Annotated in this window: 50 protein-coding genes and 1 tRNA gene (2 of these 51 cut by a window edge); 32 read left to right on the forward strand and 19 right to left on the reverse strand. The window is 72.5% G+C overall.

Annotation, left to right across the window (positions count from 1 at the left end; genetic code table 11):
* The 7 genes from ACZ607_RS07775 to ACZ607_RS07805 form a co-directional block, all read left to right on the forward strand.
* Positions 1-484, forward strand: partial view of a GTPase-associated protein 1-related protein gene (locus tag ACZ607_RS07775; protein ID WP_469732821.1) — the end only. It extends 1,931 nt beyond the left edge of the window; 484 of the gene's 2,415 nt are visible here — the last part of the coding sequence; the start codon falls outside the window, past its left edge; the stop codon is at positions 482-484.
* 94 nt (positions 485-578) lie between these two features.
* On the forward strand, positions 579-1,055 hold the full coding sequence (locus ACZ607_RS07780; RefSeq protein WP_469732823.1) for a hypothetical protein: 477 nt from the start codon (positions 579-581) through the stop codon (positions 1,053-1,055).
* A gap of 51 nt (positions 1,056-1,106) precedes the next feature.
* On the forward strand, positions 1,107-1,820 hold the full coding sequence (locus ACZ607_RS07785) for a GntR family transcriptional regulator (RefSeq protein ID WP_469732824.1): 714 nt from the start codon (positions 1,107-1,109) through the stop codon (positions 1,818-1,820).
* 183 nt (positions 1,821-2,003) lie between these two features.
* Positions 2,004-3,281, forward strand: coding sequence for an amidohydrolase family protein (locus tag ACZ607_RS07790; RefSeq protein ID WP_469732826.1), 1,278 nt, complete (start codon positions 2,004-2,006; stop codon positions 3,279-3,281).
* Positions 3,282-3,352: 71 nt separating this feature from the next.
* Positions 3,353-4,726: an amidohydrolase gene (locus ACZ607_RS07795; RefSeq protein WP_469732828.1), complete on the forward strand. Its 1,374-nt coding sequence runs from the start codon at positions 3,353-3,355 to the stop codon at positions 4,724-4,726.
* An 89-nt stretch (positions 4,727-4,815) separates the two neighbouring features.
* Positions 4,816-5,370: a TetR/AcrR family transcriptional regulator gene (locus ACZ607_RS07800; protein WP_469732829.1), complete on the forward strand. Its 555-nt coding sequence runs from the start codon at positions 4,816-4,818 to the stop codon at positions 5,368-5,370.
* A 40-nt stretch (positions 5,371-5,410) separates the two neighbouring features.
* A complete protein-coding gene (locus ACZ607_RS07805; protein ID WP_469732830.1) occupies positions 5,411-7,582 on the forward strand; it encodes an MMPL family transporter in 2,172 nt (723 codons plus the stop codon).
* A gap of 51 nt (positions 7,583-7,633) precedes the next feature.
* Here ACZ607_RS07805 and msrB read toward each other — a convergent pair whose 3' ends face one another.
* From msrB to ACZ607_RS07825, 4 genes are all read right to left on the reverse strand, one after another.
* Positions 7,634-8,041 (reverse strand): peptide-methionine (R)-S-oxide reductase MsrB, encoded by a 408-nt coding sequence (gene msrB / locus ACZ607_RS07810; protein WP_469732832.1) that lies wholly within the window; start codon positions 8,039-8,041, stop codon positions 7,634-7,636.
* A gap of 9 nt (positions 8,042-8,050) precedes the next feature.
* Positions 8,051-9,445, reverse strand: a complete 1,395-nt coding sequence (gene murC / locus ACZ607_RS07815) for a UDP-N-acetylmuramate--L-alanine ligase (RefSeq protein ID WP_469732833.1) — start codon at positions 9,443-9,445, stop codon at positions 8,051-8,053.
* Positions 9,446-9,506: 61 nt separating this feature from the next.
* Positions 9,507-9,959 carry an indole-3-glycerol phosphate synthase gene (locus tag ACZ607_RS07820; RefSeq protein ID WP_469732835.1) on the reverse strand — a complete coding sequence of 151 codons (453 nt, stop codon included), beginning with the start codon at positions 9,957-9,959 and terminating at the stop codon, positions 9,507-9,509.
* 157 nt (positions 9,960-10,116) lie between these two features.
* A complete protein-coding gene (locus ACZ607_RS07825) occupies positions 10,117-10,890 on the reverse strand; it encodes a pyrimidine reductase family protein (RefSeq protein WP_469732837.1) in 774 nt (257 codons plus the stop codon).
* A gap of 134 nt (positions 10,891-11,024) precedes the next feature.
* Here ACZ607_RS07825 and zapE point away from each other — a divergent pair, with 134 nt between their 5' ends.
* The 5 genes from zapE to ACZ607_RS07850 all read left to right on the forward strand — a co-directional run bounded on the left by zapE (position 11,025) and on the right by ACZ607_RS07850 (position 16,018).
* Positions 11,025-12,140, forward strand: a complete 1,116-nt coding sequence (zapE, locus tag ACZ607_RS07830) for a cell division protein ZapE (protein ID WP_469732839.1) — start codon at positions 11,025-11,027, stop codon at positions 12,138-12,140.
* An 82-nt stretch (positions 12,141-12,222) separates the two neighbouring features.
* The gene (locus tag ACZ607_RS07835) at positions 12,223-12,648 is read left to right on the forward strand and encodes an OsmC family protein (protein WP_099174907.1); all 426 of its coding nucleotides are present in this window, start codon (positions 12,223-12,225) and stop codon (positions 12,646-12,648) included.
* 268 nt (positions 12,649-12,916) lie between these two features.
* Positions 12,917-13,354, forward strand: coding sequence for a peptidase inhibitor family I36 protein (locus tag ACZ607_RS07840; protein ID WP_469732841.1), 438 nt, complete (start codon positions 12,917-12,919; stop codon positions 13,352-13,354).
* Positions 13,355-13,570: 216 nt separating this feature from the next.
* Complete coding sequence (locus ACZ607_RS07845) at positions 13,571-14,947, forward strand: alkaline phosphatase PhoX (RefSeq protein ID WP_469732845.1); 1,377 nt, start codon at positions 13,571-13,573, stop codon at positions 14,945-14,947.
* Positions 14,948-15,064: 117 nt separating this feature from the next.
* Positions 15,065-16,018, forward strand: coding sequence for a polysaccharide deacetylase family protein (locus tag ACZ607_RS07850; protein WP_469733422.1), 954 nt, complete (start codon positions 15,065-15,067; stop codon positions 16,016-16,018).
* Positions 16,019-16,043: 25 nt separating this feature from the next.
* On the opposite strand, the gene ACZ607_RS07855 is transcribed toward ACZ607_RS07850, so the two are convergent.
* The 3 genes from ACZ607_RS07855 to ACZ607_RS07865 are packed head-to-tail and all read right to left on the reverse strand — an operon-like array spanning position 16,044 to position 18,543.
* On the reverse strand, positions 16,044-16,223 hold the full coding sequence (locus ACZ607_RS07855) for a hypothetical protein (protein WP_469732847.1): 180 nt from the start codon (positions 16,221-16,223) through the stop codon (positions 16,044-16,046).
* 14 nt (positions 16,224-16,237) lie between these two features.
* On the reverse strand, positions 16,238-17,854 hold the full coding sequence (locus ACZ607_RS07860; RefSeq protein ID WP_469732849.1) for an ATP-binding cassette domain-containing protein: 1,617 nt from the start codon (positions 17,852-17,854) through the stop codon (positions 16,238-16,240).
* Between the two features lie 11 nt (positions 17,855-17,865).
* Entirely contained in the window at positions 17,866-18,543 is a 678-nt protein-coding gene (locus ACZ607_RS07865; protein ID WP_469732851.1) for an AIM24 family protein, read from the reverse strand.
* A gap of 74 nt (positions 18,544-18,617) precedes the next feature.
* Here ACZ607_RS07865 and ACZ607_RS07870 point away from each other — a divergent pair, with 74 nt between their 5' ends.
* Both ACZ607_RS07870 and ACZ607_RS07875 read left to right on the forward strand, forming a co-directional pair.
* On the forward strand, positions 18,618-19,382 hold the full coding sequence (locus ACZ607_RS07870; RefSeq protein ID WP_469732853.1) for a peptidyl-tRNA hydrolase: 765 nt from the start codon (positions 18,618-18,620) through the stop codon (positions 19,380-19,382).
* A gap of 170 nt (positions 19,383-19,552) precedes the next feature.
* A complete protein-coding gene (locus ACZ607_RS07875; protein WP_469733424.1) occupies positions 19,553-20,305 on the forward strand; it encodes a DUF4142 domain-containing protein in 753 nt (250 codons plus the stop codon).
* 6 nt (positions 20,306-20,311) lie between these two features.
* Here ACZ607_RS07875 and ACZ607_RS07880 read toward each other — a convergent pair whose 3' ends face one another.
* On the reverse strand, positions 20,312-21,664 hold the full coding sequence (locus ACZ607_RS07880; protein WP_469733426.1) for a family 43 glycosylhydrolase: 1,353 nt from the start codon (positions 21,662-21,664) through the stop codon (positions 20,312-20,314).
* Between the two features lie 315 nt (positions 21,665-21,979).
* Here ACZ607_RS07880 and ACZ607_RS07885 point away from each other — a divergent pair, with 315 nt between their 5' ends.
* The 3 genes from ACZ607_RS07885 (at position 21,980) to ACZ607_RS07895 (ending at position 25,191) form a co-directional block, all read left to right on the forward strand.
* Positions 21,980-23,272, forward strand: a complete 1,293-nt coding sequence (locus ACZ607_RS07885; protein ID WP_469732855.1) for an MbnB/TglH/ChrH family RiPP precursor modification enzyme — start codon at positions 21,980-21,982, stop codon at positions 23,270-23,272.
* Positions 23,273-23,279: 7 nt separating this feature from the next.
* The gene (locus ACZ607_RS07890; RefSeq protein WP_469732856.1) at positions 23,280-24,296 is read left to right on the forward strand and encodes a TIGR04222 domain-containing membrane protein; all 1,017 of its coding nucleotides are present in this window, start codon (positions 23,280-23,282) and stop codon (positions 24,294-24,296) included.
* Positions 24,297-24,414: 118 nt separating this feature from the next.
* Positions 24,415-25,191 carry a TIGR04222 domain-containing membrane protein gene (locus ACZ607_RS07895; RefSeq protein ID WP_469732859.1) on the forward strand — a complete coding sequence of 259 codons (777 nt, stop codon included), beginning with the start codon at positions 24,415-24,417 and terminating at the stop codon, positions 25,189-25,191.
* A 283-nt stretch (positions 25,192-25,474) separates the two neighbouring features.
* Here the strand turns inward: ACZ607_RS07895 and hemQ are convergent, their stop codons facing one another.
* Both hemQ and hemG read right to left on the reverse strand, forming a co-directional pair.
* Positions 25,475-26,188: a hydrogen peroxide-dependent heme synthase gene (gene hemQ, locus ACZ607_RS07900; protein ID WP_469732861.1), complete on the reverse strand. Its 714-nt coding sequence runs from the start codon at positions 26,186-26,188 to the stop codon at positions 25,475-25,477.
* A gap of 4 nt (positions 26,189-26,192) precedes the next feature.
* The gene (gene hemG / locus ACZ607_RS07905; protein ID WP_469732862.1) at positions 26,193-27,680 is read right to left on the reverse strand and encodes a protoporphyrinogen oxidase; all 1,488 of its coding nucleotides are present in this window, start codon (positions 27,678-27,680) and stop codon (positions 26,193-26,195) included.
* Between the two features lie 126 nt (positions 27,681-27,806).
* On the opposite strand from hemG, the gene ACZ607_RS07910 reads away from it, so the two are divergent.
* Positions 27,807-28,790 (forward strand): DUF4349 domain-containing protein, encoded by a 984-nt coding sequence (locus ACZ607_RS07910; protein ID WP_469732864.1) that lies wholly within the window; start codon positions 27,807-27,809, stop codon positions 28,788-28,790.
* Positions 28,791-28,840: 50 nt separating this feature from the next.
* Positions 28,841-30,223, forward strand: coding sequence for an FAD-dependent oxidoreductase (locus tag ACZ607_RS07915; RefSeq protein ID WP_469732866.1), 1,383 nt, complete (start codon positions 28,841-28,843; stop codon positions 30,221-30,223).
* Positions 30,224-30,233: 10 nt separating this feature from the next.
* Here ACZ607_RS07915 and hemE read toward each other — a convergent pair whose 3' ends face one another.
* Complete coding sequence (gene hemE / locus ACZ607_RS07920; protein WP_469732867.1) at positions 30,234-31,343, reverse strand: uroporphyrinogen decarboxylase; 1,110 nt, start codon at positions 31,341-31,343, stop codon at positions 30,234-30,236.
* A 92-nt stretch (positions 31,344-31,435) separates the two neighbouring features.
* On the opposite strand from hemE, the gene ACZ607_RS07925 reads away from it, so the two are divergent.
* From ACZ607_RS07925 to ACZ607_RS07970, 10 genes are all read left to right on the forward strand, one after another.
* Positions 31,436-32,095 (forward strand): DUF3000 domain-containing protein, encoded by a 660-nt coding sequence (locus ACZ607_RS07925; protein WP_469732868.1) that lies wholly within the window; start codon positions 31,436-31,438, stop codon positions 32,093-32,095.
* Positions 32,096-32,314: 219 nt separating this feature from the next.
* A complete protein-coding gene (locus tag ACZ607_RS07930) occupies positions 32,315-32,977 on the forward strand; it encodes a helix-turn-helix transcriptional regulator (protein ID WP_033300087.1) in 663 nt (220 codons plus the stop codon).
* A 117-nt stretch (positions 32,978-33,094) separates the two neighbouring features.
* The gene (locus ACZ607_RS07935) at positions 33,095-34,369 is read left to right on the forward strand and encodes an HRDC domain-containing protein (protein WP_469732870.1); all 1,275 of its coding nucleotides are present in this window, start codon (positions 33,095-33,097) and stop codon (positions 34,367-34,369) included.
* Between the two features lie 271 nt (positions 34,370-34,640).
* The gene (locus ACZ607_RS07940; protein ID WP_362938973.1) at positions 34,641-35,861 is read left to right on the forward strand and encodes a thiolase family protein; all 1,221 of its coding nucleotides are present in this window, start codon (positions 34,641-34,643) and stop codon (positions 35,859-35,861) included.
* Positions 35,858-37,987: a 3-hydroxyacyl-CoA dehydrogenase NAD-binding domain-containing protein gene (locus ACZ607_RS07945; RefSeq protein WP_469732873.1), complete on the forward strand. Its 2,130-nt coding sequence runs from the start codon at positions 35,858-35,860 to the stop codon at positions 37,985-37,987. Before ACZ607_RS07940 ends, ACZ607_RS07945 begins: the two co-directional genes overlap by 4 nt.
* 330 nt (positions 37,988-38,317) lie before the next feature.
* Positions 38,318-40,123: a stealth family protein gene (locus ACZ607_RS07950; RefSeq protein ID WP_469732875.1), complete on the forward strand. Its 1,806-nt coding sequence runs from the start codon at positions 38,318-38,320 to the stop codon at positions 40,121-40,123.
* Positions 40,120-41,247 carry a DegT/DnrJ/EryC1/StrS family aminotransferase gene (locus ACZ607_RS07955; protein ID WP_469732877.1) on the forward strand — a complete coding sequence of 376 codons (1,128 nt, stop codon included), beginning with the start codon at positions 40,120-40,122 and terminating at the stop codon, positions 41,245-41,247. The genes ACZ607_RS07950 and ACZ607_RS07955 overlap by 4 nt, the downstream gene beginning before the upstream one ends.
* The gene (locus ACZ607_RS07960; protein ID WP_469732879.1) at positions 41,244-42,266 is read left to right on the forward strand and encodes a Gfo/Idh/MocA family protein; all 1,023 of its coding nucleotides are present in this window, start codon (positions 41,244-41,246) and stop codon (positions 42,264-42,266) included. Before ACZ607_RS07955 ends, ACZ607_RS07960 begins: the two co-directional genes overlap by 4 nt.
* Before the next feature lie 87 nt (positions 42,267-42,353).
* Positions 42,354-43,991 (forward strand): stealth family protein, encoded by a 1,638-nt coding sequence (locus ACZ607_RS07965; RefSeq protein ID WP_469732881.1) that lies wholly within the window; start codon positions 42,354-42,356, stop codon positions 43,989-43,991.
* Positions 43,988-45,970, forward strand: a complete 1,983-nt coding sequence (locus ACZ607_RS07970) for a glycosyltransferase (protein WP_469732883.1) — start codon at positions 43,988-43,990, stop codon at positions 45,968-45,970. Before ACZ607_RS07965 ends, ACZ607_RS07970 begins: the two co-directional genes overlap by 4 nt.
* A gap of 75 nt (positions 45,971-46,045) precedes the next feature.
* Here ACZ607_RS07970 and ACZ607_RS07975 read toward each other — a convergent pair whose 3' ends face one another.
* Positions 46,046-47,029 (reverse strand): PLL family lectin, encoded by a 984-nt coding sequence (locus ACZ607_RS07975; protein ID WP_469732884.1) that lies wholly within the window; start codon positions 47,027-47,029, stop codon positions 46,046-46,048.
* Positions 47,030-47,518: 489 nt separating this feature from the next.
* Here ACZ607_RS07975 and ACZ607_RS07980 point away from each other — a divergent pair, with 489 nt between their 5' ends.
* Both ACZ607_RS07980 and ACZ607_RS07985 read left to right on the forward strand, forming a co-directional pair.
* Positions 47,519-48,613 (forward strand): LCP family protein, encoded by a 1,095-nt coding sequence (locus tag ACZ607_RS07980; RefSeq protein ID WP_469732887.1) that lies wholly within the window; start codon positions 47,519-47,521, stop codon positions 48,611-48,613.
* A 17-nt stretch (positions 48,614-48,630) separates the two neighbouring features.
* A complete protein-coding gene (locus ACZ607_RS07985) occupies positions 48,631-49,032 on the forward strand; it encodes an NYN domain-containing protein (protein ID WP_469732889.1) in 402 nt (133 codons plus the stop codon).
* Positions 49,033-49,036: 4 nt separating this feature from the next.
* On the opposite strand, the gene ACZ607_RS07990 is transcribed toward ACZ607_RS07985, so the two are convergent.
* The 5 genes from ACZ607_RS07990 to selD form a co-directional block, all read right to left on the reverse strand.
* Positions 49,037-50,539, reverse strand: coding sequence for an amino acid permease (locus ACZ607_RS07990; protein WP_469732891.1), 1,503 nt, complete (start codon positions 50,537-50,539; stop codon positions 49,037-49,039).
* A gap of 154 nt (positions 50,540-50,693) precedes the next feature.
* The gene (gene dxs, locus ACZ607_RS07995; RefSeq protein ID WP_469732893.1) at positions 50,694-52,607 is read right to left on the reverse strand and encodes a 1-deoxy-D-xylulose-5-phosphate synthase; all 1,914 of its coding nucleotides are present in this window, start codon (positions 52,605-52,607) and stop codon (positions 50,694-50,696) included.
* 167 nt (positions 52,608-52,774) lie between these two features.
* On the reverse strand, positions 52,775-54,556 hold the full coding sequence (selB, locus tag ACZ607_RS08000; RefSeq protein ID WP_469732895.1) for a selenocysteine-specific translation elongation factor: 1,782 nt from the start codon (positions 54,554-54,556) through the stop codon (positions 52,775-52,777).
* Positions 54,557-54,571: 15 nt separating this feature from the next.
* Positions 54,572-55,918: an L-seryl-tRNA(Sec) selenium transferase gene (selA, locus tag ACZ607_RS08005; protein ID WP_469732897.1), complete on the reverse strand. Its 1,347-nt coding sequence runs from the start codon at positions 55,916-55,918 to the stop codon at positions 54,572-54,574.
* 4 nt (positions 55,919-55,922) lie between these two features.
* Positions 55,923-56,951, reverse strand: a complete 1,029-nt coding sequence (gene selD / locus ACZ607_RS08010; RefSeq protein ID WP_469732899.1) for a selenide, water dikinase SelD — start codon at positions 56,949-56,951, stop codon at positions 55,923-55,925.
* Between the two features lie 96 nt (positions 56,952-57,047).
* Between selD and ACZ607_RS08015 the strand changes: the two genes are divergently transcribed.
* Positions 57,048-57,140, forward strand: a tRNA-Sec gene (locus ACZ607_RS08015).
* A gap of 192 nt (positions 57,141-57,332) precedes the next feature.
* On the opposite strand, the gene ACZ607_RS08020 is transcribed toward ACZ607_RS08015, so the two are convergent.
* Both ACZ607_RS08020 and ACZ607_RS08025 read right to left on the reverse strand, forming a co-directional pair.
* A complete protein-coding gene (locus tag ACZ607_RS08020) occupies positions 57,333-57,581 on the reverse strand; it encodes a hypothetical protein (protein WP_469732901.1) in 249 nt (82 codons plus the stop codon).
* A 32-nt stretch (positions 57,582-57,613) separates the two neighbouring features.
* Positions 57,614-57,671: the final stretch of a hypothetical protein gene (locus tag ACZ607_RS08025; RefSeq protein WP_469732903.1), read on the reverse strand. 299 nt of this gene lie beyond the right edge of the window; 58 of the gene's 357 nt are visible here — the last part of the coding sequence; its start codon lies beyond the right edge, outside the window; the stop codon is at positions 57,614-57,616.

The following is a 57,671-nucleotide window of genomic DNA, read 5'->3' on the forward strand; positions in this document are numbered from 1 at the left end:
CTGGGCGGACCGCGCCCGGACCCTGCGCGGCCGCGCCGAACCGGCGGAGCCCCCGGCCTTGGAGCACGCCCTCGCCGCCTTGGCCGAGCGGCTGCTCGCTCCCGGCCGGCCGGACGACGAGCTGTACGCGTTCGTGCACAGCGGGGACGAGGAGCTGATCGCGGCGTACGGCGGGGCCGCCCGCCGCGAGCCCGTCCTCGCGCTGCTGCGGGCGGATCCCGCGTACGTGGCGGACTGCTTCGCCGTGTGGAACGCCCACCCGCACGCGGGCCCCGACTGGACCCGGACCCGGACCGCCCTGCTGGAGGAGGTGCTGCGCCCCGTGGTGCGCGCCCTGGCCCCCGAGGAGCTGGCGGCGGTGGAGCAGGCCGTGGAGCGTGGGGGGAGCAGCCGCACCCTGGAGGCGTTCCGCGCCTGGAACCGGCCGTCCCGCTCGCTGGGGCGCCTCGGCCGGCGCATCGCCGGGCGGGTGCGCAGGGCGTGACGAGGTCGTGGATCGCCCGGCGCGGAAGGTACCGTGGGACGTTCTGATCTCGTGTGCCTCCTGGCGGGCTGCGTGACACCCAGGAGGAGACGGCATGACGACGAACCGCGGACGCAAGGACGTCATCCGCGACCGGATGGCCGCGACCGGCGAGTCGTACAACGTCGCCGCGCGGAACCTCAAGGCGATGAAGGACATGGGGGCGACCCGCGAGGCGCTGCTCGTGCAGCGGTGGCTGCCCGCCGAGTCGCTGGACGTGCCCTGCCCGTGCGGCGGCACGTGCGAGCCGGGTGAGACGTGCGACCGCTGTCACGCCCGGCACCGGCACGTGAAGCGCTACCCGGGCAGCGTCACGGAGGTCGAGGTCTGGGCGGACCGCTACGAGTGCCTGGGCTGCTCGGCCTCGTACACGCTCACCGTCCGGCTGGCGGGCCGCCCGTGGGGCGTGGCCGAGACCGTGGTGCGGGGCGGGTCCGCCGAGGAGGTCGTGCGGGCGCGGGTGTTCCCCGGGGTGGCGCACCCCTTGCTGCGGGCCGAGGCGGCGGCGGAGTCCGGGTCCGACGAGGACTAGGGTCCTTCGTCGGGACCGCCGGGGGCGAGGCTGCGGATGAAGGCGGAACAGGTGGCGGACGGAAGCGGCAGCAGCAGCGGTTCACGGGCGCCGGGGACACCGGGAGCGGCACCGGGAGCGCCGGCGCCGGCCTCGCTCAGCGCGCGGGCGCGTGAAGCCGTCCTTCAGCGCATCGTCGACCGCCGTTACGCACAGGGCGCCCGCCTCGTCGAGCGGGAGGTCGCCGAGGAGCTCAGCATGTCCCGCGTGCCCGTGCGCGAGGCTCTGCGCGCGCTGGTCGCGGAAGGCCTGCTGGAGCTGCTCCCCCACAGCGGCGTCCGGGTGCGCCGCCTCGAACACGCCGATGTCGAGCACCTCTACGAGGTCTGGGAGCCTCTGGCCGTCCAGGCGTCGCGGCTCGCGGCCCGTGCCGTGACGGCGGGCCGGACCGGTGGGCTGGCCGTTCTCGAAGCCACCCTCCGCCAGGCCGAGTCGGCCGCCGCGTCGGACGAGGGGACACGCGAGGTGGCCGCCCACACCGCCTTCCACGAGGGCGTCGTGGCGATGTCGGGCAATCCCCTGCTGGCACGCACCATGGAGCAGCTGAGCTGGCAGCTCCGGCTGCTGTTCGGCATGCGCGAGGAGCCCGCCCACATGCGGGCCCAGCACGCGGAGATGTTCCGGCACATCTCCGCCGGTGACGTGGAGGCCGCCGTGGCCTGCACCCTCCTGCATGTGCGCGACAGCCGGGCGGTCGCCCTGCGCTCACTCTTCGGCGAGGCCTGACACCTGGCAGGGGCCTGACGGGCCCCAAGCTTGTATACCAAGCCGGACCGCACAGGCACCACCCCCGGTTCCCATCGCCTCAAATCTCGCATTCCTGCCGTTCGCCGACATGATCCTTGCCGGTGGATCGATGCTTGGTATACAAACTCCGTAGCCATCGGCCCACTCCCCCAAGGAGCTCTCATGTGCGTCGAAGCCCTCCCCCCGCCCTCAGGCAGGCTGACCCGCCGCGGAGTCCTCGCCGGTGCCGCCGCCCTCGCCGGAACCGTGGCCGCGGCGGCTCCCGCGACGGCCGTCCCCGCGGACCGGAGCGCCTCCGGCGGCGCGGCGCGAGGCGGCGGTCTCGTCATCCGGGGCGGCACGCTCCTCGACCCGGCGACCGGCGAGGTCACCGAGAACGCCGTCGTCGTCATCCGCGACGGAACGGTGCGCGCGGCCGGACCGCGCGGCAGCGTCGCCGTACCGAGCGGCGCCGACGTCCTGGACGCACACGGCCGCTGGGTCCTGCCGGGCCTGGTCGACGCGCACATCCACCTGAGCACGGCCACCGAGGCCCGTGACGCGGTCCGCCAGGGGGCGACCAGCGCACGCAGCGGGTCGACGTCGTTCTACCAGGACATCGCCGTCCGCGAACTGGCCCGGCACAGCCCCGGCCTCGCACCCCGGCTGACCGCGGCGGGCGTCTTCGTCACCCCGGACCTCGGCGAGACCGTACTCGCGGACCCCGACCTCACCCCGCTCGCCCGGCTCAAGGACGGCGTCCGCTCGGCCGAGGCGCTGCGCCGCGTGGTGGAGGTGAACGTCGCGCGTGGTGCGGACGTGATCAAGACGCGCGTCAACGAGCGCGCCGGGCTGCCGGAACAGGACCCGCTCACCCAGGTGTACTCGCACGAGCAGCTCTCGGAGATCGTCGCCGCGGCACGGCGACGGGGCAAGGGCGTCCTCTGCCACAGCTACAGCGAGCAGGGCTGCCACGACGCCGTCACCGCCGGCATCCGCTCGCTGGAACACGGCGCGTTCGTCGGGGAGCGCACCCTGGACGAAATGCTCCGCAGGGGTACGTACTTCACGCCGACCCTCACCGCCATCGCCGGCCTGGCGCAGTCCACGGACCCGGTCCTCGCCGAGCGGGGGCGCACCTACCTCCCCGTCCTGGAGCGGGCGGTCCTCGCCGCGCACGAACGCGGCGTGCCGCTCGCCGCCGGAACGGACTCGTCCGGCGGCACGGTACGGCCCATCGGCAGCGAGGTGGAGCTGATGCGCGCGGCGGGGCTCCCCGCACTCGACGCGATCCGCACCGCCACGACGGGCGCGGCCCGCCTCCTGGGGCTGGAGCGCACGGTGGGCCGCCTGGCGCGTGGATTCGCGGGCGACGCGATCGTCGTGGACGGCGACCCACTGGCCGACGTCTCCGTCCTCACGCGGCCGGTACGGGTGGTCCGTGCGGGCGTCGCGCTCTGACCCGCCCGGGTCCCGGCCGCCCCTCCCCCGCTTCCCTCGCCCCGCCTCGCCGATCCGCAGCAGGAGTCCCCATGCAGCCGTCATCGCCCGCTCCCGGCACCTTCTCCCGTCGCACGGTGCTGGCCGGCGCCGCCGCACTCGCCGGCACCACGGCCGGGGCCACCACGACCGCGGCCGGGGCGGCCCCGGCCGCCCGGGCCGACGCCGCCCCGGCCGAAGGGGCCGCGTCCGGTGCCGGACCGGCCGGCGGACGGGCCGTCGTCTTCCGCGACGTACGCCTGCACGGGGCCCCGGGGGCCACGGACCTCGTGGTCGTCGGCGGCCGCGTCTCACCGGACCCGGCGCCTCGCGGCGCGAAGGTCGTCGACGGTGGCGGCCGGATCGCACTGCCGTCGCTCGTCGACGCGCACATCCACCCCGACAAGACGACCTGGGGCGGATCCTGGGTGTCGCGCCGGCCCGCGAGCGGTATCGCGGACTACGTCGCCCAGGACGTGGACCTGTTCCACAGTCAGCGCAGGCCCGTCGCGGAACGCGCGTACGGCCTGATGGCCCACGCCGTCACGCGCGGCACGCGGGCGATGCGCGCCCACGCCGACGTGGCCCCGGCGTACGGCCTGGCCGGGGTCGAGGGTCTCGCGGACGCCCGCGAGCGGCTCCGCCACGCCCTGGACGTCCAGATCGTGGCCTTCCCGCAGCACGGTGTCATCCGCACCCCGGGCACGGCGGAGCTGCTGGAGGAAGCCGCGCGCACCGGCGCCGTCGACATGATCGGCGGCATCGACCCCGGCGGTTTCGACCAGGCCCTGGACGACCAGCTCGACCTCGTCTTCGGCATCGCCGACCGCCACGGCATCGGCGTGGACATCCATCTGCACGACCGGGGAGCGAAGGGGATCGAGGCGCTGCGCGGCATCATCGACCGGACGCGCGCGCTGTGCCTCACCGGCAAGGTCACCGTGAGCCACGTCTTCTGCCTGCCCGGCCTCACGGACGGTGAACTGGGCTCCCTCGCCGCCGAACTGGGGGATCTGGACATCGCGCTCACGACGGTCGCGCCGTCCGACTCCCTGGTGCTGCCGATCGCACGGCTGCGCGAGCACGGCGTCCGGGTCGGGCTCGGTTCCGACGGCGTACGCGACTCCTGGAGCCCCTTCGGCGACGCCGACATGCTGCACCGCGCCCATCTGCTCGGATGGGTCACGGACGTGCGTCTGGACGAGGAGCTGGCGGACTGCTACCGCGTCGCGACCCACGGGGGCGCGGACGTCATGGGCCTCGCGCACGCGGACCTCGGGCCCGGGGCCCCCGCCGACTTCGTCCTGGTACGGGGCGAGTGCCTGCCTCAGGTCGTCGTGGACATGCCCCGACGGGACATGGTCGTGCACGGCGGAGCCGTCGTGGCGCGCGACGGGGAGCTCGTCGGCCGGAGCCGGCCGGAGTAGCAGCCCCACGGGCCCGGATGTGGCGTGGGTCACCCGAATCGCCTGACCGATCGGTCAGCTCTGACCGATCGGTCAGCTACGGTGTCCCCATGCCACGTCCGCCTTCCGCGATGCGCCGTCAGATCCTCGACTCCGCACTGCGTCTCTTCGCCGAGCACGGCTTCAAGGGAACCTCGCTGCACGACATCGCGGTGGAGGCGCACTGCTCCAAGGCGTCCCTGCTGTACCACTTCGCCGGCAAGGACGCGATCCTCACCGAGCTGCTGACCCCTCCGGCCGAGGGGCTCTCCGCCATGGGCGAGGAGCTGGCCGCGCTGACCGGCGGCCAGGCCGTCGAATCCGCCGTCACGGGCTACGTCGGCCTCGCCCTGCGCTTCCAGCTCGAAATAAAGATCATCTTCGCCGAGCTGCCCGACATGCTCGGCCATCCGGTGCTGGCCGTCATCCCCCGGGCCGTCGACCAGCTCGCGGACGCGCTGGCCGGCCGTTCGGACGAGCCGCGTGCGCGGGTGACGGCGCAGATGGTGATCGGCGGCGTGGCCGTCACGGTCGCGGCCGGCGTGGACGCCGAGCCCGCCACGATGCGTGACGAACTGGTCCGGGGAGCGCTGAGAACCCTCGGGCACCCGACCGGCAGAAGCTGACAGAAGCCGTCCAGACCGAAGAGAAAGACGCCCCCTTCGCATGGCAATACTGCTGTACCGGCTCGGCCGGCTGTCCTTCCGGCGCCGAGGGCGTGTCCTCGCCCTCTGGCTCCTGCTGCTCGCGCTGCTCGGTGGGGGCGCCGCGGCCTTCAGCGGGCCCACCACCAGCAAGTTCTCGATCCCCGGAACCGAGTCCCAGAAGGCCCTGGACTCGCTCGCCAGGGAGTTCCCGCAGGCGGGCGGGGCGACGGGGACCATCGTCGTCGCGGCACCCGAGGGCGGGAAGCTCACGCCCGCGGCCGTGGCTCCCGTGACCGAGGAGGCCGCGAAGGTTCCCGGTGTCCTCGCGGCCGTCGACCCCTTCGTGTCCAAGGCCGTCTCGCGGGACGGCCGCTACGCCCTGGTCCAGGTGCAGTTCGAGTCCGGTGCCGACGGCATCACCGACGCACAGCGGGAGGCGTTCAGCGAGGCGGGCGCGTCCGCGGCCGGTCTGCGGGTCGAGCACGGCGGCGAGATCATGCGGGGCGTGCCGGAGATCGGTTCGACCGAGGTCATCGGCGTGGCCGTCGCCGCCCTCGTCCTGGTCCTCACCTTCGGCTCGCTGGTGGCCGCGGGCATGACCCTGCTGAACGCGCTGGTCGGCGTGGCGGCCGGGATGGCGGGGCTGTTCGCCCTCAGCAGCGCCGTGGAGCTGACCAGCACCGCGCCCATCCTGGCGCTCATGCTGGGCCTGGCGGTCGGCATCGACTACGCCCTGTTCATCACCTCCCGCTACCGCCACTACCTGCTGGACGGCATGGACCGGGAGGAAGCGGCGGGCCGGGCGGCCGGGACCGCCGGTTCGGCCGTCGTGTTCGCGGGTGCCACCGTCGTCATCGCGCTCGCGGGGCTCGCGGTCGCCGGTGTGCCCTTCCTGACGGTCATGGGCCTGGCCGCCGCGGCCACGGTCGCTCTCGCGGTGCTGGTCTCCCTCACCCTGCTGCCGGCCGTCCTCGGCTTCGCGGGCGCCCGCGTACTGCCCCGCAAGCAGCGGAGCGGGGAGCGGACGGCCGCCCCGGCCCCCGCCGGGCCCGAGGCCGGCTTCGGCTTCCGCTGGGGCCGGATCGTGGCACGGCTGCGGGTGCCCGTCCTCGTCCTCGGGGTGGCCGGACTCGGCGCCCTCGCCCTGCCCGTGCAGGACATGCGTCTGGCGCTGCCCGACGCGAGCACCGAGGCGGTCGGCTCCCCCAACCGCGAGGCGTACGACCTGACGACCGAAGGGTTCGGCGAGGGCTTCAACGGCCGGCTGGTCGCCGTCGTGTCGGGCGACACCGCTCGAGCGACCGGTACGGCGGCCAAGGAGACCGCGGCGCTGATCATGGACACCGACGGGGTGCTGGCCGTCGCCGCCCCGCAGATGAACGAGAAGGGCACCACCGCGCTCCTGGCCGTGATCCCCGAGACCGGCCCGACCGCCGCGGCGACCGAGGACACCGTCAACGAGATCCGCGACCGGGTGGCGGACGTCGGGGGCGCCACCGTCTCACTGACCGGTGCCACCGCGGTCGGCATCGACGTCTCGGAGAAGCTCGCCGCCGCGCTGCCGGTCTATCTCCTGCTCGTGGTCGGGCTGTCCGTCCTGCTGCTGATGCTCGTCTTCCGGTCGGTGCTGGTGCCCCTCAAGGCGGCGCTGGGCTTCCTGCTGACCATCGGCGCCACCTTCGGGATCACCGTCGCCATCTTCCAGGAAGGGCACCTGGCCGGGCTGGTCGGCCTCGACACACCCGGGCCGCTGGTCAGCTTCCTGCCCATCCTCCTGATCGGCATCCTCTTCGGGCTGGCCATGGACTACGAGGTGTTCCTGGTCTCGCGCATGCGGGAGGACTTCGTCCACGGCGCCGACGCCCGCGAGTCGGTCATCAGCGGTGTCGGCCACAACGGACGCGTGGTGACGGCGGCGGCAGTGATCATGACGGCCGTCTTCGGCGGATTCGTGTTCATGCCGGACCCGATCATCAAGTCCATCGGGTTCGCCCTGGCCGTCGGCGTGCTCGTCGACGCCTTCGTCGTGCGCATGGCGCTCGTACCGGCGGTCATGCACCTCCTGGGACGCGCGGCGTGGTGGCTGCCCCGCCCCGTCGACCGGATCCTGCCCGACCTCGACATCGAGGGCGAGCGGCTGCAGCGGGAGATCCCGGTGCAGCGTGAGCCGGTCGAGCTCGTGAAGACGTGAACGCACCGGTGCCCCCGGCCCGAGGGCCGGGGGCACCGGTGGTGCGGTCGCTCAGCTCTCGTCCGGCGCCAGCGTCAGCGAGATCGAGTTGATGCAGTACCGCTGGTCCGTGGGCGTCTGATAGCCCTCACCCTCGAAGACGTGCCCCAGGTGGGAACCGCAGCGGGCGCAGCGCACCTCGGTGCGGCTCATGCCCATGGTGTTGTCCTGGAGCAGCTCGACGGCGTCGCTGTCCTTCGGGTCGTAGAAGGACGGCCAGCCGCAGTGCGACTCGAACTTGGTGTCGGAGCGGAACAGCTCCGCACCGCAGGCACGGCAGGAGTAGACGCCTGCCGTCTTGGTGTCGGTGTACTCACCCACGAAAGCGGGCTCGGTGCCGGCCTTGCGCAGCACCGCGTACTCGGCGGGGGTCAGTTCCGCCCGCCATTGCTCGTCCGGCTTCTCGACGTCGTACGACACGGTGACTCCTCAGCTCGACAGGTGGTCCAGGATCTGCGGGCCGAGGTCGGTGACGTCGCCCGCTCCCATGGTGAGAACCAGATCGCCGGGCTTCGCCATTCCCGCGACGGCGGCGGGGACGGCCGCCTTGTCGTGGACGGCCGTGACGTCGGCGCCCGCGGCCTTCGCCGCGTCGATGATCAGCGCGCTCGTGACGCCCGGGACCGGGTCCTCGCGGGCCGGGTAGATGTCCAGGACCAGCGAGGCGTCGGCGAGGGCCAGGGCCTGGCCCATCTCCGTGCCGAGCTCCTGGGTGCGGGAGAAGAGGTGGGGCTGGAAGACCACCAGGAGGCGGGCGTCGCTCGCCGCGCCGCGCATGGCCTCCAGGTCGGCCGTCATCTCGGTGGGGTGGTGGGCGTACGAGTCGATGACCTGGACGCCGGCCGCCTCGCCCTTGAGCTGGAGGCGGCGCTTGACCCCGGTGTACTTGCCGAGGGCGGAGGCCAGGTTGTGCGCGGGGATGCCGAGCGCGACCCCGGCGGCGAGCGCGGCGACCGCGTTGTGCGCGTAGTGGCGGCCCGGCACGGAGACCGTGAAGGTGAGGTACTTGCCGTTGAGGACGACCGTGACCTCGCTGGTCAGACCGCGCGGGGTGACCTTGTGCACGCGTACGTCCGCGCCCTCGGACTCGCCGTAGGTGACGACGGTGAGGGAGGAGAGCGCGCGGACCCGCCGGGTCAGCTCCACGGCCCCGGGCTGGTCGGCGGCGATGACCAGGGTGCCGCCCGGGACGACCTTGCCGACGAAGGTCTCGAAGGACTCGTAGATCTCGTCCATCGACGCGTAGTTCGCGTGGTGGTCCAGCTCGACGTTGAGGACGATCGCGACCTCGGGGGCGTACTTCTGGAAGCTCCGGTCGCTCTCGTCGGCCTCGGCGACGAAGATGTCGCCGCTGCCGTGCGTGGCGTTGGTGCCGGGGCCCTCCAGGTCGCCGCCGATGGCGTACGAGGGGTCGAGGGCCAGCTCGGACAGGGCGACGGCGAGCATCGACGTGGTGGTGGTCTTGCCGTGGGTGCCGGCGACCGCGATGGCGCGCAGGCCGTCCATCAGCGAGGCGAGGGCGTCGGAGCGGTGGACGACGGGGATGTCCAGCTCGGCGGCGCGGACCAGCTCCGGGTTGTCGGCACGGATGGCGCTGGAGACGACCACCGAGGTCGCGTCGTCGGCCAGGTGCCCGGCCGCGTGCCCGATGTGGACGGTGGCTCCCAGCGCGCGCAGGGCCTTGGCGGTGGCGGACTCCTTGGCGTCGCTGCCCGCCACCTTCGCGCCGCGCTGGGCGAGGATCTTCGCGATGCCCGACATTCCGGCGCCGCCGATGCCGATGAAGTGCGGCCGTTCCAGGGCGGCAGGAATACCGGGTGCCATACGTGTCTCTCCCGAGCTGTTCGGTGGGTCTGGGTCCGGATGGGTCCGGACGGCCCCCAGCCTATTCGCTGTGCGCGAAGAGCTTGAGCACCGGTACGCCGACCTTGTGCCGGGCCCGGGAGGCCCAGTCGCGGTGGAAGAACTCCTCGACGTAGTGCGGTGCCGTCAGCACGATGACCTCGTCGGCGCCCGAGTCGTCGACGACGGTCTTCAGCTTGTCCAGGGGGTGGTCCTCGACCACCTGTCCGACGGCCTCGGAACCGGCCTCGCGCAGCTCCCGGAGCGAGTACTCCAGCGCCATCTCGGCGGGCTCCCTGGCCTCCTTGCCCTCCGGCCGGTCCCCCTCGCGCACGGCTTCCCTGAGCTCGCCGATCGCCACGTCGTCGATCGCCCGCAGCAGCACATCGGCCTGGTCGCTGCGGGGCTGCATCAGCACGACGAACGAGATCTGCTCCTCGCCGTGGAGGGTCGTGACGAATTCCACGTCCTCGGGGGTGAGGGGCTTCTCGATCATCAAAACGCTTGTGAACACGACAGGCGCCCTTCCGCTTCATCTCGTCGGCCGCAGGCACGGCCGCTGTTGCTGAAACCATCCTTCCCCGCAATTGCAGGGGTAGCAGGACTAAGTGTGCCCACCCGGAGCTAACCGGAACGGGTAATTCCACTAAGTGTCAGAACTTCCCGTACCGAGTGAAGAGGAATCCTGCCTCCTCCAGGAGCGAGATGAGGGAGAAACGTTCCGGCACGGCGAGCGCGGGGCCGCCCGCGATGCGCTGCGCCTTCCCGGCGGTGAGCAGCGGGGAGACGGTCAGGCAGAGCTCGTCCAGCACCCCTGCCGCCATGAACTGGCCGAGCAGCCGCGGTCCGCCCTCGGTGAGGAGCCGGCCGAAGCCCCGCCCGGCCAGCGTCGCGACGGCGCGCGCGGGATCGACGGCGGCTCCGTCCCCGGCGAACAGGACCTCGGCCCCCGCCTTCCGGGCCGCGTCGACCCGGTCCGAGGGCGCCGTCGCCCCGGTGACCACGAGGGTCGGGACCACCGGCGAGGCGAAGAGCGGGAGCGAGAAGTCGAGGTCCATGCTCGCGCTGACCACCGCGATGGCGGGGGCGGGCCCCTGCCCCGCGGCCTCGCGCCGTGCGGCGAAGGCCGCGCGGGCCTTCGCCGGCCGGTAGCCCTCCAGGCGCACCGTCTCGGCGCCCACCACGACCGCGTCGGCCAGCCCCCGGAGGGTGCCGAAGATCCGCATGTCGCTCGGGCTGGAGATGCCCTGGGAGCGGCCGTCGTGCTGGGCGGCGCCGTCCAGGGTGGAGACCATGTTGGCCCGGAGCCAGGGGCGCCGGCCCTCCGGGTACGCGTAGGCGTCGGCCAGCTCCTCGAGCGTCCACTCACGGTCGGCGGCGGAAGCGGCTGGGGTGGTCAGGTCCGTCACGGGGAGCAGGCGTCGCATGCCCAGCAGTCTGGCACGGCACCCGGTGCCCCACCCGCGACGGAGCCCGCCCGGGGGCCCGGGAAGGAGCTGGGCGGGAGCCCCGGGCGGGAGCCGACTCCCCCGTCGCGGGCGAGGCCTTAAGGTGGAGAGTTGTGTCGTCCTCCACAGCCGTGCCGGGGCAGAGCCCCATAGCCGAAACGGCCCCGCAGTCCCTGTGCGCCCTCGAACCGCGCGTCCCCGCCGATCGCCTGGTCGCGGAGATGGTGCCGCCACCGCGCTTCGACTCGGTGCGCTTCGATACGTACGTACCCGACCCGAACCAGCCGAGCCAGACCGAGGCGGTCGAAGTGCTCAGCTCGTTCGCCGCGGGACTCGGCGGGGCGCACGCCACGGGGTCGGGCGGGAAGGGCTGGCGGCGGGCGGCCGGCGGGCTGTTCGGCAGGAAGCAGGCGGCCGCGCCCGCCGGGCCGCGCGGTGTCTATCTCGACGGCGGCTACGGCGTCGGCAAGACGCACCTGCTCGCCTCGCTCTGGCACGCGACCCCCGCCGCGCCCTCACTCAAGGCCTTCGGCACCTTCGTCGAGCTGACGAACCTGGTCGGCGCGCTGGGCTTCCAGCAGACCGTGCAGACCCTGAGCGGGCACCGTCTGCTCTGCATCGACGAATTCGAACTGGACGACCCGGGCGACACCGTGCTGGTGTCCTCCCTGCTCAGCAGGCTCGTGGAGGCGGGTGTCGCGCTGGCCGCCACCTCGAACACGCTCCCCGGCAAGCTCGGCGAGGGCCGGTTCGCGGCGGCCGACTTCCTCCGCGAGATCCAGGGGCTGTCCGCGCACTTCCGGCCGCTGCGGATCGACGGCGAGGACTACCGCCACCGGGGACTGCCCGACGCGCCCGCGCCGTACTCCGACGACCAGGTCACCAGGGCCGCGTACGCCACCGCCGGCGCCTCGCTCGACGACTTCCCGGCCCTGCTCGACCATCTCGCCCGGGTGCACCCGAGCCGGTACGGCGCGCTGACGGACGGGATCACGGCGGTCTGCCTCACCGATGTGCGGCCCGTGCCCGACCAGTCGACGGCGCTGCGCCTGGTGGTGCTCGCGGACCGGCTGTACGACCGCGAGGTCCCGGTGCTCGCCTCCGGCCTCCCCTTCGACCGGCTGTTCAGCGACGAGATGCTGAACGGCGGGTACCGGAAGAAGTACTTCCGGGCGATCTCGCGACTGACCGCGCTGGCCCGTGACGCAAAGGGACTGGTGGCGCAGTAGGTTCGGGGCGTGACACCGGCCGGGCACGACGAAGCGCCCGGCCACCCCCGTACAACCGCGCACACCGTTTGAAGGGATCAGCATGGCTACCACGCGTCAGGCGCACACGGTCTGGGAAGGCAACCTGCTCGAGGGCAACGGCGTTGTCACCCTCGACTCCTCGGGGATCGGGGCGTACCCGGTCTCCTGGCCGTCCCGCGCGGAGAAGGCGAACGGCAAGACCAGCCCGGAGGAGCTCATCGCGGCCGCGCACTCCAGCTGCTTCTCGATGGCACTGTCCAACGGTCTGGCCACCGCGGGCACCCCGCCCACCCGGCTGAACACCCAGGCCGAGGTCACCTTCCAGCCCGGCACCGGCATCACCGGTATCCACCTCACGGTGGAGGGCTCGGTCCCGGGTCTCGACGAGGCGGGCTTCGTGAAGGCCGCCGAGGACGCCAAGGCGAACTGCCCGGTCAGCCAGGCGCTCTCGGGCACCACCATCACGCTCACCGCGTCGCTGGCCTGAGCATCCGCACCACCGTCCCCCGGGAGGCCCCGCCTCCCGGGGGACACGTGTGTCCGCGTCCGGCCGGCGGTCGCCGCGCTGCCCGGATCCCGGCGGAACCCGTGCACCCCGGCTGGCAGCATCCTGCACCCGGGTGGCAGCAATTGCCTTCACCAGCACAGAAGTTGGGCCCCGGTCGGCAGGAATACTCACTGACGCAAGGGCGCGGCCCCGGGGCCCTGACTTCCGCGCTCACCGGAACGCATCGGTCTCGTGAAGGAGCACTGCCATGAATCGACTCCAGAAGGTCAAGGCCGCACTCGGCATGGCCGCCGCCTGTGCGGCGGTCGTCGCCCTCCCCGGCCAGGCCGGCGCGGCCACGACCGTGGCCCAGCCCACCGCGGCGCAGTCGGCCGCCGCGGCCGCCTCCTGTGCCTCCGGACACGTCTGTTTCTGGTCCGGGGCCAACTACACCGGCTCGAAGTGCACCTGGCTCGACGCCGACCCCGACTGGTACGCCGGAAGCCTCCAGTGCTCCTGGGCCAAGAACGGCACCCTGGCCAGGTCCGTGTGGAACGCCGGCACCAGCAGCAAGTCCGGCGTCGCCTACTACTCGGGCGCCACCTACTCCAACCGCGTCGGCTGCACCCCGCAGGGCAAGGGCGGCAACTTCACCCAGGGCCGTGCGCTGCGCTCGCACCAGTGGATCACCGGCGCCTGCGGGTGACGGGGTCCGGCCGCCACGGGGCCGGTGACCACTGAGGACGCCTCCCGGGGGCCCTCCCCGCGCCGACGGGCGGGAGAGGGCCCTCGACGGGCCTGTCCGGCGCGGCCGCCGGACCCCCGCGTTATACATGAGCATGACAGTGTTCAGGAGGGCTTCCCACGGGGCAGGCCTGACCGAGCACGTCACTTCACCTGTCCGCCAACAGGGAGTTGCCTCATGTCATCCGCACCGCGTCACCTCGCCACACGACGACAGGTCCTGGCCGGCAGCGCCGCGACCGCCGCCTCGGTCGCCTTCACCGGGGCCTTCACGGAACTCTTCTCCGGCACCGCCGACGCCCGGGGCCACAGCGGCTACGGCCCCCTCCTGCCGGACCCCGACGGCCTGCTCGACCTGCCGAAAGGTTTCCGCTATCGGGTGCTCTCCCGGGAGGGCGACCAACTCCGCTCGGGCGAGGGCCGGGTCCCCAGCAACCACGACGGCATGGCGGCCTTCGCGGGCCGCCACGGGCGCGTCCACCTCGTGCGCAACCACGAGAACCGCGAGAGCGCGAAGATCGCGGTTCCCACGATCGAGGGCCTCACCTACGACCCGATGGGCAAGGGCGGCTGTACGGCTCTCGAACTCGACGGCCGCGGCACCGTGCACGGCGAGCGCGTCGCCATCGCGGGCACGGCCGTCAACTGCGCAGGCGGCCCCACCCCTTGGAACACCTGGCTGACCTGCGAGGAGACCGAGGACCGGGCCGGCACCAACGGCTACACGAAGGACCACGGCTTCATCTTCGAGGTGGACGGCGCCGATCCGCGCCGTACCGGGGCCGTCCCGCTGACCGCGATGGGCCGCTTCCAGCACGAGGCCATCGCGGTCGACCCGCGCAACGGCATCGTGTACGAGACGGAGGACGCGTTCGAGAAGCCGTTCGGGCTCTTCTACCGCTTCCTCCCCGAGAAGCCGCTCGGCGGGACGGGCTCCCTGCGGGCCGGCGGCACGCTGGAGGCCATGCGGGTACCGGGCGTGCCCGACCTCTCCGTGATCCAGGAGACGGGTGCGACCTTCGACCGGATCGAGTGGGTCCCCGTACCGGATCCGCAGGCGGCCGGGACGCCGATCCGGTTGCAGGACTTCGGGCCGAAGGGCATCACCCACGCCCAGAAGCTGGAGGGCTGTTACTGGGGCGGTTCGTCGGTGTACTTCGTCTCCAGCTTCGCGCACAGCTCGGAGGGGTCGGCCGCCGACCACTTCGGCCAGGTCTGGCGGTACGAGCCGAAGCGCCGCCGGCTCACCCTGGTGATCGTCTTCGGCCCGGACACCGACGTCCAGCTGCCGGGCGAGTCCCCGGACAACATCTGCCTCGCCTCGGGCGGCGGGCTGATGGTCTGCGAGGACGGCGGCGGCGCCCAGCACGTGCTCGGGGTGACACGGCGCGGCGAGGTCTACGCGATGGCCCGGGGCCGGCAGAACATCGGGACCGCCGAGGAGCCGGAGTGGGGCGAGTTCGCGGGCGTCACCTTCTCGCCGGACGGCGGGACGATGTTCGTGAACTGCTACACGCCGGGGACGACCTTCGCGGTGACCGGCCCCTGGCACTGACCGGGACACCAGCGGACGGGTGATCCGGCCGCCCGCCGGGCGGGCGGCCGGAGCGCCGTGCACGGGATCCGGTGCACCACCGGCTAACGTCCCCCAGTGATCAAATCCGTTCGTACGATGATCGTGCTGACTGTTCTGGGTGGAGTGCTGGCCGGCTGCGGGTCCCCGGAGGACAGCCGCTCCAGGACCGCCGCGCTTCCGACGGCCTCCCCGGAGGCGGCCGCTCCGGCGTCCTCCGTACCCGCGAAGGGGTCCGCCTCCCCGTCACCTGCCCCGCAGAGCGAGCCACCCGTGCTGGCCCCGGGCCCCGGCGGTCTCACACCGGTCTTCGAGCGACGGGCGGGCGGCCCCGCAGGGCCGGACGCCGGGGCGCGGGGCAGAACATCCGGGGCCTCAGGGACCTCAGGGGCTTCGGGAGCCCCGGGGGCCTCCGGCGCCGAGAAGGTCGTGGCGCTCACCTTCGACGCGGACATGACGGCGGATCAGGGGCCCAGGGCCGCGGAGGGCGAGCACTTCGACAACCCCGCGCTGATCGCCTCGCTCCGCCGGCTGAAGGTCCCCTCGACGGTCTTCATGACCGGCAGATGGGCGCAGGAGTACCCGGTGCAGGCGCGCTCGATCGGCACCGACCCCCTGTTCGAGATCGCCAACCACTCGTTCAGCCACTACGCCTTCTCGTCCCCCTGCTACGGGCTGCCGACCGTCGGGAAGCCGGACATGCGGCGCGATGTGGAGCGGGCCTTCACCGCGATCCGGAAGACGGGGGCGCGCAATGTCGTGCCGTACTTCCGCTTCCCCGGCGGCTGCTACGACGATGTGGCGCTGAAGGCCCTGGCCCCCACCGGGGTGACCGCGGTGCAGTGGGACGTGGTCAGCGGGGACGCCTTCGCCACGGACGCGGACGCCGTGGCCGAGCAGGTGCTGGACGGGGTGGAGCCGGGCTCGCTGGTGGTCATGCACTGCACCCGCAGCGCGGCGCCCGTCACCGAGGACGCCGTACGCCGGATCGTCCCCGAGCTGCGCGAGCGCGGCTACCGCTTCGTCAAGGTCTCCGAGCTGATGCGCGGCTGAGCACGGGCACGACCCCGCCCGCGCGTCAGCCCGAGCAGGCGGCCCGCCCCGCCTCCTGCCAGGCGCAGACGGGGCAGAGGGTGGCGCCCTTCGTCGACTCGGGGTACTCGGTGGGCTTCCGGCACAGCACGCACTCGGCGTACGGCGGGCCCGCGTCCACGGGTGCCTGGTCCGGCGCGGGCGTCCCGCAGTACGCATCGTCCATGCGTATGAGCGTACTCACTCGCGCAGCGCCGCGAGGCGGGCCGTGAGGGCGGCCGCCCCGGCCGCGACGACGACGGCCCCCGCCGCCGGCAGCAACGGCATCCGCACGGTACCGGTCAGCGAACCGGTGACCAGGTCCGTCACCGCCGCCCTCGCGGGCGAGCCGCCGGTCACGAGGGCGAGCAGTGAGCCCAGCACGGTCGCGGCGAGCGACCAGCCGTGGCGGTGCAGGACGGGCCGGGCACAGAGCGCGCCGACCGCCGCTCCCACCAGGGCGGAGCACCCCGCCGCGAGGAGTCCGGCGAGTGCGGCGGGCAGGAGCGGCACGGCGACGGTGTGGTCGGTGCTGACCGGTTCGCCCGCCAGCAGCACAATCCCCGTCCCCGCGCCGCCCAGGGCGAGCGCGCACCCCAGGCCGGCGAGCAGCGAGGCGCAGTGGGCGCGCGACGGTCCGACGGCCGCAGCGGTGACGGTCCGGGCGGCGGGCGGCTCCTGGGTGACGCAGAGCCGTACGAGCCAGGCGGTCGCGGGGAGGAGCGCGGCGGCGGCGTAGCCGAGCGAGTCCAGCAGGGGCTGCCCCGCCTGTACGCCGATGCCGAGGACCGCGGCGTACAGGAGGAGGGGCGCGAGCCAGCGCTGGGAGCGTGCCAGCAGCGCCGCCTGATAGCGCGTCGCGGCGGCCGTGCGCCGGCCCGCGCCGGCCGGACGGGGGGCCGCCTCCGGGTACGGGCCCGCCTCCGGTGCGGGGGCCGCCGGACCCACGGGCGTCACGTCCACGGGCGTCACGTCCACGGGCGCCCCGTCCGGGACGGCGGCGGGAAGCTGTGAGAGCCCCGTGATGTGCCATGGCGGGCGGGCCGTGAGCAGCGCGTGGAGCAGGGGGTCCGAGTGCGCCGCGGTGGTCGTGAGCCGGACCGTGGCCGGGTGCCGGGCGTCCCGTTCCACCGCCGGGTCCCCCGGCAGTTCCGGCGGGAGGGCGGCGGGCGGGCGGCCCGTCGCCTCGATCCGCACGTACGGCCCGTCGTCACCGGGCGAGGCGGGCACCGGGGTGAGGGTGTGGCCCTCCAGCCGGTACGCGAGGCCGGCCGCCCCGGCGAGCCGCCCCGGGTCGTGGTCGACGAACACCACCGTGGCGCCGTCGGCGGCCCGCTCGGCGACGGCCCGGTCCAGTTCGCCGCAGGCCGCGGTGTCCAGCCCGGTCCAGGCCTCGTCCAGGACGAGGAGCTCCGGCCCGGCGAGGAGCGCCTGGGCGACGGCGACCTTCTGGCTGGTGCCCTTGGAGAGCTCCGCCAGGGGTGTACGGGCGTACCCGGCAGCCCCGAAGCGTGCCAGCCACTCCTGGCCCCGTGCGGCGGCCTCGGCCGCGGGGAGCCCGTGGACGCGCCCCATGTGGGTGAGGTAGCCGGCGGCGGTGAACGACAGGGCAGCCGGGAAGCGTTCGGGGACGTACGCCGTGCGCGGCCGGCCCGTCACGCGTCCCTCGGTCGGCGCGTCGATGCCGGCCAGCAACCGCAGGAGCGTCGACTTGCCGGCTCCGTTGGCGCCCGCGATCCGGACCAGGGTGTGCGCGGGCAGGTCCAGGTCGAGCCCGCGCAGCACCCAGGGGCCGCGCGGGCCGTACCGGCGGCCCACTCCTCGCAGGATCAACTGGCCGACGGCTTCTCCGGCTTGAGCTCACTGGGGCGTACGATCACGAAGCCCTCGCCCTGGAGCATCAGCTGGACCGCCTCGCCGGAACCGCCGCGCACCATCGAGCCGAAGCTCTGCGAGCGGTGCAGCGAGGTGGAGAGCTGGGCGCTCCAGCCGACGACGGCGTCCGTGTCGACGTACACCGGCTGCTGGGGGGTCACGGGGATCACGATGGGGTGGCCGTCGCAGATCAGGCCGAGCTTGCCGTATCCGCTGAAGACGCTGTTGAAGAGGCCGCCGCCGGTCATGCCGGCGCCCTTCACGGTCTTGATCTCGTAGGAGAGGCTCGCGTCGAAACAGAGGACGTTGCGGCCGTTGATGGTCAGGACGTCGCCCTGCTCCATCTCCACGATGAAACAGTTCGCCGCCTCGTGGGCGAACCAGGCCTCGCCCTGGCCGGTGACCGCCATCAGGGCCAGCCCCTCGCCGGTCATGGCGCGCTTGAGCATGCCGCCTATGCCCTGGCCCTTGCGCTCGAACCGGAGATCGCCCCGGAAGGCGATCATCGATCCCTGGCGTGCGTGCATCTCACCGTTGACGGCGTACTTGATGGATTTGGCGTTCTGCAGGGTCATGCCGGGGGCGGTGGCCTGCTGTGCCATGTGCTCGCTGGAAAAGAGGTCGCTCTTCATGGCGTGCATCCTCGCCCGGAGCCCTCCGTTCCGCCAAGAACGGGTGGTCGGGGCGGCCTGGCAGACTGGTGGGTGTGAGCACCGAGAGCATTCCCGAGCCCCTTCCCGCCTCGCCGGAGGCCCCGGCCGACAGCCCCTTCCGTACGGAGCCGACGGCCCGCGACGAGGCCCCGCAGTTCGTGCTGCCGCTGGTGGTGCACCTGGAGAAGACCGATCCGCCGGCGCGCACCGACGCGCTGGTGACCGCGGCCCGCGCGGTGCTCACGATCCTCTCGGACCCGCGCTCGCTCGGTGCGGACGAGGCCGGGGCGGAGGGCGAGTGGGCGCAGGTCATGCGTGACTGGCAGGACGCCCGGATCCGCAAGGTGGTGCGGCGGGCGCGCGGCGCGGAGTGGCGCAGGGCGTCCGCGCTGCCGGGGATCACGGTCACGGGTGAGCACGCGGAGGTGCGGGTCTTCCCGCCGGTGCCCCTGGACGGCTGGCCCAAGGAGCTGGCCAAGCTCCAGGTGTCGGGGACGGACCTCGACGACCCGCAGGCCCCGCCCGCGCCGGACCTGTCCGGCCCGGTGCTGTGGATGAACCCGGACGTCACCATGTCGGCGGGCAAGGCGATGGCGCAGGCCGGGCACGGCGCGCAGCTGGCCTGGTGGGAGCTGTCGGAGACGGAGCGCAAGGAGTGGCGCGAGGCGGGGTTCCCGCTCTCCGTCGCCACCCCGGACGCCGCCCGCTGGCGCGAACTGACCGCGAGCGGACTGCCGGTGGTGCGGGACGCCGGCTTCACCGAGATCGCCCCGGGGTCCTGCACGGTCGTCGCCGACCACCCGGCCCTGCGCCGCTGAGCCGCCGGAGGGGCGCCGGAGCCGCCGTTCTCCCGGCCGGCTGAACATCCCTGCGCCGATGTACGTATCTCCCGGTACTGCCGCACCGGCATTACCGCCAAGTAGGTTGAGCGGCGAGTCGGTCGGCGGTTGATTCGACGTTGTCACGCATCTGCCCGGGAGACATCTTGCTGCGACGCATCAACGGAACGGCCCTCATCATCGCCGCGCTGGTGGCCACACTCGGCGCGCTCGCCTTCCCCGTGTGGTCGTACGCCGACCGCTCGGGGACCGGCGAGGCCAATCTGAACGCGTCCAGCGTCGCCACCCAGTGGGGCCCGCTCTCCGCGACCGACCGGGACTTCCTGGTCAAGGTGCGCCTGGCGGGGCTGTGGGAGCTGCCGGCCGGCCAGCAGGCCATCGAGCGGGCGCCCAGCGAGGGGGTGAAGCTCGCGGGCGATCATCTGGTGGTCGGCCACACGGACCTGGACCGACGGGCCCGCGACGTGGCCGCCAAGCTCGGCGTGGAGCTCCCGAACCAGCCGAACGAGCAGCAGCAGGGCTGGCTCAGGGAGCTGACCGCGGCCAGTGGCCAGGAGTACGAGCAGAAGTTCGCCAACCTCCTGCGCGCCGCGCACGGCAAGGTGTTCGCGCTGATCGCGCAGGTCCGGCACACCACCCGCAACGCGCTGATCCGGCAGCTCGCCTCCGACGCCAACCAGACGGTGCTGGACCACATCACGATGCTGGAGCGTACGGGCTTCGTCGACTTCGACGGCCTGGCGCGCGAGGCGGCCGGCGCCTCGACGGCCAGCCCCTCGGGTCCGCCCATGCCGTCGGGAGGCGATGTCCCGCAGGCCCCGGTGCCGGTGACCCCGAGCGGCGACCAGTCGTTCACGTCGCGCCCGGTGCCACCGACGATGGCCCCGCTGCCTCAGCCGTAGCGTCCGTCAGTCACGGTCCCGGCGGCGCTGGACGTAGAGGCGGTTGCCCTTCGGGCCGGTCCACTCCACCCGTACGACGCCGGGCACGGCCGCGTCGGGGAGGCGCGACGGGTTGGACCAGTGGCCGAAGTTCGGGTTGCGGAAGAACGTCGCCCACAGATCGCCGTCGGCGTCCTCGAAGAAGTTGTTGTGGCCCGCGCCGACGCCGACGGTCCAGCGCTCGGAGTAGGGCCCCTCGAAGTGGTCGGAGACGGCGGCGACCGCGTCGTACTGGTACTGCACCCGGCCGGTGCCCGCCGGGTCGTAGGCCTGGCATGCGGTGCCGTCGGCGTCGACCGACGTCCGGTCCCAGGCGGCGTGGAGGAGGAAGTACTTGCCGCCGTGCTTGAAGACGTACGCGCCTTCGAGGTACGGCTCGGGCGAGTAGGGGGTCTGGCGGAACAGCGGGAGGTCCGTCGGCGTGACGATGTCCTCCATGTCGTCGCGGAACTTCGCGTACAGGTCGTTGTGGAGGACGAGCCAGGCGTCGCGGCCCTCGCTGAAGAGACTGCCGTCGATGTGGTGGTAGGCACCGGGCTCGATGAAGCTCGGCCCCCCGATGAACGACTCCCCGAAGGGCTTCTCCAGGTTCCCCTCGACGAGCCGGTACGGGCCCTCGACGCCGCCCTCGCTCACGAGCATGAACGAGCCGACCTTCCGGGAGTGGTCGCCCATGCACGCGACGATGTACCACTTCCCGCGGAAGCGGTGCAGCTCCGGGGCCCACGCCTGGCCGCGCTTGCCGAACTGCTCGTCGTGCCAGTACTCCTGCCAGGGGGCGACGACGGTGCGGCCGGGCCGGTTCTCGTCGGTGAACTCGGGCGACCAGACCTTGCCCTTCTCCGCCCCGGGCCGGATCCCGGTCGTGTCGGCCAGCTTCCAGGGCCCCTTGAGGGAACGGGCCACCCAGACGAAGATCCCGTCGTTCCAGGGGCCGGCCGCTTCGAGCCCGGGTACCCGGGTGGTGCCGGTCGCGACGTAGAGCGGACGGCCGTCCACGACGAAGCAGTTGACGTAGGTGTCGCGCATCCACACCACGCCGCGCTCCTTGTCACGGGGGCGCAGCTCCAGCGGGAGGACGAAGGAGTTGTCCTCCCGGGGCCAGAGGTCCTGCCGGATGTCGGCGCGGCCGTAGGGCTCGGGGTCGGGCCAGTTCTGCGGGTACCGCCGCTTCGCCGGGGTCCGGGCCGGGGCGGCCGGGGCGGCCGAGGCCTCGGCCGGTGCGGCGGCGACGGGGAGCGCGGCGGCCGCGCCCACTCCGGCGGCCCGGGTCAGCAGGGACCGTCGGCCCAGGGGCGGCCTGTTCTCGGTGCCGGTCATGTCGGTCACGTTCTCCTTCGTTCGTCCGGGACTGCATGCCCCCTGGCGTGTCGATCAGCATGCGAACGCCTGTTGATCTCCGTCAACAGACCATGGAATTAATCCGGAGTGTCCGGCTCGTCGGCATATCTGTGGCGCTCCGCGTTTCCGCAGGTCGGCGGGGTGCCGACGGGCCCGCACAGAGCATCACGATCGAATAACGGCGCACGTGGGGCGGGTCCGGGAACCTCAAATTCAGCTCTGAACGTCCCCCCTTCAGGGTTCACCCGCGCACGGCGGGGCCATCACCGGTGCACAGGACGGGGAGGGGACACCATGAAGCTGGGGATCGGTATCGGATGGCGGCCTGAGATCGCGGACGCCGTCGAGGCTCTGCCGGGGATCGACTGGGTCGAGGCGGTCGCGGAGAACCTCTGCGCGGACCATCTCCCCGATTCCCTGGTACGCCTCCGGGACCGCGGGGTCACGGTCGTCCCGCACGGGGTCTCCCTCGGCCTGGGCGGCGCCGACCGCCCGGACCCGGACCGTCTCGCGGGTCTGGCCGCCCGCGCCGAACTGCTGGGCACGCCCCTGGTGACCGAGCACATCGCGTTCGTACGCGCCGGGGGGCCGCTCACCGCCTCACCGGTGCTGGAGGCGGGCCACCTGCTGCCGGTGCCCCGCACCTGGGACGCCCTGGAGGCGCTGTGCGAGAACGTGCGGATCGCGCAGGACTCGCTGCCCGTCCCGCTGGCCCTGGAGAACATCGCCGCCCTGATCTCCTGGCCCCACGAGGAGCTGACCGAGGGACAGTTCCTCGCGGAGCTGGTCGAGCGCACCGGCGTACGGCTGCTGATCGATGTGGCCAATCTGCACACCAACCACGTCAACCGCGGCGAGGACCCCGCGACCGCACTCGACGAACTGCCGGTGGAGGCCATCGCGTACGTCCATGTGGCGGGCGGCGTCGAGAAGGACGGCGTCTGGCACGACACGCACGCCCACCCCGTGACCCGGCCGGTCCTGGACGTGCTGGGCGAGCTCCGCTCCCGGGTGGACCCGCCGGGCGTCCTGCTGGAGCGCGACGACGACTTCCCGCCTGCCGAGGAGCTGGCCGGTGAACTGACAGCGATCCGCGCCACCTTGGCCGCGACGGCACCCACCGCCGGGGCGGGCCGCAGCCGTCCCGTCCGGCCCCCGGAGCCGGCCGCACGGCCGGCCGGGGCCCGCGACCGGACCGCCGTGGCGCAGACCGCGCTGCTCTCCTCGCTCGTGGCCGGCACGCCCGCGCCGGACGGCTTCGACCACCGGCGCCTGCGGGTGCAGAGCCGCGCCCTGGCGGCGAAGCGGGCCGATGTCGTCGCCAAGGTGGCACCCGAGCTGCCCGGGATCCTCGGCGACGGCTACCGTCCGGCGTTCCTCGCGTACGCCAGGAACCGGCCGATGTCCGCCGGTTACCGCCGCGACGCCCTGGACTTCGCCGAGCGGCTGCTCATCGAGGGCCGGCCGGCCGACGACGCCGCCCGGCGGCGGCTGACCCGCTGGTGGCAGGAGCGCGCGGCGCCGCACCCGCCGCGACGGGGTGCCCGTCTGGTCCACGCCGCCCGTACCGCCCTTCTCGGAAAGTGATCCCGGTATGAACGCTCTCGCCCTTCTGCTGACCCTGGCCGTCGCCGTGGCCTGCGCGCTCCTGATCGTCTCGACGCACCGCGCCGGACTGCGGGGCTCCGACACCGCCGCCTATGTGCACGACCTCTACGAGGCGGCCTTCCTCGGCGGTGGCCCGGCCCGGGTCGTGGACACCGCCCTCACCCGTATGCACGCGGACGGGCGGCTGGCCGTCGGCGGTCCCGGCATCGTCGCGGTCCTGCGGGACGAGGCCCGTGACCCCGTGGAGCGTGCCGTGCTCCAGGAGCTGGCAGACGCCCCCAACGGGGCCCTGCACACCCTGCGGGAGGCGGTGATGTGCCATCCCGCGGTGCAGGAGATCGGCGACGGACTCGCGGCCCGCGGGCTGCTGATCGCACCCGGCGAGAGCCGGACCCGCCGCACCTGGGGGACGGTGCTGGGCATCTGGTGCATCGTGGGGTTCCCGCTCGCCATCGTGCTGACGATCGTGCAGTACGCCTCGCTCGACGGGGACGCGGACCTGCCGTTCCCCTTCGTCGCGAAGGTACTGCCCGCGATCGTGGCCGGAGCCGTGGTCGGTCTGGCCACCGCCGCGTCCGCCAGGGCGCGGCTCACCAAGGCGGGTCGCTGGGCCGTCGACGGACACCGGGCGGCCAACGCCCAGGTGACCGACCCCGCCCACCTGGTGGCCACCGTGGGGCTGTCCGCGCTCCCCGACCCTGAGCTCCGGGCGCAGTTGACGGCCGCCGCCCGGCAGCCGGCCGCCCGGCGCCGTTCCTCGGTGTCCTCCCTCTCATCCTCGACGGCGGCCGCGTCCGTGCCGGTGGTGTGGTGCGCCGGGGCGAGTCCCGGCGGCGGGAGCTGCGGCGGATCCAGCGGTGGGGGCGGCGACTCGGGTTCGGGGTCCTCGTGCGGTTCGGGGTCGAGCTGCGGCAGCAGCGGTTCCAGCTGCGGCGGCGGGTCGAGCTGCGGCAGCAGCGGCTCCAGTTGCGGGGGCGGCTCCAGCTGCGGCAGCAGTTCCTGAGAGGACGCGGGACGGCCGGCATAGGGATTCAGCCACCGATGACCGTCCGTAACCGTATTCAGTCCATATGGTGAACACGGCATGGCGCTTCCTTGCCGGTTTCGCATAGAACTCGGCCATGCTCTGGGTCCTGCTTCTTCTGGTCGCGTGGGGCGCGGCCGCCGTCTCCTGCATCCGGCTCTGTCTCGTCACCGCGGGTGCCGCCCACCTGCCGGCCGTCGCCGCGCGGGCACCCGTCTCCCCCGAACTCAACCTGTACGAGACGGCGTTCCTGGCGGGCGGGCCGCAACGGGTGGCCGATCTGGCGCTGGTCTCCATGCATCTGCGGCGCCGGCTGCTGCTCGCCCGCACCGGCTGGGCGACGGTCGTCGACCCGGAGGGCCGGGACGAGGTCGAGCGCACGGTGATCCGCGCGATCGGCCCGGAGGGACAGTCCCGGATAGCCCCGATACGGGCCGCGGCCTCGGCGGCCGACGCCGTACGCGCCCTCGCCGACCGTCTCGTGGCCGCCGGGCTCGCCGTACCGCACGGGACCCGTACGGACCTGGAGTCGGCGGCCCGTGCCGTGCGGGGCGCGGCGGTGCTGGTGGTGGTGCTGGCGGCGACCGCAGCGCTGATGCCCGGTCAGGAGACGGGCTACGCGGGCCCGGTGGCCGCCTGGTTCGGGCTGCCGCTCGTCCTCACGCTGGGCTGCCTGGCCATCGCGCGGGTGGAGAACCACCCGTACAGCCCGTGGGCCTCCCCGTCCGGGCAGCGCTGGCTGGACTCGCTGCCGGCCCCGGTGCGCGGCGCGGACCGCGATCTGCTGGCGGCGGTGGCGGTACGGGGCGTGGGAGCCCTGGAGGACCCGGATCTGCGGGCGGCCCTGCTGGGCGGGGCGCGGACGGCCGGCTGACCCCGCCGGGTCCGCGTCGTCGCAGCACGGAGGGCCGCCCCGTCGGGGCGGCCCTCCGTGCTGCGCTATCCAGTTGTGCGGCCCGGGACACATCGGCCTGACCGGCGAGGAGCGGCGGCCCGCGGGGAGGAATGGCTGACTCCCCCGCGGGCCACGACCGTTCGCCGGCCGTCGGCCGATGTGCGCCCGGCACCGGACCCGGTGTCGCTGGAACGACGGGCGGCGTCACACGCGCCGTTGCCCGCCAACTGATCTTCCGGGTCGGGATGACCGGAAACGCTGGCTATGCGAGTCCGGACACCAATTCTGCGACGGACTTCCTGCGTCCGGTGTAGAACGGCACCTCTTCACGGACGTGGAGTCGCGCCTCGGAGGCCCGCAGGTGACGCATGAGGTCGACGATGCGGTAGAGCTCGTCGGCCTCGAAGGCCAGCACCCACTCGTAGTCCCCGAGCGAGAAGGAGGCCACGGTGTTGGCCCGCACGTCGGGGTAGCCGCGCGCCATCTTGCCGTGGTCCGCGAGCATGCGGCGACGGTCCTCGTCGGGCAGCAGGTACCAGTCGTAGCTGCGCACGAAGGGGTACACGCTGATGTAGTCGCGCGGCGTCTCGTCGGCCAGGAAGGCCGGCACGTGCGACTTGTTGAACTCGGCGGGGCGGTGCAGCGCCATGTTCGACCAGACCGGCTCGAGAGCGCGGCCCAGCTTGGTGCGCCGGAAGAGGTTGTACGCCTCCTGGAGCTCGTCGGAGGTCTCGGCGTGCCACCAGATCATCAGATCGGCGTCGGCCCGGAGGCCGGACACGTCGTAGGTGCCACGGACCGTGATGTCCTTCGCCCCGAGCTGGTCGAACAGCTCCTGGACCTCGTCGGCGTAGCCGGCGCGGTCCACGGGAAGGACGTCCTTCAGCCTGAAGACGGACCACAGGGTGTAGCGGATGACCTCGTTGAGGTCCTTGGCCTTCTTGCCTGCGTTCGGAAGCTTTTCTGGCGCACTCATACGGCTATTGTCCCGCCTCGCTCCCGGTGCCCCGAACCCGGGTCGGCGTGTTGTCGATCTCCCCCGCGGCCGCGCCCGTCAGGTCGTGGACGATCTCGTCCGCCGCGCGGTGCGCGCTCGCGACGCAGGCCGGGATCCCGACGCCGTCGTACACCGCTCCGCAGACCCGCAGACCCGGCAGCTTGGCGACCTCCTCGCGGATCCGCGCGACCCGGGTGAGGTGGCCGACCGGGTACTGGGGCAGCCCGCCGATCCACCGGGTGACCCGGGTGTCCACGGGCCGGGCCGTCAGACCGGCCGCGGCGGTGAGGTCGCCCAGGGACGCGGCGACGAGCTCGGAGTCCTCACGGTGGAGGTGCTCCTCCTCGCCGTAGCGGCCGAGGGAGGTGCGCAGCACGAAGAGGTCGGGGGCCGCGTCGGCGACCCACCGCCACTTGTTGCTGGAGAAGGTGGCGGCCTTGATCCTGCGGCCGTCGACGGGCGGTACGAGGAAGCCGGAACGCCCCTGGAGCGCCTCGTTCCCCTCGATGTCGGAGCGCCGGAAGGCCATGGTGACCAGGGCCATCGAGGCGTACTCGACGGCGGCCAGCTCGACCGAGGCGGCCGGGCACTCGGCGGCGAGCAGGGTCGAGGCGGACCAGGCGGGGGTGGCCAGGACGAGGGCGTCGGCGGCGATCACCCGGCTGTCGGTGCGCACGTCCCAGCCCTCGGCGGTGCGGGTCAGACCGAGCACCGGGGTCTCCATGAGGATCTCGGCGCCCCCGGCCCGCACGGCGTCGGCCACGGCGTCCGGCAGGGTGCCGATGCCCCCCTCGATGCCCTGGAAGACCGGGCCGGTCAGCTGCCGGGCGGCGGCCCTCTCCTGGATGCGGAGCACGCCGTCGAGGAGCGGCCCGCCCTCCTTCACGGCCTCGAAGAGCTGGGGCACGGCGGCGCGCATCGAGATCCGGTAGGCGTCCCCGGCGTACACCCCGCCGAGCAGCGGCTCCACGAGCCGGTCGACGACCTCGCGGCCGAGCCGGTCGGCGACGTAACTGCCGACCGCGACGTCGTCGCCGACGGCGGTCGGGGTGAGGTCGCGCTCCTCGGCGATCCTGGCCAGGCCCTCGGGCGAGAGCACCCCGCTGAGCGCCGACGGGTCGCCCGGTACGCCCATCACATGGCCCTTGGGCATGGGGCGCAGGGCGTCGCGCGTCCAGACCGACGCGGTGGCGGTGGCGGGCGGCTGGAGCCGGTCGCCGAGCCCCGCCGCGGTGGCCAGCCCGACCCCTTCGGTCCGGCGCGCGAGCATCGACTCGGCGCCGAGGTCGACCTGGGTGCCCGCGATCTCGCCGGTCATCAGCTTGCCGCCGAGCCGCTCGGTCGCCTCCAGGACCGTGACCCGGAGGCCGGAGGCCAACAGCCGGTGCGCGGCGGCCAGTCCGGCGATGCCGCCGCCGATGATGACGACGTGGCCCGTACGTGTGGTGTCGCGCTGAAGAGAACGCTGCATGGGTCCACTCTCTCAAACCCGTCCCGAGTCCCGAACGTGACCGCTTCGAAACCCCTGGCAGGAAACCCGTGGACGGGTCCCGCGCGTCGAACCGGCACCATCGACGACGGCCCTGGGGGGACGCTCATGCACTTCGACCGGCACACGGACAGTCATCCACCCGCACGTACCGGCCGGCGCTCACGCGTGCCGGCGGCGGCCGGACTTCTCGTGCTGCTCCTGGCCACCGGTGCGTGCGGCGGTGCCTCCGACGGCGGCGGCGAGGGGTTCAGGTCCGCGGCCGACAGCAAGGCGGGCCCTGCGGCGGCCGGCGGCGGCGCGGAGTCCGCGCGGAAGCCCGCCGACAGCGCGTCCTCGGCGCCGGATCCCGGCTCGGCCGTCGCGGTCCACGTCATTCGCACGGCCACCCTGGCCATCGAGGTCGGGAGCGTGCCGAAGGCGGTCGCGGCGGCCCGGAGCACCGCGGAGGACGCCGGCGGTCTCGTGGCGGAGGAGACCACGGAACGGGTCGACGACACCCATGACGTGTCGCGTCTGGTCCTGCGCGTGCCGCAGGCCAGGTACGACGAGGTGCTGCGCGGCCTCACCGGGTCGGGGAAGCTGCTGTCCCGCACGTCGGACGCGAAGGACGTCACCGGGCAGGTCGTCGACGTCGAGAGCCGGATCGCGACGCAGCGGGCCAGCGTCGCACGGGTCCGCGACCTGATGGACAAGGCCGGGAAGCTCTCCGACGTGGTCGCGCTGGAGGGCGAACTCAGCAGCCGCCAGGCGGACCTGGAGTCGCTGCTCGCCCAGCAGGCGTCGCTGAAGGACCGTACGACGCTGGCGACCGTCACGCTCGAACTCAGCGAGCCGGAGGGCAGGGGCGGTGGTCCCGAGGAGGAGGGCACCGGCTTCCTCGACGCGCTGGGCGGGGGCTGGGACGCGTTCGTGACGATGCTGCGGTGGATCGCGGTGGCGGTCGGCGCCTCGGCGCCGTTCCTCGCCGCGGCGGCCCTCCTGGTGCTGCTGTGGCGGCTGTTGCGCGGCCGGCTGCCCGGGCGCCGCACGGCACCGTCCCGGCGGGTCCCCGAGGCCCCGGAGGCTCCGGAGGCCCCACCGGCCGCGTAGGAGCCGTAGCGTGGGCCCCTGACCTGTAGGTGACGGCGGAGGGACCCGGCATGGCGGCGGAGCGACTGGTGGTCGTCGGAGGCGACGCGGCGGGCATGTCCGCCGCGTCGCAGGCCCGCAGGCTGAAGGGGCCGGACGCGATGAGCGTCATCGCCTTCGAGCGGGGCGACTTCACATCGTACTCCGCCTGCGGCATCCCGTACTGGGTGAGCGGCGACGTCGAGGGCCCGGACGCCCTCGTCGCCCGTACGCCCGAGGAGCACAGGGCCCGTTCGATCGATCTGCGCACCCGCACCGAGGTGACGGAGATCGACGTCGCCGGGCACCGGGTGCGGGCGCTGGACCGCGACAGCGGCGAGACGTACTGGACGGGCTACGACAAGCTGGTGATCGCCACGGGCGCGCGTCCGGTGCGCCCCGGCCTGCCCGGGATCGACGCCCCGGGCGTGCACGGCGTACAGACCCTGGGTGACGGCCAGGCGCTCCTGGAGTCGCTGGAACGGGCCCCGGGGCGCCGGGCGGTCGTCGTCGGCGCGGGCTACATCGGCGTCGAGATGGCCGAGGCGATGCTGAAGCGCGGCTTCGAGGTCACGGTGCTCAACCGGGGCGAGCAGCCGATGGCGACGCTCGACCCGGACATGGGGCGACTGGTCCACGAGGCGATGGACGGGCTGGGCATCACCACCGTCAACGGGGCCGAGGTCACCCGGATCGACACCGGCGACGACGGCCGGGTCACGGGGGTCGTCACCGAGGGGGGCACCTACCCGGCGGACGTCGTCGTGCTCGGTATCGGCGTCGAGCCGGAGACGGGTCTGGCCCGCGAGGCCGGGCTGCCGCTGGGGCCGCACGGCGGCTTGCTGACGGACCTGTCGATGCGGGTCGAGGGGCACGACGACATCTGGGCGGGCGGTGACTGCGTGGAGGTCCTGGACCTCGTCGCCGGCCGCACCCGGCACATCGCGCTGGGCACCCACGCCAACAAGCACGGCCAGATCATCGGGTCCAACGTCGGCGGCGGCTACGGCACGTTTCCCGGCGTGGTCGGTACGGCGGTGAGCAAGGTCTGCGACCTGGAGATCGCCAGGACCGGGCTGCGCGAGAAGGACGCCCGCGCGGTCGGCCTGCGCTACGTCACGGCGACGATCGAGTCGACGGGCCGCGCGGGCTACTACCCGGGGGCGAGGCCGATGACGGTGAAGATGCTCGCGGAGTACCGGACGGGCCGGCTCCTGGGGGTGCAGATCGTCGGCCGCGAGGGGGCGGCGAAGCGCGTGGACGTCGCGGCGGTGGCGCTCACCGCCGGGATGACGGTGGAGGCCATGACGGCCCTCGACCTGGGCTACGCCCCGCCGTTCTCCCCGGTCTGGGACCCGGTCCTGGTCGCCGCCCGCAAGGCCGTGTCGGCGGTGCGGGCGGCGGGGAGCAGCTGACCGGCGGGAGCTAGCGCGCGGTCTGCCGGTGGACGTACTCCACCAGGCGCGTCAGCGCGTCCGGGTCGGTGGACGGCATGACGCCGTGGCCGAGGTTGAAGATGTGGCCGTCCAGACCGGCGGCGGCGTCGAGCACCTCGCGGGTCTTGGCCTCCACCGCCTCGGTCGGCGCGAACAGCACCGCCGGGTCGAGGTTGCCCTGGAGCGCCTTGCCGGGCCCGACCCGGCGGGCGCCCTCGTCCATCGGGACGCGCCAGTCCACGCCGACGACGTCCGCGCCGGCCTCGCCCATCAGGCCGAGCAGCTCGCCGGTGCCGACGCCGAAGTGGATGCGGGGGACGCCGTACGACGCCACCGCGTCGAAGACCTTCGCGGAGGCGGGCATCACGGAACGGCGGTAGTCGGCGGGGGCCAGGGCGCCGACCCAGGAGTCGAAGAGCTGCACCGCGGAGGCGCCGGCCTCGATCTGGACCTTCAGGAAGGCGCCGGTGATCTCCGCGAGCCGGTCGAGCAGGTCGGCCCAGAGCTCCGGATCGCCGTACATCATGGCCTTGGTGCGCTCGTGGTTGCGGGACGGGCCGCCCTCCACGAGATAGCTCGCCAGGGTGAACGGCGCACCGGCGAAGCCGATCAGCGGCGTGGCCCCGAGCTCGGCGGTCAGCATCTCGATGGCCTGGGTGACGTACGGGACGTCCTCGGGCGTGAGGTCGCGCAGCCGGGCCAGGTCGGCGCGGGTACGGATCGGCTCGGCGATCACCGGGCCGATGCCGGGCTTGATGTCGAGGTCGATGCCGATGGCCTTGAGGGGGACGACGATGTCGCTGAAGTAGATCGCGGCGTCGACCTTGTGGCGGCGCACGGGCTGCATCGTGATCTCGGTGACCAGCTCCGGCATCATGCACGAGTCCAGCATCGCGATGCCCTCGCGGACCTTCAGGTACTCGGGCAGCGAGCGCCCCGCCTGACGCATGAACCAGACCGGGGTGTGGGGCACCGGTTCACGGCGGCAGGCCTTGAGGAAGGCCGATTCATGGGTGGCGGGGGACGTCCGCAGGCCCGAGGACGGGCCCTCCCCTGTTCGGACGGAGCTGCGCTCTTGGGGAAGGTCGTTGGCACTCACGCACAGAATCTTCGCACGGAGCGGCAACGAGCCGGACGTCGCATGGGTGTCCCTCCCTGCACGGCGCTCCGGTTCCGCCTACTCTTCCCCGCATGGCTCCGGCTCAGGGACAATTTTCCGATCATTCCGATGGCACTGACAGCGAGGAGGGTGCGGACGGCGACGCCGTCCCGCCCGCGTTCCGGGCGGCGGTCGACGCGTTGCGCTCCGCCCGCCTGCGCCCCGAACTGGAGGTCGAGCCCACCCGGCCGCCGCAGCGGCTGGCCCCGCACGCGTATGCGCTGGAGGCCGCCGTCGTGGAGGGCGAGGACGATCTCGCCGACGGCCGCCTGGTCCTCCTGCACGATCCGGCCGGGCACGACACCTGGCAGGGCACGTTCCGTCTGGTGACGCTCGTACGGGCCGAACTGGAACCGGAGATGGCGGCCGACCCGCTGCTGCCCGAGGTGTGCTGGACCTGGCTCACGGGTGCGCTGGACGCCCGGGGGCTTTCGTACGGGGAGGCCGGGGGGACGGTGACGCGCGCCGGTTCGCACTACTTCGGCGCCCTCTCCGCGCGCCGGCCGGCGACGCAGATCGAGATCCGGGCCTCGTGGACGCCGCGTGAGGGGCGCGGCGGGGTGCCCGACACCGCCGGCCATCTCGTCGCCTGGGGCGATCTGCTCTGCCAGCTGGCCGGACTGCCGCCGTCGGGGACGGCCGACGCCGCGGTGGTGAGCCTGCCCCAGCGGCGGGGGCCCCAGGTCTCATAACGCTGCGTCATCTTCGGGGAGAGCCGGTCGCACAGGGACCGGCTCTCTTTTCGTACAATCGATCGCGCGTCCTATTTGCCCGAATTGTTACTCACTAAATCGTGATCTTCCTCTAAAGGAGGACGCACCTGCTGCCGAAGAGGTCAATGACCCTTCAAGCACGGTTCGCCCCGGCTTCATCCCCGAGCCGGCCCGTCCCGCCACTCCCCAGGAGGCCTGGTGTCCGTTCTCCTCGAGCAGCCCGCAAGCCTGGTCGCCTACCGCCCGAACAAGCCGACGGCCATGGTCGTCGTGGCCGACCCGCGCGTCCGTTCCACCGTCACCCGCCATCTGTGGGCACTCGGAGTTCGTGACGTCATCGAGGCGTCGTCCATCGCGGAGGCCCGCCCCCGCGTCGGCAACCCGCGCGACATCTGCGTTGCCGACGTCCACCTGCCCGACGGTTCCGGGCTGACCCTGCTGTCCGAGACCCGAGCCGCCGGCTGGCCGAACGGCCTCGCCCTCTCCGCCGCCGATGACATCGGCGCGGTGCGCAACGCCCTCGCGGGCGGCGTGAAGGGCTACGTCGTCACCGGCACCCGTACCAACATCGGCCACCCCACCCGCCCCGGCGTCGCCCCCATCGGAGCGAACGCCGCCCGAATGCACCGCAGGCCTCCCGGTTCCCCGAGCCACCCGGGCGGCTACCGCGAACTCTCCGGCCGTGAGGTGGAGGTGCTCCGCCTGGTCGCCGAAGGCCAGTCCAACAAGGCCATCGGCGTCTCGATGGGCCTCTCCGCCCTCACCGTCAAGAGCCACCTCGCCCGCATCGCCCGCAAGCTCGGCACCGGAGACCGCGCCGGAATGGTCGCCGTAGCCCTGCGTACCGGCATCATCCACTGATCCCCCCACCCCGCCGGCACCTGCGCGGATGCGTATCCGGCCGGTTTACGTGCATGGCCGCCCGTCGACGGAACGTTCCGTCGACGGGCGACGCACATACACAGATACCCTTGGCATGTGACCGACGCCCAAGAGACCGCAGCAGACACCTCACTGCGAACCACCGGGGGCGCTCCCCCGGACGACGTCGCCCCGGCGCCGATCCCCTTGCTCGAACCGCGCGAGGGCATCCCCCCGGTGGTGGCGACCGACGACGCGCTGGCCGGGGTGGTCGCGGCCTTCGCCGCGGGCACCGGCCCGGTGGCCGTCGACGCCGAGCGCGCCTCGGGGTACCGCTACGGGCAGCGCGCCTATCTCGTGCAGCTGCGCCGCGAGGGCGCGGGGAGCGCACTGGTCGACCCGGTCGGCTGTCCCGACCTGTCCGCGCTCGGCCAGGCCCTCACCGGAGCCGAGTGGATCCTGCACGCGGCCACCCAGGACCTGCCCTGCCTGCGCGACATAGGCATGACCCCGACCTCGCTCTTCGACACGGAGCTCGCCGGACGGCTGGCGGGATTCCCGCGCGTGGGCCTGGGCGCCATAGTGGAGAACGTCCTCGGCTACGCCCTGGAGAAGGGCCACTCCGCGGTCGACTGGTCCACCCGCCCCCTGCCCGACCCGTGGCTGCGCTACGCCGCGCTCGACGTCGAGCTGCTGGTGGATCTGCGCGACGCCCTGGAGGAGGAGCTGGACCGGCAGGGCAAGCTGGAGTGGGCGCTGGAGGAGTTCGACGCCATCGCCTCCGCCCCGCCCGCTCCCCCGCGCAAGGACCCGTGGCGCCGGACCTCCGGCATGCACAAGGTGCGCCGCCGCCGTCAGATCGCGGTCGTACGGGAGCTGTGGACCGCCCGTGACCAGGTGGCGCAGCGCCGGGACATCTCGCCGGGCAAGGTGCTCGGCGACGCGGCGATCATCGAGGCGGCGCTGGCGCTCCCGGCGAACGTACAGGCGCTCACCGCGCTGCCCGGCTTCGGCCACCGCATGGGGCGCCGTCAGCTGGAGCAGTGGCAGGCGGCCGTCGACCGGGCCAAGGGGCTGCCCGAGTCGGAGCTGCCGCAGCCCGGCCAGCAGCCGGCGGGCCCTCCGCCGCCCCGCTCGTGGGCGGACAAGGACCCGGCCGCGGCGGCCCGGCTCTCGGCGGCCCGTACGGCCGTGTCGGAGCTCGCCGAGCGGCTGCACATGCCCCAGGAGAACCTGATCACCCCGGACACCGTGCGCCGGGTCTGCTGGGAGCCGCCGAAGGTCCTGACCCCGGGCGCGGTCGAGACCGCGCTGGCCGGGCACGGCGCGCGCCGCTGGCAGATCCAGCAGGTCGGTCCGCTGCTGCTGCGGGCGCTGGACACGAGCGTCTGACCTCCGACGACACGCGTACGCCCCCTGCCGGATCGGTGGGGGGCGTACGCGTGTCGGGGCGGGGCACCGGGCCGGTCCGTCGACGAGGATCGAATTCGCGCCAGTTGTCCGCCCTTCCCGGGCCACCCGTCGCGTCCCCTGCGCGTGTGACGTTCGCCGCTCCGGTGGTGGGGGGTGGGCAGTCCGGTTACCCGCAAGTAGCATGAGGGTCGTGGCGTGCCGATGCGTGCGCCCGCAGCAGTGCCACCCCGCACCCTGGAGGAGAGCCACCGTGCCTCGTACCATCCGGGACGTCGTCTTCGTCGACGGCGTCCGCACCCCGTTCGGCAAAGCGGGCCCGAAGGGCATCTACCACGAGACCCGCGCCGACGATCTCGTCGTGAAGGCCATCCGGGAGCTGCTGCGCCGCAACCCGGACCTGGACCCCGCGAAGATCGACGAGGTCGCCATCGCCGCGACCACGCAGATCGGCGACCAGGGCCTCACGCTCGGCCGCACCGCCGGAATCCTGGCCGGTCTGCCGCAGTCCGTCCCCGGTTACTCGATCGACCGCATGTGTGCGGGTGCCCTGACCGCCGTCACCTCGACGGCCGGCTCCATCGCCTTCGGCGCGTACGACGTCGTCATCGCCGGCGGTGTCGAGCACATGGGCCGCCACCCGATGGGCGAGAGCGTGGACCCGAACCCGCGCCTCGTCTCGGAGAAGCTGGTCGACGAGTCCGCCCTCTTCATGGGCATGACCGCGGAGAACCTGCACGACAGGTACCCCTCGATCACCAAGCAGCGCGCCGACGAGTACGCGGTCCGTTCGCAGGAGAAGGCCGCCAAGGCGTACGCCAACGGCAAGATCCAGCAGGACCTGGTACCGGTCTCCGTACGCCGCACCAACGCCGAGGCGGGCGAGACGGGCTGGGGCCTGGTCACCGCCGACGAGCCGATGCGGCCGGGCACCACCCTGGAGTCGCTGGCCGGTCTGAAGACCCCGTTCCGCGCCCACGGCCGCGTGACGGCCGGTAACGCCGCGGGTCTCAACGACGGCGCCACCGCCTCGCTGCTCGCCTCCGAGGAGACGGCCCGCGAGCTGGGCCTCCCGGTCAAGATGCGTCTCGTGTCGTACGCCTTCGCGGGTGTCGAGCCGGAGGTCATGGGCTACGGCCCGATCCCGGCGACGGAGAAGGCGCTGGCCAAGGCCGGTCTCTCCATCGACGACATCGGTCTCTTCGAGATCAACGAGGCATTCGCCGTGCAGGTGCTCGCCTTCCTGGAGCACTACGGCATCGCCGACGACGACCAGCGCGTCAACCAGTACGGCGGCGCGATCGCCTACGGCCACCCGCTCGCCTCGTCCGGCGTCCGCCTGATGACTCAGCTGGCCCGCCAGTTCGAGGAGCAGCCGGAGGTCCGCTACGGCCTGACGACCATGTGCGTCGGCTTCGGCATGGGCGCGACGGTCGTCTGGGAGAACCCGAACTTCAACGGAGGCAACAAGTGAGCTCCACCACTGAGCTTCTGAAGGGCGCGGCCGAGCTGTTCCCCGGCGAGGTCGTCACCCAGGCGCACGTACGCCACCTCGACCTGCCCGGCGGCGCGGGGCGCTTCGCGCTCATCACGCTGGACAACGGCTTCGACCACACCAAGCCGACCACCATCGGCCCGCAGTCGCTGGCGAACCTGAACGCCGCCGTCGACCAGGTCGAGAAGGAGGCGGCCGAGGGCACGATCGTCGGCGTCGGTGTCACCGGCAAGCCGTTCATCTTCGCGGTCGGCGCCGACCTCAAGGGTGTCGAGCTCCTCAAGGACCACAAGGACGCGCTGGCCATCGGCAAGGGCGGCCACGACGTCTTCCGCCGTCTCTCCGGCCTCGCGGTCCCCACGTTCGCGTACTACAACGGCGCGGCCATGGGCGGCGGTGTGGAGATCGGTCTGCACTGCTCCTACCGCACCGTCTCCAGCGCGCTGCCGGCGTTCTCGCTGCCCGAGGTCTTCCTCGGCCTGGTCCCCGGCTGGGGCGGCTGCGCGCTGCTCCCCAACCTGATCGGCGCGGACCGCGCGGTCTCGGTGATCATCGAGAACTCGCTGAACCAGAACCGCCAGCTCAAGGGCAAGCAGGTCTTCGAGCTCGGGATCGCCGACGCGATCTTCGAGGGCGCGGACTTCCTGGAGCAGTCCCTGATCTGGACCGCGTCCGTCCTCAAGGGCGAGATCGCGGTGGAGCGTCCCGAGGTCGACCGCGGTGACGCCTGGGACCAGGCCGTCGCCCGCGGCAAGGCCATCGCCGACTCCAAGGTGCACGGGGCGGCCCCGGCCGCGTACCGCGCGCTGGAGATCATCGCCGCGGCGAAGAGCGGCGACCTGTCCGCCGGCTTCGACGCCGAGGACCAGGCCCTCGCGGACCTGATCATGGGTGGCGAGCTGCGCTCCGGGATCTACTCCTTCAACCTGGTCCAGAAGCGCGCCAAGCGCCCGGCCGGTGCCCCGGACAAGTCCCTGGCCCGTCCGGTCACCAAGGTCGGCGTGGTGGGCGCGGGCCTGATGGCCTCGCAGCTGGCGCTGCTGTTCCTGCGCCGCCTGGAGGTCCCGGTCGTCCTCACGGACATCGACCAGGAGCGCGTCGACAAGGGCGTGGGCTACGTCCAGGCCGAGATCGAGAAGCTGCTCGGCAAGGGCCGCATCAACCAGGACAAGGCCAACCGCCTGAAGGCCCTGGTCTCCGGTGTGCTGGACAAGGCGGAGGGCTTCTCCGACGCCGACTTCATCATCGAGGCCGTCTTCGAGGAGATCGGCGTCAAGCAGCAGGTGTTCGCGGAGGTCGAGGCGGTCGCCCCGGCGCACGCGATCCTCGCCACCAACACCTCGTCCCTCTCGGTCACCGAGATGGCGTCGAAGCTGAAGAACCCCGAGCGGGTCGTCGGCTTCCACTTCTTCAACCCGGTCGCGATCCTCCCGCTCCTGGAGATCGTCCGCGGCGAGCAGACCGACGACGCCTCCCTGGCCACGGCCTTCGGTGTCGCCCGCAAGCTGAAGAAGACCGCGGTGCTCGTGAAGGACGCCCCGGCGTTCGTCGTGAACCGCATCCTCACCCGCTTCATGGGCGAGATCCAGAACATCATCGACGAGGGCACCCCGGTCGGGACGGCGGAGAAGGCCATCGAGCCGCTCGGCCTGCCGATGTCCCCGCTGGTGCTGCTGGAGCTGGTCGGCCCGGCCATCGGCCTGCACGTCTCCGAGACCCTGAACCGCGCGTTCCCGGACCGCTTCACGGTCTCCGAGAACCTCGCGGCGGTCGTCAAGGCCGGCAAGCGCGGCTTCTACGTCTACGACTCGGGCGCGCCGGTCCTCGACCCCGAGGTCGCAGCCCTCCTCAAGCAGGGCGACTCCGTCCTGACGGAGGACCAGGTCCGCGACCGCGTCCTGGACGCGGTGGCCCAGGAGATCGGCCTGATGCTGGCCGAGGGTGTCGTCGCGGAGCCGCAGGACATCGACCTCTGCCTGATCACCGGTGCGGGCTGGCCCTTCCACCTGGGCGGCATCACGCCGTACCTGGACCGTGAGGGCGTCTCGCAGCGGGTGAACGGCAAGCCGTTCCTGGCGCAGGGCGTGGCGAGCGTCCCGGCGTAACACCGCCGCAGTCCTCTTCACCGAATCTGCGCAACCAGCGGAGAGCGGGCCGTACGGATCACCGTACGGCCCGCTTTCGTGTGTACGGAAATGCCAGCTACGTAGCCGAATCGGAACCATTTAATTGCAGACTCAACCTTAGAATCTTGTTATTCTTCACCTCTGCGACACGTTTGCTTCACTTGGCTGAACCTTCGGCGGATCCCCACCTCCGCGCTCCGCCTGCCGAGTCCGACGCACGGTCGCTGTGACGCGTGATGGTTGCTCGCCGTGAGGCCGAGCGGGGGAACACGGAGTAGACGAGCAATGGGCAACCCGGAGGCCTCTACCTTGCTGCGCCTTTACCGGCGCATGCTGCCGCACGCCCTGAGACACTTCCTGGTGCGGCTCCTGCCCGCCCGCAACCGGCTGATCCTTCAGCACGGCCTGTCCGGGCTCGGCACGACCTCCCGCGTCCTGCGCAAGCACCTGAGCGTACGGCTGAGCAAGCGCCTGCGGCGCGACGCGGGCCGGCCGGGCGTGAAGCTGGTCTGGTACGCACGCGGGGTGCGCGCCGCCGAGGTGACGGAAGGGCTGACGCCGTCCGTCGCCCGTGCCACCAACCTCCTGCGCGTGACCGACGTGCTGGAGCGGCACGGCATCCCCTACTTCTGCGTGCGCGGCACCTCGGTGACCATGACCGCGGTGGCGGTACCGGCGGGCGAACGCCAGCGCGCCGAGAGGGCCCTGCGGGTGAGCGGCCTCGCCGCCGGCGCCCTGCTGGCCGGCGGCGCCGCCGGGGGCAAGCCCCTGCACGCCGATCAGCGCGCCTCCTGGGCCCAGACCTCAGAAGAAACGATTCTGCGGATCTGGTGGCTCCTCACCGACCCCGGCGGTCGGTGGACGCTCGGCCCCAACCACGCGTGTGCCATCGAATACTGGACCGAGGAAGACGGGCTGCTCCTCGCCCCCGTTCCCAATCTCACCGCGACCGCCGTGGTCGCCGCCGAGAGCCCCGTCCGGGTGCCGGTCAGTCATTTCACCGGTCCGGTCAGCGGTCTGGTGGACGCCGCACCGCAGGTCGCGACGCGGTCCGAGTTCACGCTGTCCCTCCCGGACGAGGTCACCTTCCCGGTGGACGCGGTCTACACCTGGGTCGACGGCGCGGATCCCGAGTGGATCCGCCGCCGGGCCACCGCGCTCGGCCGGACCGACTACCACGAGCAGGCGATCAGCGCCGCGCGCTTCACCAGCCGCGACGAGCTGCGCTACTCCCTGCGCTCCCTGCACCAGTTCGCCCCGTGGCTCCGCACCATCTACCTGGTCACGGACGGACAGGTGCCCGCGTGGCTCCACACCGACCACCCCGGGCTCAAGGTGGTCCCGCACAGCGAGATCTTCAGCGAGGCCTCGGCCCTGCCGACGTTCAACTCGCATGCCATCGAGAGCCAGCTGCACCACATCCCGGGGCTCTCGGACCACTTCCTGTACTTCAACGACGACGTGTTCCTCGGCCGCAGCGTGACCGCCGAGGAGTTCTTCCACGCCAACGGGCTCTCGAAGTACTTCCCTTCGAACTCGCTCGTCCCCATGACTCCGGCTTCCGCCGAGGACCCGCCCTCGGAGATCGCCGCGAAGAACAACCGCGTCGTCATCGCGGGGACCTTCGACCGGGTGCTGACCAGGAAGATGAAGCACGTGCCGCACTCGCTGCGGCGCGACATCCTCCAGGAGATCGAGGACCGCTACCCGGCCGAGCACCGGCAGACGCAGCACTCGCACTTCCGCAGCCCGACCGACCTCTCGATCACCTCGTCGCTGCACCACTACTACGGGCAGCAGACGAGCCGATCGGTGCCGGGGCGGATCCGCTACACCTATCTGGACCTGGCCGCCCCGAACACCGGCAGGCATCTCAACAGGCTGCTCGCCAGGCGCGATTACCACACGTTCTGCATCAACGACACGGTCGACGACCCGGACACCGCGGAAGCGCGGACCGCGATGCTCAGGACGTTCCTCGAGACCTACTTCCCCGTCCCCAGTCCCTACGAGCGGCCTGGACCGGACACCCCCCGGCTCTCCCCCGGCCCGGCGGAGACCGCCCGGCCCGAGCCCGCCCTCGACCTACCGAACTCTGTGAAGTGGAACCAATGACTACTGACCCCCAGGTGATACGCGCCGCAGCTCCGGTGATCGGAGAGGACGAGATCGAGGCCGCGGTGCGTGTGCTGCGCAGCGGCATGGTCGTCCAGGGCCCGGAGGTCGCCGCGTTCGAGGAGGAGTTCTCGAAGTTCGTCGACGGCCGCCACTGCGTGGCGGTCAACTCGGGCACCAGCGCCCTGCACCTCTCCCTGATGGCGCTCGGCATCGGCCCCGGCGACGAGGTGATCGTCCCCTCGTTCACGTTCGCCGCGACCGCCAACGCGGTCCGGCTCGTGGGCGCCACCCCGGTCTTCGCCGACATCGAGCGCGACAGCTTCTGCCTCTCCCCGGGCGCGGCCGAGGCCGCGGTCACCCCGCGCACCGCCGCGATCATGCCGGTGCACCTGTACGGGCACCCGGCGTCCATGGCGGAGCTCACCGCGGTGGCCGGGCGGCACGGCCTCGCCGTGGTCGAGGACGCCGCTCAGGCCCACGGCGCCGCGCTGGACGGGACCCCCGTGGGTGCCTTCGGCGCCGCCGGCTGCTTCAGCTTCTATCCGACCAAGAACATGCACAGCCTCGAGGGCGGCATGGTCACCACGGGCGACGCGGCACTCGCGCGCACCCTGCGGCTGCTGCGCAACCAGGGCATGGAGCAGCGCTACGCCAACGAGATCGTGGGCTTCAACGTCCGGATGACGGATGTGTCGGCGGCGATCGGGCGCGTCCAGCTGCGCAGCCTGGACGCCTGGACCGACCGGCGCCGTGCCAACGCCTCCGCGCTCGACGCGGGCCTGAGGGGCGTCGTCGCCCCGCCGGTCGCCGAGGGCGCCCGGCACGTCTACCACCAGTACACGATCCGTGTGGACGCCGAGGCCGGCAAGGACCGGGACACGGTCTCCCGGGAACTGCAGGAGCGCGGGATCGGCAACGCGGTGTACTACCCCACCCCGGTGCACCGTCTGAAGCCCTTCCGGAGCGGCGACAGGGCCCTCGGGTATGTCAGCGGTGACCTCGCCGAGACGGAGCTGGCCGCGGCGCAGGCGCTCTCCGTACCCGTGCACCCGATGCTCACGCCGGAGGAGCTCGACCGGCTCACGGCCACCGTCAACGAGGTCGTGGAGGGACGCGCATGAGCCGGGAGAGGTCTCTGCGGGCCGGGCTGATCGGTCTCGGGTCGATGGGCCGCAACCACGCCCGGGTGCTGCACGGTCTGGAGGGCGTCGAGCTGGCGGGCGTCGCCGACCCGGTGGCGGCGCCGGACGGCGCGCCCGGTGCCGTGCCGGTCTTCCGCACGGTCGCGGAGCTGGTGGCCGAGGGCATCGACTACGCCGTCGTCGCCTGCCCCACCGCGCTGCACGAGGAGGTCGCGCTGGAACTGGCGGGCCACGGGGTCCACGCCCTGATCGAGAAGCCGATCGCTCCGTCGGTGCGGTCGGCCGGGGTCATCACCCGCGCCTTCGCCGAGGCGGGCCTGGTGGCCGGCGTCGGGCACATCGAGCGGTACAACCCGGCTCTGCGGGAGCTGCGGGCCCGTCTGGACATGGGCGAACTGGGTGAGGTCCACCAGGTGGTGACGCGGCGTCAGGGGCCCTTCCCCGCCCGGATCGCGGATGTCGGGGTGGTCTACGACCTGGCGACCCACGACATCGATCTGACCGCCTGGCTCACCGACAGCCACTACGAGTCGGTCGCCTCCGCGACGGTCTCGCGCAGCGGGCGTGCCCACGAGGACCTCGTGGCGTTCGTGGGGCACCTGTCGTCCGGGGCGGTCACCAGCCATCTGGTCAACTGGCTGTCCCCGCTGAAGGAACGGGTCACCATCGTGACCGGGGAGCACGGCTGCTTCGTGGCCGACACCCTCACGGCGGACCTGTGGTTCTACGCGAACGGATCGCAGCCCACCGAGTGGGAGGGCCTGCGCCAGTTCCGCGGGGTGTCCGAGGGCGATGTCACGCGCTACGCGATCGTCAAGCGCGAGCCCCTGCTGGTCGAGCACGAGACCTTCCGCGACGCCGTGCTGGGCAGGGAGGCCGACATCGTCACCCTCGAACAGGCCACCGGCACCGTCGCCGTGGCCGAAGCCGTCCTCGAAGCCGCGGCGCAGCGGACCGGGGTCCCCGTGGGCCCCGTCCGGCCGGTGGCCTCCGTCTGACCGGATCACGCGGGTGGCCTGCCGTGGCCACCCGCGTGAGCGGCGTCCCGCCGTCCTTCACGGCGCACTGATGTTCTGGAGTATTCGGTGATCCATCCGATCAACGCAACGGCTGAACGCCCGAGCCGGGCCCTGCCGGCGGGCATGCACGAGATCCCCGTCGGCATGCACCGCCGGCTGGCGCACGTGCAGCCCGGCCTCACCCCTCTGGGGGTACGGGCCCAGCACCTTCAACTGGTGTCCACCGCGCTGACGCAGGCCGGCGTCGAGCACTTCGTGGTGCCCGGAACGGAGGACACCTCGTCGGCGATCGGCGTACGCGACACCCAGCGCGGCCGGGTGGCCCAGACGCTGCGGTCGTTGTTCAGCCGCAGTCCCGGATACATCCAGCGCAGGGTCCCCGTCCAGCGCACCAGCGAGCTGCTGCACCTCGGTGCCCGCGAGTCCTCCTGGCAGGGCCTGGAGACCGTGGACGTACTGCGTGCCATCTGGTTCCAGGCCGATCTCTCGGGTGAGCTGGTGTACGGCGTCGAGTACGGCTGCGACATCGAGTTCTGGCGGGAGGAGGAGGGCCGCCTGCTGCCGCCCCGGATCAACCGGGGCGCGAGCTTCCTCCTGCCGGAGGGTGAGATGACGCTCGTCTCTCCGCATCGCTTCAGCCGGCTGGCACCGCCGCTCCGGGTGGAAGAGGCGCCCAGGCAACGGCGCTGGGGGCGCAAGCCGGAGCCGGCCGGGCTGCCGACCCGCCGGGAGTTCGTCTGCACCGGACCGGACGAGATCACCTTCCCCATCGACGTCGTCTACACCTGGGTGGACAGCGACGACCCGGCCTGGCAGCGGCGCAGGGCCGAGGCGTCGGGCGACGTCTTCCACGAGGAGTCCGCGAGCGCCGGGCGCTACATCAACCGTGACGAGCTGCTGTACTCGATGCGCTCGCTGCACATGTACGCCCCGTGGGTCCGCCATATCTTCCTGGTCACCGACGACCAGGTGCCGCACTGGCTCGACGAGTCCGCCGAGGGCATCACCGTCGTGTCGCACCGGGAGATCTTCCGGGAGACGGACCGCCTGCCGGTGTTCAACTCGCACGCCATCAGCGCGCAGTTGCACCGCGTTCCCGGACTCTCCGAGCACTTCATCCACTTCAACGACGACGTCTTCGTGGGCAGGCCGATCACCCCGCACGAGTTCTTCCTGCCGAACGGCGCGTCGAAGTACTACCCGGACACGGTCCGCATTCCGATGGGCCCGGTCCGGCCGGACGACCTGCCGCACGAGGTGGCCCGGAAGAATGTGCGCGCCCTTCTGGAGGAGCGGTTCGGCCGCACCATCATCGACGCGATGAAGCACACGCCGGTGCCGCTGCGCCGCAGTGTCCTGGAGGAGATGGAGCGGGAGTACGCGGACGTCTTCCGTGCGACCGCGGCCGCCCGTTTCCGCAGCGGTACGGACATCGACGTGGGCACCTGCATGTATCCGTACTACTCGTACTTCACGGGGCGCGGGGTGCCCGACTCCATCCCGTACGCCTATCTCCATCTGTCGATGGTCCAGCTCTCCAAGAAGCTCGACAGGCTGCTCAAGCGGCGGGACGCCGCCGTCTTCTGTGTGAACGACTCGTTCACCACCGAGGACGACGTGGCTGATCAGGAGGCCCTGATCCATCCGTTCTTCGAGGCGTACTTCCCCCTTCCCAGCCCTTACGAGAAGCCGGCGCAGCGTTGAAGATCGACTTCCTGGTCCAGAACGCGTTCGGGGCCGACGGCACGACCCGTGCCGTGCTCGACCTCGCGGGCGCGCTGGCCGACACCCACGAGGTCCGGGTCGTCTCGGTGTTCCGCTGGCTCGACCGCCCGGCCCTGGCGCCGGCCCCCGGCGTGCGCGCCGTCTCCCTGCTGGATCTGCGTGAGGGACGCCGCCCCGACAAGCAGGACGTCCGGCGGCTCACCCCGTCCCGGGTCATCCCGCGTACGCAGGCGATGTCCTGGCGCTACAGCCTGCTGACCGACGACAAGGTGGAGGAGTACCTCGGCGAGACACAGGCCCAGGTGGTGGTGGGGACCAGCCTGGAGCTGGCGGCCTACGTGTCCCGCTGGGGCCGTCCCAGGGCCCTGCGCCTGGGCCAGCTGCACCTGCTGAGCACGGTGCTGTCCGCGCAGGAGCAGAGCCGCGCGTGGGCGGGGCTCGGCAGGCTGGACGCCGTGATCGTGCCGAGCGCGGCCGAGGCCACGGCGGTGACGGAGGCCGGGCTGCCGGGCGGCATCGCGGTGTACGCCCACCCCGACTGCGTACCCGAGCCGCGGGTGCTCCCGGCGGACGGCAGGTCCCGGGTCGTGATGGCGGCGGGGCGGCTCGTGCCCGAGAAGCGTTTCGATCTGCTCGTCCAGGCCTTCGCGCAGGTCTGCGGAGCGCACCCCGACTGGCAGTTGAGGATCTTCGGCACCGGCCCCGAGTACGGGGCGCTCCGTGCCCTGGTCGCCGACCTCGACCTCTACAACCACGTCTTCCTGATGATGGAGGAGCCCCGGCTGGAGGCCCGGTGGGCGGCGGCCGCCGTGGCCGCCTGCACGTCGGACCGCGAGTCGTTCGGTCTGGCACTGGCGGAGGCCATGCGGTGCGGTCTGCCCGTCGTCTCCACGGCCTGCCCGGGCGGACCGCCCGAGATCGTCCGGCACGAGGTCAACGGCCTGCTCACCCCGGTCGGCGACGTCGACGCGTTCGCCGCAGCGCTGCTGCGCCTGGTCGAGGACGAGGAGGCCCGCGTACGGATGGGGAGCCAGGCCCTCCAGGACTCCCGCCGTTACGGCGCGGAGGAGGCCGCGGGGCGCTTCGAGAAGGTCATCAGGATGTCCCGGAGGACACGCAGGGAGTCCCGCCCCGCCGCCGAGGTCTCGGTGGGGTGCGTCGTGGAGCCCGACGGCCTGATCGGTCTGCGCCTGGCCGGGGTGAAGGAGGGCCGTGAGGGTCTGCACCTGGTGCTGCACCGGCGGAAGGCCGGGCGTGGCGAGCGGCCCGTCCGGCTCCCTCTGCTGCCCGCCGGGCACCTGGGGGCACACCTCTACTCGGCGGTGGTCCCGGCCGGGCCCGAGGTGCTGACGGAGGGCCGTTGGGACGTCCATCTGGACACCGGTGAGGGCAAGCCCGCCAAGGTACGGCCGGGAAGCATCGATCTGCGGGGCTTCGGCCCGGTGGCGACCGGCCCCGAAGGCACCGTGGTCCAGCTCCCGTACGCCTCCGAGAGCGGCCATCTGGTGCTGCGCACCTGGACGCGGGAACGGCACGCGGAGGCCACGGAGGTCTGGATCAGCGAGGGCACCATCCATCTGCGGGGCGTGCTGTACGGGTCGGACTTCGGGGACGCGGAGCCCCTGCTCCTGATGCGCCGCCGTGGCGTGGAGGGACACAGCTTCTGGCTGTCCGGCAGTTCCTCGGGCGCCGCCGACTTCTCCTTCGCGCTGCCCGCCTCGGACCTGGCCGAGCAGCTCGTGGGCCGTCACGAGCTGTGGGACCTGTGGGTCGGCCGACGGTACGACCCCGTGGTCGCGCGGCTGGGCCGCTTCCTCTCCGACGTGGTGGACGTGAAGAGTGTCTTCGCCTACCCCAACACCGTGGTGCCGTCCGACGACGGCCCGGCCGTCCTGGTCAAGCCGTACTACACGGCCGGCACCGAGCTCTCCGTCCGTGTCTCCGAGCGGGCGGAGTAGCGGGGACCCGTGGACAGGACCCAGCCGCCGGCCGGAGGCCGTCCCGTGTGCCCCGCGTGCCGCCCGGGGACGGGCTCAGACGCGGAGCCAGCCCTCCAGGGCCATCCCCTGCCGGTCCGCCCGCTGCCGGGTCACGCTCAGCCCGCCCTCGCGGCCGATCGCCGCGACGACCAGCCGGCCCGCCCGGTCGCGGGCGAGCGCGGGGGCGCCCTCGCAGGGTTCGTCGGTGTCGGCCCACCAGGCGCCGGCGGATTCCATCTCCGTCGGGTAGGCGGTCACCGCGAGGGTGCCGGTTTCCTCGGCCTGGGCCAGCACGGTGCAGTCGTAGCCGTCCACGACGCACCGGGACAGGGCGAGCGGTCCCCGGCCCGACCGGCCGTCCAGCGGGGCGGGCGCGACGTCCTCGCCGCCGGGTCCGGGCACCCGGTAGGCGACGACCTCACCGGTGGCGTCGTCGCGCCAGAAGTGGGTGACCCGGTCCTCGTAGGACCCGATGCCCGACGCCGTCTCCGCGCGGGCGATGAACACCAGGTTGGGAGCACGGTCCAGGGAGCCGCCCGGCTTCTCCTGCCGCCACACGTACACGCCCTTGTCGGCGGGCATGAGGAGTTCGACGCGGCCGGATCCGGTGACGACCGCGGAGATGCCTTCCCGTACCCGCTTGCACGGCAGGGCCGTCCACTTGCCCCAGGTGCCGCCCTGACCGCGCCGGCGGGTGAACACCCCACCGGTCGCGCTGCGGACGAAGACGTGGACCACGTCGCTCCCGTCGACGACGGCCACCGGCGCGCCGATGGCCGACGCCTGCGCGGCGTCCTGTCCGTGCGGGTTGCCGATCGAGTGCCAGCCGGTCATCGGCCGGCCCGTCTGGTACTGGGACGCGTAGACGATCTCCAGGGGCGCCTGGGGGTCCTGGCCCTTGCGGCGCGTGGTGAAGAGGTCGACGTAACCGTGGGGACCGCGCGCGACGGAGAGGTACGGGAGCATCCCCGTGTCGGCGAGCAGGAGTTCGGGCGGGGTCCAGCCGGTGGGCTGCCGGGCGGACTCGGTCCAGCGCACGATGCCCCCGTTCCTTCCGGGGGCGTACGCGGTGAGGCGGCCTTCCCTGTCCGGTACGAGCCACCCGGTCGTGCGCGGCGCGGCCGCCACGGCGCGCGGTGCGGAGGCGGTCCGGACGGCGGGTCCGGAAGGTCCCCTCCCGACAGGCTCACCGGTACGTCTGCGCCCTGAACGCACACCCATTGTTCCCCGCCCGTTCTTCACCGAGTACTTCCTCCGGTGCCGAACGGCGATGGGCGGAGTCCCGTGGTTTTTTCTGTCGAATGACCAGTTCTGCTTTCACAGTGTCAACTGGTGTCACAATAATACTCGACAGGGGTCGATTTCAGCGTGCTTCCTATCACAGAATGCGACTTCGAGGCGTGAACGACGCCCGGACGATACGCACCGACGGATGGCTCCGGATCACCTGGGCCGGACCGTCCGCCTTTCCCTTCCTCTCCTCTCGCACGCGCCCGGCGCGTCCCGACGGAAGAACCAGACGAGCCCATGACTGATCAGACCACCGGCACCGGATCACAGATATCGGACGAATCCCGGTCCAGACGCGCACCCAAGCCCCGTAAGCGCCGCCGCGGCCTCAAGATCACGCTCGGCGTCCTGCTCGTGCTCCTGCTCGCGGGCGGTGGCACGGCGTACTGGATGTACCAGGACCTCGACAGCAACATCACGGGCGTCGACATCGACAAAGCGCTCGGCGGGGACCGTCCCGAGAAGCTCCCCACCACCGGTCAGAACCTGCTCGTCCTCGGTTCCGACTCGCGCGCCGGCGCCGAGAACAAGGAGCTGGGCGGCGGCGGTGCCGTCAGCGGGGCCCGGTCCGACACCGCGCTGGTGGTGCACATACCCGAGGGCCGCACCGAGGCCGTCGCCGTGTCCATCCCGCGCGACACCCTCGTGACCCGGCCCGAGTGCGTGAAGTCCGACGGCTCGGCCGTGGCGTCCGCCGAGCGGGTCATGTTCAACTCCGTCTACTCGCAGGTCGGTCCGGCCTGTGTGGTGAAGACCGTCGAGAAGATGTCCGGGGTCCGGATCGACCACTACCTGGAGATCAACTTCGCCGGGTTCAAGGATCTGGTCGACGCCATCGGCGGTGTCACCGTCGAGGTCGAGGAGCCGATCAAGGACAAGGCCTCCGGTCTCGACCTCACCGCCGGCACGCACAAGCTCGACGGCACCCAGTCCCTCGCCTACGTCCGTACCCGCCACGGCATCGGGGACGGCAGCGACCTGGGGCGCATCGGCCTCCAGCAGCAGTTCCTGCTCGCGCTGCTCACCGAGATCAAGTCGCAGGACCTGCTGGGCAGTCCGACGACGACGTACAGGATCGCCAACTCCGCGACCAAGTCGCTGACGACCGACGAGGGGCTCGCGTCCCTGACCTCGCTCAGCGAGTTCGCCCGTTCCATGAACGGCGTCGACCCCTCCTCCATGGAGACGATCATGCTGCCGGTCGCCTACGACAAGCAGGACCCCAACCGTGTGGTGGCGGCCGAGCCGCAGGCGGGCGACCTCTGGAAGGCTGTCCGCGAGGACGGCACCATCCCCGAGTCCGCGAAGAAGTCCCCGGCCACCGGCGGCTGACCTGGCATCCTTCGGGGATGACAGGTGAGAGGACTCTGGTGATCGTCGACGCCGCCAATGTGGTGGGGTCGGTTCCGGACCGATGGTGGCGGGACCGGCGGGGCGCCGCCGAGCGGCTGCGGGACTCGCTGGTCCCGTACGCCGCCGAGGGGCTGCCCGGGGAACCCGGGCCCGTCGAACTGGTGCTGGTCGTGGAAGGCGCCGCCCGTGGTGTCGCGTCCGTGCCGGGCGTGCGCGTGGCGGCGGCGCCCGGCAGCGGGGACGAGCTGATCGCCGAGCTGGCCGCCACCGCCCACGGCGTACGGCGCTGTGTCGTCGTCACGGCCGACCGTGGGCTGCGGCAGCGGGTCGAGGCGTACGGGGCCCGGTGCACGGGCCCGCGCACGGTTCGGCCGCTGCCGCCGTCACGCGGGGACTGAAGCGTCAGGAGGCCTTCGCCATACGGCTGTTGCGGCGGCCGTACGCGAAGTAGATGATCACGCCGAGCAGCATCCAGATCGCGAACCGGAGCCAGGTCTCCGCCGGCAGGTTCAGCATCAGCCAGACCGACGCCGCGACCGAGAGGATCGGGAGCAGCGGCACCCACGGGGTGCGGAAGGCGCGGTGCAGCTCGGGGCGGGTGCGGCGCAGCACGATGACGCCGAGGGCCACCACCACGAAGGCGAAGAGCGTGCCGATGTTCACCAGCGTCGCCAGTTCGTTGATGCTCGTGAAGCCGGCCACGATCGCGATGATCACGCCGAGCAGGATGGTGGGACGGTACGGGGTCCCGAACCGCGGGTGCGTCTTCGAGAAGAACCTCGGGAGCAGCCCGTCCCGGCTCATCGCGAAGAACACACGGGTCTGGCCGAGCAGCAGGATCATGCAGACCGTGGTGAGCCCGACGGCCGCGCCGAAGCTGATGACGCCCGCGTAGAAGGGGTGGCCGACGGCCTTGAAGGCGTCGGCGAGCGGGGCGCTGACGGAGAGTTCGGAGTAGTTCTGCATGCCGGTGACGACGATCGACACGGCGACGTAGAGCAGCGTGCAGATGACGAGCGAGGCGAGGATCCCGCGCGGCATGTCCCGCTGCGGGAGCTTGGTCTCCTCCGCCGCGGTGGCCACGACGTCGAAGCCGATGAAGGCGAAGAAGACGATGGAGGCTGCGGTGAAGATGCCCATGACGCCGAAGTTGGTCGGCTCGTAGCCGAAGATCAGCTGGACCAGCGGCGCGTCCAGGCCCGAGCCCGTGGTCTGGCCCTCGGCCTCGGGGATGAAGGGCGAGTAGTTGGACGCGTCGATGAAGAACAGCCCGGCGATGATCACGATCAGCACGACCGCGATCTTGATGGCCACCACGACCGTGGTCACCCGGGCGGAGAGCTTCATCCCGAGGACCAGGATCACGGTCAGGACCAGCACCAGGGCGAACGCCAGGATGTCGAAGCCGAAGCCGCTCGCCACATCCGGGCCGGAGAGCGCCTCGGGCATCGTCCAGCCGATGTTGTCCAGGAGCGAGCGGACGTAACCGGACCAGCCGACCGCCACCACCGCGGTGCCCAGCGCGAACTCCAGCACCAGGTCCCAGCCGATGATCCAGGCGACCAGCTCGCCGAGGGAGGCGTAGGAGAAGGTGTACGCCGATCCGGCCACCGGGACCGTGGAGGCGAACTCGGCGTAGCAGAGGGCCGCGAGCGCGCAGACGATGCCCGCCGCGACGAACGCGAGGGCCGTGGCGGGGCCCGCCGTCTCCTTGGCGACCTTGCCCGTGAGGACGAAGATTCCGGTGCCGATGATGACACCCACCCCGAAGACCGTGAGGTCCAGCGCGGAGAGGGATTTCTTGAGCGCGTGCTCCGGTTCTTCGGTATCGCGGATGGACTGCTCGACCGTCTTGGTCCGGAACAGTCCCTTTCCGCTGGGGGGCGTGTCCTGCTGCGTGCTCACCGGCGTACCTCCACGCACTCGTCGTGCACGCCATGATTCGGATCGGGCCGCCCCCGAATGCGCAGTACGCCCCGATTTCACGCGAATGGGCCGGTCGGACCACCCGAGTGGGGTGGCCGACCGGCCCGGTGCGGTGCTGTGCCCTGCGGGAGGGTCAGTCGCGGACGGGCTCCACGGCCCGGCTCTCGTACCGGCCGTCGAGCTTGGCGACCAGGCCGGTGACCTGGCGGGCGATGTCCGGTGCGGTCAGCCCGATCTCGGCCATGACCTCGCCGCGCGAGGCGTGGTCGAGGAACACCGGCGGGATGCCGAAGTCGCGCAGCGGTACGTCGACGTCCGCGTCGCGCAGGGCCTGGGCGATGGCGGAGCCGACGCCGCCGGCCCTGCTGTTGTCCTCCACGGTGACGACGACCCGGTGGCCGGCGGCGAGCGGGGCGAGCGCCTCGTCGACGGGCTTGACCCAGCGCGGGTCGACCACCGTCGTGGAGATGCCCTGGGCGTCGAGGAGCGAGGCGATCTCCAGGCACATCGGCGCGAGCGCGCCGACGGAGACCAGGAGGACGTCGGGCGTGTCCGTGCCCGCCTCACGCAGGACGTCCATGCCGCCGACGGTGCCGACCGCCTTGACGGCCGGGCCGACCGCGCCCTTGGAGAAGCGGACGACGGTGGGTGCGTCGTCCACGTCGACGGCCTCGCGCAGCTGGGCGCGGACCTGGTCGGCGTCGCGCGGGGCGGCGATGCGCAGGGTCGGCACGCACTGGAGGATCGACATGTCCCACATGCCGTTGTGCGAGGCGCCGTCGGTGCCCGTGACGCCGGCCCGGTCCAGGACGAAGGTCACTCCGCACCGGTGCAGGGCGACGTCCATGAGGACCTGGTCGAAGGCGCGGTTCAGGAAGGTCGCGTAGACCGCGAAGACGGGGTGCAGTCCGCCGGTGGCCAGGCCCGCCGCGGAGACCGCGCCGTGCTGCTCGGCGATCCCGACGTCGTAGATCCGGTCCGGGAAGGCCTCCTCGAACTTGCCGAGGCCGACGGGCTGGAGCATGGCCGCCGTGATGGCGACGATGTCCTCGCGCTCGTGGCCCAGCTTGACCATCTCCTCGCCGAAGACCGAGGTCCAGTCGAGGCCGGACGTCGAGATCGGCAGGCCGGTGTCCGGGTGGATCTTGCCGACCGCGTGGAAGCGGTCCGCCTCGTCCTGGAGGGCGGGGGTGTAGCCCCGGCCCTTCTCGGTGAGGCAGTGCACGATGACCGGGCCGCCGAAGCGCTTGGCCCGCTGGAGCGCGGACTCCAGGGCCTCGATGTCGTGGCCGTCGATCGGGCCGACGTACTTCAGGCCGAGGTCCTCGAACATGCCCTGCGGGGCGATGAAGTCCTTGAGGCCCTTCTTGGCGCCGTGCAGGGTCTCGTACAGCGGCCTGCCGACGACCGGTGTGCGCTCCAGGAGGTCCTTGCCGCGGGCCAGGAACCGCTCGTACCCGTCCGTGGTGCGAAGGGTGGCGAGGTGGTTCGCGAGGCCGCCGATGGTCGGGGCGTACGAGCGCTCGTTGTCGTTGACGACGATGACGAGGGGGCGGTCCTTGGCGGCGGCGATGTTGTTCAGCGCCTCCCAGGCCATACCGCCGGTGAGCGCGCCGTCACCGATCACGGCGACGACGTGGTCGTCCTTGCCCCGGACCTCGTTGGCCTTGGCGAGGCCGTCGGCCCAGCCGAGGACCGTCGAGGCGTGCGAGTTCTCGATGACGTCGTGCTCGGACTCCGCGCGGGACGGGTATCCGGAGAGCCCGCCCTTGCTCTTGAGCTTCGAGAAGTCCTGCCGGCCGGTGAGCAGCTTGTGCACATAGCTCTGGTGGCCGGTGTCGAAGAGGACCTTGTCCTGCGGGGACTCGAAGACGCGGTGCAGGGCGATGGTCAGCTCGACCACGCCCAGGTTCGGGCCGAGGTGGCCGCCGGTCTTGGACACCGCCTCGACCAGGAAGGTACGGATCTCCCCGGCGAGCTGGTCCAGCTGCTCGGAGTCGAGCCGGTCCAGGTCACGCGGTCCCCCGATGCGGGTCAGCAGGTCCACCCGTGCCTCCTTGCGTTTGAGCCGGTCGAACTTCTTACCGATCCGCAGAGTCTAATGTTCCGAGCAGGGCCCCGGTCCTCAGGGGGCGGGGTCGTGTGTCACACCTGCGACGGGAAAGATGTGGTTCGTCCCACATGTCGCGGACCGACGACGCACGTGGCGAGGGGTCAGGGGGTCACCGGTCCGCTCGTGACCAGACGCCGCATCCCCTCAGGTGTCGAACGGGTGTGCCCGAGACGGTCGAGCAGTTCGAAGAACGGAACCGCGACCCGCCGGGAGGTCCCGAGGGCCTTACGCCCGGCACTCAGGGTGAACGGCTGGGGCAGCGGGGCGATCCTGGCGAGCGACAGACGCACTGCGTCCGGATGCACGTACACGTCCTGCTGGACCCGGAAGAGGAGTCCCCGGCCGACCGCCGCGCGCAGATGCACGGTGGTGAGACCGAGCCGGTCGAGCTCGGGCCGGCCGGGCGCGTCGAACGGATCGGCGGCCAGCCTGCCGCAGAGGACGTCCAGTGCCTCCTGCGCCCGGTCGGACAGCACGGGCCGCGTGTGGGCCTCCCGGATGCCTGAGCTGTCCCGCACCATGCCCAGAGCGTCCACCGCGGCGTCCAGCAGCACGGGGTCGGGCAGACCGGTCAGTCGCAGGGCGGCCTCAGGGGGCAGGGCGGGTGTGAGCGGGTGACCGGCAGCCCGCTCCCGTACGGCTTCCGCCAGCCGGCTCCGGCGCTCGCGCCACCAGCGGGCGTCGACGATCCATTCGCCGACCTGTGCGGTGCCCTCGGGTGTCGTCCCGGGGGCCAGCCAGCCGGACGAGGTCAGATCCGTGAGGCGGACGGCGCCGCGCCGCGCCGTCTCCGCCGTGGGGTCCGGAGCTCCGCGCCTTCCCAGCAGGTCGTCGTGCCGCCGTGCGGCGGCACCCCGGCGGGTGAGCGGCGGCGGATCGGCGTCCAGGACGACGAGTCCGGCGGCGATTCCGCCTTGACCGGGGTCCCGCAACAGCGCCCTCTCCCCTACGTCGAGGGGCAGGTCGCGTGCCGTCCGTATCCGGGCGGTACCGTCGCCGAGCCTCCGCACCCGTGCGGGGACGGCAGCGGAGCCGGCATGGAGAATCAGCTCGGCGGCCCGGCAGTCGGCAAGCCAGTCCACCCGTGCGTCGAACTCCCGCACTCCTGCGTACCACCCTCTCGCGACCAGGGCGTCACCCCGCCGGACGCTGCCCCGGTCCAGGCCACGGAGGTTGACGGCGACGCGGGCGACCGCGTCCGCCCGCTCCACCCTCTCGCCGAGGCTCTGCAACTGCCTCACCCTGACCGGCCGACGGCTCGACCACAGCACCAGTTCGTCGTCCTGTGCCAGGGTGCCGGCGCCGAGCGTGCCCGTGACCACGGTGCCCGCCCCTCGCACGGCGAAGACCCGGTCGATCCACAGCCGGGTGCGCGGGGTGGGATCCGGCGGGGGCAGACGTGCGGCGAGCCGGCCGAGCGACCGGCGGAGTTCGGGTAGGCCCGTGCCGGAGGGCGCGCTGGTGACGACCGCTTCCAGGCCGGCCAGCGGAGTGCCCGCCAACCGGTCCCTGGCCTCCTCGACCGCGAGCTCCCCGTCACCGAGGTCGGCCCGGGTGATGACCAGGAGACCGTCGCTGACGCCCAGGGCACGCAAGGCGTCCACATGCTCCTGTGTCTGCCGGCTCCACCCCTCGTCCGCGGCGACGACCAGGAGGACGGCCGGTACGGGCCCCACACCGGCCAGCATGTTGGACACGAACCGCTGATGGCCCGGCACGTCCACGAAGGCGACCGTCTCCCCGGTGGGCAGGGTGGTCCAGGCGTATCCGAGGTCGATCGTCATGCCACGCCGCTTCTCCTCGGCCCAGCGGTCGGGCTCCATGCCGGTCAGCGCCCGTACGAGGGTGGACTTCCCGTGGTCGACATGTCCCGCGGTGGCCACGACATGCACCCCGCCTCACCCGCCGGCCGACGGATCGATGAGCCCCGCGTCCAGGGCGGCGGCGAGCACGGCCCCCAGGACCTCGCCGTCACACTCCTCGGGTACGCACCGCAGATCGAGCAGGAGCGCGCCGTGCGTGGTGCGGCCCACCACGGTGGGGCTGCCCCGCCGCAGCGGCACCGTGAGCGCCTCGGGCACCTGCACGGCGAAGCCGGGCAGGGGGACGGTCGGCGCTCCGCCGCCTCCGACCGCACCCGCATGGGGAAGGACCGTGGCCTCGACGCCGCGACCCGTGAGCCCCGCTGCCAAGGCCTCACTGCGTGTCCGCAGTTCCTCGGGGTCGAGATGCAGAGCTCGGTGCACGGGCGGCTCGGGGCCTCGGAGGGTGGCTTCGAGGGCCGCGAGGGTGATTTTGTCGACACGCAGAGCCCGGGCGAGCGGATGACGGCGGAGGCTGTCGATCAGCGGTGCGGTGCCCAGCAGAAGACCCGCCTGGGGGCCACCGAGGAGCTTGTCCCCACTGGCCGTGACAAGGGCCGCACCCTGCCGGAGCCAGGTGGCGGCATCCGGTTCGCCGGGCAGCAGCGCGTCGGGGCGCAGCAGGCCTGAACCGATGTCGGCGACGACGGGAACGCCGAGCGTGGCCAGTTCGGCGACCGCCACGGAGGAAGTGAAGCCTGTGACAACAAAGTTGGAAGGGTGGACCTTGAGAACGAAGGCGGTGTCGGGCCCGATTGACGCCCGGTAGTCAGCAAGGTGGGTCCTGTTGGTCGTGCCCACCTCGCGCAGCCGGGCACCGGTGCTGATCAGCAGGTCGGGCAGCCGGAAGCCGTCACCGATCTCGACGAGCTCCCCCCGGCTGACCACGATCTCGCGGCCCTGCGCGAGAGCCGTGGCCGCCAGGACGAGCGCGGCCGCTCCGTTGTTGACGAGATGGACGTCGCCCGCGTCGGGCACCGCGTCACGCAGGGCGTCCAGTGCGGCACGGCCGCGTCGGCCGCGCCGCCCGGTGGCCGTGTCGTACTCGACGTCCACCTGCCCCGCGGCGATGTCCACCGCCGCGCGCGCCTGGGGGGAGAGCGGAGCGCGGCCGAGGTTGGTGTGGACGACGATTCCGGTCGCGTTGAGGACGGGGCGCAGGCTGGTCGCGCGGTCGGGCAGCAGCCCGAGTACGACGTCGCCGATGCGCTCGGGAGCTTCCTCGCCGGCCCGCACCTTCTCCTGGGCCCGGCGCACCGCCTGCTTGACGAGCCCGGGACCGAGTCTGGCCGTGGCTTCGGCCAGCCTGGGGTCGGCCATGACGGTGTCGGTCCGGGGCACCCGCCGTGCCAGGACGGCAGGGACGGGCGTTTCGGTCGCCATGGGTTCAGCCGGCGATGACGAAGTGCTCGCCGCGCGGGGCGAGGTGGCCGATGACGGGGGCGCCGGGGATCTCGCCCGCGACGAGGAGACCGCCGGAGGTCTGGGCGTCGGCCAGAAGCAGGCGTTCGTCCTCCGAAACCCCGGCTCCGAAACGGGTGTGCGGTCCTGCCCAGGCGAGGTTGCGCCGGGAGCCACCGCTGACGAAGCCGTCCCGTACGGCCTCTCGCGCCCCGTCGAGGAAGGGGACGGCGGCCGGGTCGATGACGGCGGTGACGCCGCTGGCCCTGGCGAGTTTGAAGAGATGGCCGAGGAGTCCGAAGCCCGTGACATCGGTGGCGCAGACCGCGCCGCTCGCCAGTGCGGCCCGTGAGGCCGCGGCGTTGAGGGTGGTCATCGTGGCGACTGCTTCGGGGTGGTGTTCACCAGTGGCTTTGTGCCGTGTGTTGAGCACCCCGAGGCCGAGCGGTTTGGTCAGGGACAGCGGCATGCCGGGGCGTCCGGCGTCGTTGCGGAGCAGGTGCTCCGGATCCGCCTGCCCCGTGACGGCGAGTCCGTACTTGGGTTCGGCGTCGTCGATGCTGTGCCCGCCCGCGAGGTGACAACCGGCTTCGGCCGCGATCGCGGCGCCGCCGCGAAGGACCTCGGCCGCCAGCTCCATCGGCAGGCTCTCCCGCGGCCACGCCAGCAGGTTGACGGCGACGAACGGGGAGCCGCCCATGGCGTACACGTCGGAGAGCGCGTTGGCCGCCGCGATGCGGCCCCAGTCGTACGCGTCGTCGACGACCGGCCCGAAGAAGTCCGTCGTCATGACGAGGGTGGTGCCTCCGGGCGTGACGACCACGGCGGCGTCGTCGCCGTTCTCGGTGCCCACCAGGAGTTCCCCGTCGGGTCGGCGGGCGGGCTCCGGAAGTCCGGCCGCCGCCATGACCGCCTCCAGCTCGCCCGGTGGGATCTTGCAGGCGCAGCCGCCGCCGCGGGCGTACTGGGTGAGGCGGACCGTGGCAGTGGCAGTGGCAGTGGCAGTGGCGTCCAACGGGTGCTTCCGTCCTTGCGTCGCGCGTGTCGTACCACACCGTGCGGGGGCGTCAAGTGCCGCACAGCGCGTAAGAGTTGACATAGAGTACGGCGTGGAGGCGTCAGGGTTCCTGGTGGGCCTCCCCGCCTTCAAAGCGGGTGGGGCGGAGTATCTCCGTCCGGCGGGTTCGATTCCCGTCCGTCTCCGCCGAGTACCGGTGCGGGGTGGCGGGGCCCCAGGGGGCCCGGCCCCCCCCCCCCCCCGGCAAGCGGGGCCACTGGCCCCCCCCCGGGGGGGGCGTGTCCCCCCCGGCCGGCGGGGCACCCCCCCGCCCCCCGCCCCCACCCCGGGGGGGGGGGCGCCGCCCACCTGGCCCCCGCCCACCCCGCACCGGCCATGTCAGGCGAGCAGTCTGCCCACGCCGGAGGCGGCGGGCGCGACCTGCACCGAGTCGCCCTCGCCGAAGACGCTGACCGGCTCACTGGTGCGGCGCAGACTCCCTGCCGGGATCATGCGCACGGCCGGGTCGATCGCCAGGCTGACACCCGGGGTGGTGCGGTGGACCGCGAAGATCTCCTGCGGGCCTCCGTCCGGCGTGACGCCGAGTGCCACGTACACGAGGTGGCTTCCGTCCGTCTGGTCCTTCACGAACGCCACCCCCCTGTCAGTAGGAGTACGGGTCATGATTTCTGCCCCTTTCGGGTCGGTGTGGACGAGTCGGCCTCGGGGCCGTCCTCC

Source organism: Streptomyces sp. NPDC104381 (genome assembly GCF_055583745.1).

Coding starts and splice junctions, on each gene's coding strand:
- ACZ607_RS07780 (WP_469732823.1), top strand. CDS start 579: ATGACGACGAACCGCGGACGCAAGGACGTCATCCGCGACCGGATGGCC.
- ACZ607_RS07790 (WP_469732826.1), top strand. CDS start 2,004: ATGTGCGTCGAAGCCCTCCCCCCGCCCTCAGGCAGGCTGACCCGCCGC.
- ACZ607_RS07795 (WP_469732828.1), top strand. CDS start 3,353: ATGCAGCCGTCATCGCCCGCTCCCGGCACCTTCTCCCGTCGCACGGTG.
- ACZ607_RS07800 (WP_469732829.1), top strand. CDS start 4,816: ATGCCACGTCCGCCTTCCGCGATGCGCCGTCAGATCCTCGACTCCGCA.
- ACZ607_RS07805 (WP_469732830.1), top strand. CDS start 5,411: ATGGCAATACTGCTGTACCGGCTCGGCCGGCTGTCCTTCCGGCGCCGA.
- murC (WP_469732833.1), bottom strand. CDS start 9,445: ATGGCACCCGGTATTCCTGCCGCCCTGGAACGGCCGCACTTCATCGGC.
- ACZ607_RS07820 (WP_469732835.1), bottom strand. CDS start 9,959: ATGATCGAGAAGCCCCTCACCCCCGAGGACGTGGAATTCGTCACGACC.
- ACZ607_RS07825 (WP_469732837.1), bottom strand. CDS start 10,890: ATGCGACGCCTGCTCCCCGTGACGGACCTGACCACCCCAGCCGCTTCC.
- ACZ607_RS07835 (WP_099174907.1), top strand. CDS start 12,223: ATGGCTACCACGCGTCAGGCGCACACGGTCTGGGAAGGCAACCTGCTC.
- ACZ607_RS07840 (WP_469732841.1), top strand. CDS start 12,917: ATGAATCGACTCCAGAAGGTCAAGGCCGCACTCGGCATGGCCGCCGCC.
- ACZ607_RS07845 (WP_469732845.1), top strand. CDS start 13,571: ATGTCATCCGCACCGCGTCACCTCGCCACACGACGACAGGTCCTGGCC.
- ACZ607_RS07850 (WP_469733422.1), top strand. CDS start 15,065: ATGATCGTGCTGACTGTTCTGGGTGGAGTGCTGGCCGGCTGCGGGTCC.
- ACZ607_RS07855 (WP_469732847.1), bottom strand. CDS start 16,223: ATGGACGATGCGTACTGCGGGACGCCCGCGCCGGACCAGGCACCCGTG.
- ACZ607_RS07865 (WP_469732851.1), bottom strand. CDS start 18,543: ATGAAGAGCGACCTCTTTTCCAGCGAGCACATGGCACAGCAGGCCACC.
- ACZ607_RS07880 (WP_469733426.1), bottom strand. CDS start 21,664: ATGACCGGCACCGAGAACAGGCCGCCCCTGGGCCGACGGTCCCTGCTG.
- ACZ607_RS07885 (WP_469732855.1), top strand. CDS start 21,980: ATGAAGCTGGGGATCGGTATCGGATGGCGGCCTGAGATCGCGGACGCC.
- ACZ607_RS07890 (WP_469732856.1), top strand. CDS start 23,280: ATGAACGCTCTCGCCCTTCTGCTGACCCTGGCCGTCGCCGTGGCCTGC.
- ACZ607_RS07895 (WP_469732859.1), top strand. CDS start 24,415: ATGCTCTGGGTCCTGCTTCTTCTGGTCGCGTGGGGCGCGGCCGCCGTC.
- hemQ (WP_469732861.1), bottom strand. CDS start 26,188: ATGAGTGCGCCAGAAAAGCTTCCGAACGCAGGCAAGAAGGCCAAGGAC.
- hemG (WP_469732862.1), bottom strand. CDS start 27,680: ATGCAGCGTTCTCTTCAGCGCGACACCACACGTACGGGCCACGTCGTC.
- ACZ607_RS07910 (WP_469732864.1), top strand. CDS start 27,807: ATGCACTTCGACCGGCACACGGACAGTCATCCACCCGCACGTACCGGC.
- ACZ607_RS07915 (WP_469732866.1), top strand. CDS start 28,841: ATGGCGGCGGAGCGACTGGTGGTCGTCGGAGGCGACGCGGCGGGCATG.
- ACZ607_RS07925 (WP_469732868.1), top strand. CDS start 31,436: ATGGCTCCGGCTCAGGGACAATTTTCCGATCATTCCGATGGCACTGAC.
- ACZ607_RS07955 (WP_469732877.1), top strand. CDS start 40,120: ATGACTACTGACCCCCAGGTGATACGCGCCGCAGCTCCGGTGATCGGA.
- ACZ607_RS07960 (WP_469732879.1), top strand. CDS start 41,244: ATGAGCCGGGAGAGGTCTCTGCGGGCCGGGCTGATCGGTCTCGGGTCG.
- ACZ607_RS07980 (WP_469732887.1), top strand. CDS start 47,519: ATGACTGATCAGACCACCGGCACCGGATCACAGATATCGGACGAATCC.
- ACZ607_RS07985 (WP_469732889.1), top strand. CDS start 48,631: ATGACAGGTGAGAGGACTCTGGTGATCGTCGACGCCGCCAATGTGGTG.
- selA (WP_469732897.1), bottom strand. CDS start 55,918: ATGGCGACCGAAACGCCCGTCCCTGCCGTCCTGGCACGGCGGGTGCCC.